Here is a 41,521-nt window from a genome sequence, read left to right as displayed (position 1 = left end):
CGATGGTACTGCGTCTTAAGACGTGGGAGAGTAGGTCATCGCCAAACCTAATAAGTTCCTAGACTACAGTATCTCTCAACGATGATCAGTATAACAAAACCGCCGCAGCTCAAAGCTGCGGCGGTTTTGCGTTTGGGGGAGCTTTTCAGCGGCCTTCGAACTTTGGCGGCGCGAACGGTAAGCGTGCCGGAAAAAATCTCAAGAAAAATTACTATTTTCTGTTCGAATGCGCTTGCAGCTCCCGCACTATAAGTCTAAACGGAGGGCATTGGCGCGGGATGGAGCAGCCCGGTAGCTCGTCAGGCTCATAACCTGAAGGTCGTAGGTTCAAATCCTACTCCCGCAACCAATATTAGCGAAGTATCGCTTTCAGAAAGACCCGCCCTTGCCGGCGGGTCTTTCTGCATTTGGGGGATGTCCCCTTGCTCTACCGCTGTTCAAATTCGTGTTCCGCCAGCTTTGCGAAGAAGACTATTTGCGCCGGTAGAAGGGAAGAGAGTTTAGCAAAGGGGCGGGTCAGCAGTTCAGCGCCCGGTTGCAGCGTCTCTCATTGTAATGCGCCTCACCGTATCTGCCGCCGCAGCAACCAGACGAAAAACACGCCGCCGATAAGCCCCGTAACGATGCCGATGGGCATATCGTCGGGGGCCATGATGGTTCTGGCCACGATGTCCGCCCATAAGAGGAACACCGCGCCGCATAGGGCTGAGATGGGCAGCAGGCGGCGGTAGTCGCCGCCGACCATGAGGCGCACGATGTGGGGGATCATCAGGCCGACGAAGCCGATCACGCCTGAGAAGGCGACCATGACCCCCGTGATCAGGGCGCCAATGACGAAGATCGTGAGCCGGAAACGCGCCACGGGGATGCCGAGGGTGGTGGCGGTTTCATCGCCGACGGTCATGGCGTTCAGATGGCCTGACCTGAGCCAGAGATAGGCGCCGCAACCCAGTAGGATCACGGCGGGGTAGATGAGTTGGTCCCATCCTGCCAAGCCGAGGCCGCCGAGCATCCAGAACACGACCGTATGTGTGGCCCGTGGATCGCCGAGGAAAATCAGCACATTGGCGGCGGACATGACGATGAAGGACACGGCGACGCCGGCCAAGACCAGCCGGTCGGCGCTGGTGGCGGCCGCGAATTGCGTGACGGCAAGAACGATCAGTATCGCCCCGAGCGAGCCGAGGAAGGCGAGCAGGGGGACGGTGAGCCCTCCGAGGAACAGCCCCGTGTGCAGCAGGGCCAGAATGGCGCCGAATGCGCCGCCTGCCGAGATGCCGAGCAGATGTGGGTCCGCCAGTGGGTTGCGGGTGACGGCTTGAAGGCTCGCGCCGACGATCGCCAATCCCGCCCCGACCAAACAGGCAAGGATGGCTCTCGGCAGGCGGATGCTCCAGACGATTGCCTCCCGCCCGGCGGACCAGTCCGCGGCCACGGCGCCGGGGGCGGCCTTGTTGGCCAAGATGCCCCAGACGGTTTTGGCGGGGACCACGACGGCTCCCACGCTCACCGCAATCGACAGCGATGCCAGCAGGATCGCGATGCCGAACAGGCAAGTGATCCACACCCCCCGCGTGGGTTTCCGAGGTGCTATCGATCGCGGTTTAAACGCCATGAATGCTCACTGCCCCCGAAACGCGGTGGCGAGGGTTTTGACCGCTTCGATGTTGCGCGGGCCGGGCGTGGCCTCGACATATTCCAGCACGACGAAACGGTCGTTGCGCACGGCGTCGATGTCGGCGAAGGCGGGGTTCTCCATCATGAAAGCGCGCTTTTGATCGGCGGTGACTTCGCCGTAATTGACGATCACGATGACTTCTGGATCGCGCGCGACCACGGCCTCCCAACCGACGGTGGCCCAGCTTTTCTCAAGGTCGTTCATGATGTTCGTGCCGCCTGCGGCCTCGATCAAGGCGTTCGGCATGGCATAGGCCCCGGCGGTGAATGGGACATCTTCGCCGCTGTCATAGACAAAGACCCGGGGGGCGGTCTCAAGCGGGGGCAGCGCCGTGAGGAATGCGTCGAGCTCGGCTTGGTAGCCTTCGATCAAGCGCTCGGCGCGATCGGAGACGTCGAAGATCGTGCCGAGATTGCGCAGATCGTTATACATATCCTCCATCGAGGATGGGGCCTTTTGACCGATATGGATGCAGCTTTCGGTGAGTTCGTAGACTTGAATGCCGAAGGGGGCGAGCGTTTCCGGCGTCACCTCGCCGCCGACTTTCATGCCGTAGTTCCAACCGGCAAAGAAGAAGTCGGCATCCGCGCCGATCAGCACCTCCCGCGAGGGGTATTTTGACGACAGTTCCGGCAGCGCCGCGACACCTGCGGTCATCTCTTGGTCCAGTTTGTTCCAGCCCGAGATGCCGGTATAGCCGACCATGCGGTCTGCAAGGCCAAGCACGAGCATCATCTCAAGCAGGTTCACGTCATTGGCGACCGCGGCTTGGGGCGGGTGATCGAAGGTGACTTCGCGGTCGCAGCTTTGCACGGTGGTCTGGGCAATAGCCGATCCGGCGATCATCAGGGCGGCGAGGGTGGTGAGAGTAAGTTTCATAAGAGTTTTCCGTTTCAATCTGGAAGGGCAAAAGAGAAATGCGCCGCGCCGCTGGGGGTGAGCCGTTCGCGCTGCGCGTCGACTCGAAATGTTTTTGAGACGAGATCATCGGTCAGAACCGTATTTGGCGGGCCGAAGCCCTGCGGATAGCCGTCTTTCAGCACCAGCACCTCGTCACAGATGCCATCGGCCATATTGAGATCATGAAGCGAGACGACGATGGTCATGTTCAATCCGCGGATCAGGGACACGATTTCAAGCTGGTGGCGTATATCGAGGTGGTTGGTCGGCTCATCCAGGACCAAGATCTGCGGCTCCTGCGCCAAGGCGCGGGCGACCATGACGCGCTGCCTTTCCCCGCCCGAAAGCGTGCCGACATCGCGGTGGGCGAGGGGGCGCAGGCTGAGCCGGTCCAAGACGCGGTCGATGATCTCCTCGTCTTTCCGGCTTGATGACGAAAACGCCGCGCGATGAGGCGTGCGGCCAAGGCGGACGATCTCCCAGACCGTCAGCCCAAAAGACGGCGTCTGTTCTTGCAAGACGGCGGCGATGCGCCGCGCGGCGGCACGGGCGGAGAGGGACCAGATATTATGCCCGCCCACATGGATCGATCCCGTCTGGGGCGGTTGAAAACGGTAGAGCAGACGCAAGAGGGTGGATTTGCCCGCGCCATTCGGCCCCAACACGCCCAGAACGCCACCCGCAGCGACGTTAAAGGACGTAGGGTGCAGAACCGGCTGGCCCGATTTTCCCGGCGCCCAGCTCACATCCTTTACCGCAAGATCGGCGGCCCTCATGAGGCGCGTAGGTGGCTGGGTTTCAGCTCGATCATCGCCGCAGGCACCCGCGCAAGGATGGATTTGCGCAGTTTGCCGGGGCGGTCCAGCGAAGAGCACCAGCCGTCATTCAATGTGGCATAGTGCTGGGCGAAGGCCACAAGGTCATCGATGTCTTCGTCAGGGTCGATGTCGCCAAAGAGGTAGGTCGCCTTTGCGCTGGCGTGATAGGCCACCGTGCAGGGGCGATCGCAGCCCGCCATACAGGCCACGCCCGCGACCTCGAAATCCTCAGGGATCGCCGCGCCGGCTGCCGCGATTGCGGCACTCAGTTTCTGGACCAGGTCAAAGCCCGGGCGGCAATCCGTGCCTTTGTGTTTGCATGAGGTGCAAACCGTAATCCTGTGGTTCTGATGCGTATCCATGTCGCCCTCCGCGAACGCGCGGGGGATCGAGCAGCCATGTTCTACAGCAGGGGAGTTTCCCTGTCGCCATCATGTTCTCCTAACCAGACACCCCGTCTGGGTTGAGTTGCAATTACGGCCCTCTCGGTGCCGGTGATGGCAGGTCTCCTGACTCGCGGATCGACGCTCGCCCGAACCTTCCCAAGCCTAAAGCTCAGTGGTTTTGCCGGGGTCGCTCACCGCTCACAGTTGCGGGGGCAGTTACGGTTTCGGCGCGCGCTGCTTGCCTTACCGTATTCCCTTTTCATCCCAGACGCCGCTGCGGCGGCTGGAAACCATCGCCATGATCTGTGGCCGAAGAGCCATGCCGGGTCAAGCTGCTATCCCGCCTGTCGCTCCGGCCCATCGCGCCGGGCGAGCAGCATATCGAGGCTCCGGTTCAGTTCGGGGTTGGTCATATCGCGGGCGATGACGACAATGCGGGACTGCCGGTCGTCCTTTGGCCAGTCGCGCAGGGGGACGGGCGGATCGAAAAGATGCTGCACGCCGTGAAAGACAAAGGGGGTGGGGACGTCTTCCAGATGCACGATGCCTTTGACCCGCAAAAGATCGGACCCGCGCAGCCTGACCAGCGTGTCGAGCCAAAGGTCGAAAGCCTCGGCCGGGATCGGTGCGTCTAGCACGATGGAGGCCGACCCGATCCGCGCATCATGCTGGTGGGTTTGCATCATGGGGGCGGATGCCGTGGGCGCGGCGAAGCCCGAGAGGTTGTCAAGCGGATCGGACTTCTCGACGGGTGTGAGCCATTCCATAACGTTGCCCGCATCAACCGCCCGCCGCATGCCGCTGAGCCCCCAGAGCGATGCGACCGGGATAAGCCCGCGTTCGGCCTTGATGATGCGCGCCGTTTGATTGAGGTCGCGCAGCCTGCTTTCAAAGGCGGCGAGCGCTTGCTGGGTCACCAAGTCGGATTTGCTGAGCACCAGCAGGTCGGCCATCGCCACCTGCGAGACGGCTTCGAACTGCTGATCCAGCGTGTCCGGCCCATTCGCGGCATCGACGACCGTCACAACCCCGTCCACGCGGAATTTGCGGGCCAAATAGGGATCGGCCAAGAAAGTCTGGAGAATGGGGCCGGGATCGGCCAGCCCCGTCGTCTCGATCACAACGCGGTCGAATTGCACACGCCACGTTTGCTTACGGCGCTTGAGGTCTTGCAGCGTTCGCGACAGATCCCCCCTGATCGAGCAGCACAGACAGCCCGATTGCATGAGAATGACCTCTTCGTCGGCGGTTTCGATCAGATCGTGGTCAAGCCCGGCCTCACCGAACTCATTCACGACGACCGCGATTTTGGGGGCCTCTTCGCTTGAGACGATATGATTGAGCAGCGTGGTTTTCCCCGCGCCGAGGAAGCCGGTCAGCAGGGTGACGGGGATACGTTTGTCGGTGGCGGGCATGGTTTGCTGGCTCTGCTATGGATTATCTCAGTGACGTTATAACATCACAATATGTGGTGCAACCCGCCGGCCGATGCCCCGCCTTTGCCAAATCCATGCGCTCAGCGCCCAAATTTTGGCAGGTCCACCTCAAATTGCCCAATCAAAGGGCGTTGTTGCTGCGCCGCAGAAAGCGACCTCGGGTTAGGGCTTGTTCCAACGCGCCCTGAAATTGAGGCTGCAGAGGCCTCGCTATGGGGCGGCGCCAAGGGAGTTGTCCGGCAAGGGGGGCATCCGCGCGCGATAACAATAAACGCTGTGTGGAAGAGGCATCATCGCGTCTTTGCTCTTCCGCACACCAAACGGGGATACCGTCATGAAATTTTCCACCAAACGCACAGTCACGGCGACCGCTGCCCTTCTGCTCGCAGGATCAGCCGCCGCTGCGGCCTGCGACGATCCGATCAAGGTTGGCGTGCTGCACTCCCTCTCGGGGACGATGGCCATTTCCGAGACGACATTGAAAGACACGATGGAGCTTTTGATTGCGCAGCAGAACGCCGCGGGCGGCTTGCTGGGATGTGAGATCGAAGCGGTCGTCGTTGACCCGGCTTCCGACTGGCCGCTGTTCGCCGAAAAGGCGCGTGAGCTTCTCACCGTCTCCGAAGTGGATGTCATCTTTGGCTCTTGGACCTCGGTCTCGCGCAAATCCGCGCTGCCCGTTTTGGAAGAGCTGAACGGCCTGATGTTCTACCCCGTCCAATATGAGGGCGAGGAAAGCTCGCGCAATGTGTTCTACACCGGTGCGGCCCCGAACCAGCAGGCGATTCCGGCCACCGATTATTTCCTTGAGGAACTGGGCGTCGAGAAATTCGCGTTGCTGGGCACTGACTATGTCTATCCCAGAACCACCAACAACATTCTTGAGCAATATCTGCTGGATAAGGGCATTCCCGAAGAGAACATCTTCGTCAACTATACGCCTTTCGGCCATTCTGACTGGTCCACGATCGTGTCGGATGTGGTCGAACTGGGCGCGGATGGCTCGCAGGTGGGCGTGATCTCAACCATCAATGGCGATGCGAATATCGGCTTTTACAAAGAACTGGCGGCTGCCGGTATCTCTGCCGATGACATTCCGGTCGTCGCCTTCTCTGTCGGGGAAGAAGAGCTTTCGGGCCTCGATACCGCTGACCTCGTGGGGCACCTCGCGGCTTGGAACTACTTCCAATCGGCTGAATCCGAGCAAAATGACGAATGGGTCGCCGCGTGGAAAGAGGCGATGGGCGAAGACCGGGTGACCAATGACCCGATGGAGGCGCATTACATCGGTTTCAACATGTGGGTGAACGCGGTCACTGAAGCAGGCACCACGGATGTGGATGCGGTGCGTGCGGCGATGTATGGGCAGGAGTTCCCCAACCTCACCGGCGGGACGGCTGTCATGCTGCCCAATCACCACCTCGCCAAGCCTGTGTTGATCGGTGAAATCACCGAAGACGGCCAATTCGACATCATCAGCCAGACCGAAGAAGTGCCGGGCGATGCATGGACGGATTTCCTGCCTGAATCGGCGGTTCTGGTCTCCGATTGGAAAGACCTCGAATGCGGCATGTACAACAAAGAGACCGAGACCTGCGTTCAGTTGACTTCGAACTATTGAACCCAAGGGCCGGGCGCGTCCTCAACCGTGCCCGGCATCCGTTTTGACCACTCCCTCTCCGAAAGCCCCATACCTCATGGTTCGAATGCTGCTCAGCCTGATGTGCTTGCTGGCCTCTGTCGGTTTTGCATCCGCTCAGGACCTCCAGTCCCTTTTGCAGACCCACCAAGCAGAGGTGGTCAAACCCTCGCGTAAATCGGTCGGTGTCCTATTGGACGATCTGGTGGCCTCGGGTCTGCCGCAGGTGCCAGCCTTTCTGGAGCAATGGGCCGAGCGGAACGTTTGGCAAGACGATACCTCGGGCCTGTTCTACTTTGGGGCCGAGGCGGATGATACGCTCGCGCTGCGCGACATAGATACGGGCGAAGAGGCCTCTGCGCCCTCGGATGGGTTCAGCCAATTGCGCCCCAATGGCGGCGTGCGGCGGGTCATCGGCACGGCCTTGGTGCAGTTTCAACTGTCCGATCCCGATCCTGCGCGCCGCCGCGCCGCGCTTGAAAGCATCGCGCGCCGCAGCGATGCCAGCCAGCTTGGCCCGCTCCTGGCCTCCCTCGACGGGGAGGATGACCCCGCCCTGCGCGCCCGGAAGGCGCAATTGGCCAATTTCCTGACCGCGCGCTTTGGGCAGGCGGCTGATGAGCGCATTCGTGCGATTGAAAGCCTATCCTCCGATACCTCACTCGAAGCGCGGGCGGTGCTGAGCCAGATCCTTTCGGCCAAGACCGGCGTGGCCGAACAGCAGCCCGAGGGGAACATCGCCCGCATTCTTGATCCCATGGCAGCACCCTCGGCAAGCTATGAGGCGCTGGTCGAGGCGGGCCTCGCCCCTGGGATCGTGCCACAAGGCGAGATACGCGCAGCGCTGATGGCCAATATCGTCGATGGCCGGGTGGGCGGCGTTCCTCTGGCGCAATTGGATAACCCGGCGCGGCGTGTGGATGCCTATCGCGCGCTTGCCGAGGCAGGCAGCGTGCCGCCTCTGGTGACGCAGGATGATATCGACACCGCTTTGCAGAACGCAGTCTTTTATGAACGCTACGCAGAGGATGACGCCGCGATCACCGACGCGGCCCGCGCCACGCTCGACGCGGTCGAAACGCGGGTCGGCTGGGCGCAGACGTTGGATTTGACACTCGACGGTCTTTCACTGGCCTCGATCTATTTCCTCGCCGCGATTGGGCTCGCGATCACCTTTGGCCAGATGGGGGTCATCAACATGGCCCATGGCGAGTTCATCATGATGGGGGCCTATACGGGCTATGTGGTGCAGCTCATCGTTCCCGATTACACGGTGTCGCTTCTGATCGCGCTGCCGCTGGCCTTTGCCGTCACCTTTGGCGCGGGCGTCGCGATGGAGCGGCTGGTGATCCGCCATCTCTACCATCGCCCGCTTGAAACCCTCTTGGCGACCTTCGGCATCTCGATCGCCCTGCAGCAGATCGCCAAGAACATCTTTGGCACGCAGGCCCGTCCGCTGACATCGCCCGAATGGCTGCGCGGGGCGCTGGTGATTTCGGATGTGGTTCAGATCAGTTTCATCCGCATCGCCATTTTCGTGCTGGCGCTGATCTTTCTGTTCCTGCTGCTGTATATCCTCAAGCGCACGCGCCTTGGCTTGGAGGTGCGCGCGGTGACGCAGAACCCCGGCATGGCGGCCTCGTTGGGAATCAACCCGGATCGCATCAACATGATGACCTTCGGACTGGGCTCCGGCATCGCCGGGGTCGCGGGCGTCGGCATCGGGCTTTATGCGCAGGTCACCTCTGAGATGGGCACGAATTACATCGTGCAAAGCTTCATGACCGTCGTGGTGGGCGGTGTCGGATCGGTCTTCGGCACGCTGGCGGGCGCGGGGCTGATCGGCTTCCTGCAAAAGGGGATCGAGTGGTTGAACCCCTCCAATACGCTGGCGGCCCAGACCTACATGATCCTTTTCATCATCCTGTTCATTCAATTCCGGCCCAAGGGCATTGTCGCCCCCAAAGGCCGGGCAGCGGCGGATTGAGCCATGACCCAGACGCACAGCCAACGCAGTTCCTTCATCGGGCGCAATCCTTCGGTTCTCTACTTCCTCGCCGCGCTGGGCCTGTTCACGGCCCTTGTCACGGTGATGTCCGAAGCGGTCGGCACCGGGCTTGTCTCGACCTCTTTCGTCAAGACGCTGGGCAAGACCCTTTGCCTCTGCCTTGTGGCCATCGCGATGGATGTGGTCTGGGGATATTGCGGCATCCTCAGCCTTGGGCATTTCGCCTTTTTCGGGATCGGGGGCTACGCCATCGGGATGTGGCTCATGTATGCGCGCACCGAAATCATCGTGGCCGACAGCCTCGCCGGTCAGACCATCCCGCCCACGCCGCAGGAGATATCGGACGCCATCGGAAACCAGATTTTCGGGGTTGTCGGCTCATCCGAATTCCCGCTGATCTGGGCCTTTGCGGACAGCCTGTGGATTCAATTGGCCTTCGTCGTGCTGATCCCCGGCGCGCTGGCGCTGGTCTTTGGCTGGCTTGCCTTCCGCAGCCGCGTCAATGGGGTCTACCTGTCGATCCTAACCCAAGCGATGACACTGGCGCTGGCGCTTTACCTCTTCCAGAACGACAGCGGGCTGCGGGGCAACAATGGCCTGTCGGGGCTGCAAAACATCCCCGGTTTCGCCGACAGCGGGCAAGACGTGGTCTCAATCGTCTTCTTCCTCGCCTCCGCCTTGGCCCTCGCATTGGGCTACCTGTTCTTCGCTTGGATCACCGACAGCAAGCTGGGCAATATCATTCAAGCCATCCGCGACGATGAATCGCGCGTCCGTTTCCTCGGCTATCATGTGGAGAGCTATAAGCTCTTCGTCTTTACCATCACTGCCATTGTCGCAGGCATCGCGGGCGCGCTCTATTACCCGCAGGCGGGCATCATCAACCCGGCTGAGATCGCGCCCATCGCCTCGATCTATCTGGCGGTCTGGGTCGCCATTGGCGGGCGAGGGCGGCTTTACGGGGCGGTCATCGGGGCGGCGGTGGTCTCGCTCCTGTCCAGTTGGTTCACGGGAGGCGGCGCGCCCAGCATAGATCTGGGGGTCTATACGATCCATTGGGTCGACTGGTGGCTGGTGCTGCTTGGCCTGAGCTTTGTACTTATCACGCTGTTTGCGCCCAAGGGCATCGGCGGCCTCTTTGACAAACTGGTGCGCAAGTCATGACTTCTCTTTTGGAAATGTCCGGAATTTCGAAATCCTTTGACGGGTTTCAGGCGATCAAGAACCTCAGCCTCCAGATCGGGGAGCCGGAGTTGCGGGCCGTTATCGGCCCCAATGGGGCGGGCAAAACCACCTTCATGGATATCATCACCGGCAAGACGAAGCCGGATGAGGGCTATATTCGTTTCGGCGAAGACAGCCGCTCGCTCATCGGCCTGTCGGAAAGCCAGATCGCCATGCTGGGGATCGGGCGGAAGTTTCAAAAGCCCACGGTTTTCGAGGCGCAAAGCGTGCGCGAAAACCTTGCCATGGCACTCAAGAACCCGCGGGGCACCTTCTCGGTCCTGTTCTATCGCAAGAGTGCAGAGGGGGCGGCGCGGCTTGAACAGATCGCCGATGAGATCAACCTGACCGCCCATCTCTCCCGCCCTGCCGGAGAGTTGAGCCACGGGCAAAAACAATGGCTGGAGATCGGGATGCTGCTTGCGCAATCGCCGCGCCTGCTGCTGGTGGATGAACCCGCCGCGGGCATGACCGCGCATGAGCGCGAGCACACCACCGACATCCTGAAAAAGGCGGCCGAGACTCGCGCTGTTATCGTGGTGGAGCATGATATGGAGTTCGTGCGGCGGCTGAACTGCAAGGTGACCGTGCTGCACGAAGGATCGGTGCTGGCCGAAGGGTCACTGGACCATGTGACCAACAATCAGACTGTAATTGACGTTTATTTGGGGCGCACCGATGCTGGAGATTGAGAACCTGAGCCTGAAATACGGGCAATCCCAGATCCTTCATGACATCACCTTGAACGCGCCCGTGGGGCAGGTGACCTGCGTGACCGGCACGAATGGGGTCGGCAAGACCAGCCTGCTGAAAGCCATCGCCGGGCGGCATCCTTTCTCAGACGGGGCGATCAGGCTTAATGGCGTGGAATTGCAACCGGGTCGTGCGGCGCTCTCGGCCAAGGCGGGCGTCGGATATGTGCCGCAGGGGCGTGAGATTTTTCCGCTGATGACCGTGCAAGAGAACCTTGAGACGGGCTTTGCCTGCCTGCCCAAGTCCGAGCGCAGGATCCCAGACGACATTTTCGATCTCTTCCCCGTCCTCGCTGAGATGAAGACCCGGCGCGGGGGCGACCTTTCGGGCGGGCAACAACAGCAGCTTTCCATTGCCCGCGCACTCATCGCGCGGCCCAGCGTGCTGCTGTTGGATGAACCCACCGAGGGGATTCAGCCCAATATCATCCAGATGATTGGCCGCACGATCCGGCTTCTGCGCGATCGGGGGGAGTTGGCCATCGTGCTGGTCGAGCAGAACTTCGATTTTGCCTATAACAACGCGGATCATTTCCACGTCATGCAGCGCGGCCAGATCACCCAATCGATCCCAAAGGCAGAAGCGAAAAGAGAACAGCTTTTGGATGCGCTTGCGCTCTAGCTGACCCCTCAAAACGGGATCGCGCAGGACTCCGGATGGGGGTTTAGGCGCGGAAACCTCCTATTATTGTGGGGGCGCGTGGCAGCAAAGTCTTGACTTCCCGACCGTCAAACGGTGTACCTGCGCGAAACCTGAAATAGCCCTAGGAAGGGACCATCATGCACGCCTATCGCAGCCATACCTGTGCCGATCTGAGCCTTGAGAACAAGGGTGACAATGTGCGCCTGTCCGGCTGGGTGCACCGGGTGCGCGATCACGGCGGCGTGCTGTTTCTGGACCTGCGCGACCATTACGGCATCACGCAGGTGATCTGCGACCCCGACAGCCCGGCCTTCGCCGAGATGGAAAAGGTCCGCGCGGAATGGTGTGTGCGCATCGACGGCACCGTGAAGGCCCGCGACGAAAGCCTTGTGAACCCCAAGTTGCCCACGGGTGAGATCGAAGTCTACGCACGCGACATCGAAATCTTGGGTTCTGCCGCGGAACTGCCGCTTCAGGTTTTCGGCGATCAGGAATACCCCGAGGAGACGCGTCTGCGCTATCGCTACCTCGACCTGCGCCGGGAGAAGATGCAAAAGAACATGGCGCTGCGCTCTGACGTGGTGGCCTCGATCCGCAAGCGCATGTGGGATCAGAACTTCCGCGAGTTCCAGACGCCGATCATCACCGCCTCCTCCCCCGAGGGCGCGCGCGACTTCCTCGTGCCGTCGCGTCTGCATCCGGGCAAGTTCTACGCCCTGCCGCAGGCGCCGCAGCAGTTCAAACAGCTGCTCATGGTCTCGGGCTTTGACAAATACTTCCAGATCGCGCCCTGCTTCCGCGACGAAGACCCGCGCGCCGACCGCTCGCCCACCGATTTCTACCAGCTCGACATGGAGATGTCCTTTGTCACGCAGCAGGACGTCTTCGACACGATCCAGCCGGTGATCGCAGGCATCTTCGAAGAGTTCGGCGGCGGCAAGAAGGTCGACGAGACTTGGGAGCAGATTTCCTACAAGGACGCCGCGCTGTGGTATGGCTCCGACAAGCCCGACCTGCGCAACCCGATCAAGATGCAGGTGGTGAGCGAGCACTTCCGCGATTCCGGCTTCGCGATCTTTGCCAAACTGCTTGAGCAGGAAGGCACCGAAATCCGCGCCATTCCCGCGCCCACAGGCGGCAGCCGCAAGTTCTGCGACCGTATGAACGCCTTTGCGCAGAAGGAAGGTCTGCCCGGCATGGGCTATATCTTCTGGCGCGATCAGGGCAACGGAATGGAAGCGGCAGGCCCGCTGGCCAAGAACATCGGGCCCGAGCGCACCGAAGCGATCCGCCAGCAATTGGGTCTGGGCGTCGGCGATGCGGCCTTCTTCCTCGGCGGCAAGCCGAAGAGCTTTGAGGCCGTCGCGGGCCGTGCGCGTAACGTCATCGGCGAGGAGTTGAACCTCACCGACAAGGAGCGTTTCGCCTTTGCATGGATCGTGGATTTCCCGATCTACGAGCGCGACGAAGAGACTGGCAAGATCGACTTCGAGCACAACCCCTTCTCCATGCCCCAAGGCGGAATGGAGGCGCTGGAGGGCGATCCGCTCAAGGTGCTGGGCTACCAATATGACCTCGCCTGCAACGGCTATGAGTTGGTCTCGGGCGCGATCCGGAATCACAAGCCCGAGATCATGTTCAAGGCGTTTGAGATCGCAGGCTATGGCGAAGACGAGGTGCGCAAGCGCTTTGGTGGCATGGTCAACGCCTTCCAATACGGTGCGCCGCCCCACGGTGGCTGTGCTGCGGGCATCGACCGTATCGTCATGCTGCTGGCCGAAGAGCAGAACATCCGCGAAGTCATCCTCTTCCCGATGAACCAGCGCGCCGAAGACCTGATGATGAACGCGCCTTCCGAGCCCACCAGCGATCAGCTGATGGAACTGGGTCTGCGGGTCATCCCGCAGGAGTGATCCTGTCTGAATGAAACGTCGCCCCCGGCTTAACCGGGGGTGATATTGCCCGGTAGGATGCCCAGCACCAGAACCGGGCAGCCGCCGCTGCGCCCGGCGGCGATTCGGCTGATCAGCTTGTGGGTGCCGGTGGTGCTGGCTCCGAATTTCGCGCTGACGGTCTTGTCGGTCTCATTGCCAAATTTGTCCAGGCAATTGCCGAGCGATTTGAAAAAATCGTTCGACAGTTCGCGCGTGACAATGACGCCCACGTCGATCACCCCCGCTTCGAAGAAGCTGCGAAAGGCGTAAAGGTCGCGGTCGTAAGTCTGGTCCTTGCTGTTCCACTCATAGTCGAACGCCACCCGGCCGCGCCAAAAGTCGACCATATGATTGTGGATGAAGTCTTCGCTGATGATGCGGTCAACCTCGGGGGCGCTGTCGCCTTTGCCCGCGGTGAGTTGCACCAGCAGGTCGGCCTTGATGCGCACTTCTTCGTGGAAGTTCTCGGCAGCCGCATATTGCGCGAAACGGGTGGTAGCCGACATGCGGTTGCCCCCCGGCGCGCGGATTTCATCGCGGCTGATGGTGAATTGGCGCAGCACCCGGATGATCGCGGCCAGTTCCTCGGGCGCGCGCTGTTGCAGCACGGCGGCGGCGCTGCGGTAGCTGGTGACAGAATAGCGGTCGCGCAGATCGACGGGCAGCAGGTCTTCGACAAGTCTTTCGTCGTCGAAAACCGCGTCGTCGATGCGCCGCGCCAGATTACTCAGCCGCGACACTGGAATTGTAGCTGTAGGTCTTCCAATCGGGCTTGTAATCCGCCTCGGCCTGATTGCCCCAGACGGTCCACCCCTCACGCACGCCACGCCCGAAGAGTTCGAGGTAGGGGCCCCAAGAGCAGCTTTCGATCAGGTCATATTGCTCATCCGGCTTGCGCGAATGTTCGCGCTTGCGGGTTTGCAGCATGTTCACCTGCCGCCGCCCGGCGTCGAGCGTGCGCACGTTCTTACCACGCACGCCGAAAAGCAAAATCTCGGTCACATTGCGGAAGTAAAAACCCACGCCGCGCCCATCACTGCCGCCATCCTTGCGGATTTTGTGCCAGATGATGTTGGATTTATACTCAAACCCCCAAGCCTTGAGCACCTGCAACCCTTCGGGCAGCAGCGCATTTGGCACCCACATGTAGCAATGCGCGCGGTCTTCGAGGTGATCGGCCACGGGCAGGGCGCAGATATCCTCAACCGTCATCGTGGGATAACGGGCCAAGCGCTTATGCTCGGGCGCGACCTTTCCGGTGCGATTGGTAAAGCGCCACGGCGGGTCCGCCATGACGCATCCAAACCGGTCTTTGCCCAGAAAGTCGCGTAGGTCTTGTGATGGATTATCGCTCATATCCAATATATTGCGTTCCCTCGGGCTTTCTTGCAACCGCAACCTGCCCGGCGGGGCTGGATATCCACAAGAACGTTAAGGGAACACATCTAGCAGGGAAGAGCGGCTTGGGTCAATCCTCAAGGCTGTCTTCGCGCTTTTCCTCGATGAGTTTGGCTTCCTTTTCCTTACGCTTCAGGAACTTGTCGCCGAAGGCATCGTTCTGTTCCTCGCCGATAACCTTTTTCGCGCGGGTAAAAAGCTCGTCTTCTTCCTCATCCATGTGATGCTCGTAATCGTGCTTGAGCTGCTTGAAACGAGTCAGCCAAGCCGAAGAGGACATATCGGTTTCGCGCAATTCCTCCATGATGTCGTCAAGCTGCTGGTGCTCATGCACCGAATGGCGGGCGTGATCTTGGCCCCATGTCTCGGACATCAGCGTGGAATAAAAGGTCTCTTCCTCGGCGGCGGCGTGGGATTTCACGTCATGGTAAAAACGGTCCCAAGCTTTGCGGCGCTCGGCGCTGTCGCCTTCGGTGTCGGCAATGGTGTTCAACAGGGCGCGGTGTTCATCATGATCTTCTTTGATCGCGTCATAGATGGAGGGCATGGGGAAATCCTTTGGTGTTACCTGTGGCTAACGCCGCAGCCACCGGCAGGTTCCCGCCTTAGAAGACCGTGCCCTGCGCCGCTTGGCTGGCAACCTCTTGGAACAGCCCGCCGGTTTGCGCGTGAAATGCGGCCAAGGCGACGACCACCAGTCCAAGCGCATTCGCGCCCACAACGATCCAATCGACCGGCTTTGCGGGTGTCGCGCTGTCCTTGATGTGCTGGCTCATCTCACCCTCCCGGGCCTTTGCGGTTGCGACGATGCTGAAGGCTGATTGTGGCATCAATGTGTAGCTTGGAGGCCAAGACTGGGGTCTGATGCGATTATTTCAAGTTTATTCAGCTTGGCGGCTCGAAAACGCCGGTGCATAACTTTTCCATGAACAGTAAATCTGACCCGCGCCCCGTTGGGCCCCTTGTTGAGAATTGGTCCAAGCCGCCGCGCCCGGGGGGTGACGTGCTCACCGGCCGTCATGTAGTGTTGGAACCGCTGTCGGCCGAGAAACACGCGGCGCTGCTCTATCCCGCCTATCTGGGGGAGGATCACGTTTGGGATTATCTGCCCTACGGGCCATTCTCGTCGGCGGCGCAGTACCACCGTTGGGTGCGCGACAATGCGGGAAAGGCCGATCCCTATTTCATGGCGGTGAAAGACCGCGCGCGGGACCAATGGCTGGGCGTGGCGAGCTTCCTGCGGATCAAGCCCGAGGCGGGCAGCATCGAAGTGGGCCATATCAACTTCAGCCCCGCGCTTCAGCGCACCCCGGCGGCGACCGAGGCGATATTCCTGATGATGCAATGGGCCTTCGAGGCGGGCTATCGCAGATTCGAGTGGAAGTGCGACGCGCTCAACCGTCCGTCGCGCCGCGCGGCGCAGCGTCTGGGGCTGAGTTACGAGGGTGTCTTTCGGCAGGCGACCATCGTCAAGGGGCGCAACCGCGACACGGCTTGGTTCGCCGCGATCGACACGGAATGGCCCGCGCTGAAAGAGGCGTTCGAGGTTTGGCTTGCCCCCGGCAATTTCGACGGGCAGGGGCAGCAAAAAGAGCGGCTTGGCGATCTGACCCGCCTTGTCCGGGTGGCCAGGGATCCGACGCTTTAACCCGTCAGGCTAGATCGCCAGCCTTTCAGTAAGGCGGTGCCGGATCATCCCGGTGATGGCTGCGGTCTCAGGCCCCGCGGGTTGGCCGAGGGCGCGTTTATGGGCCAAGGCGCGGGCGGCTTCTTCCAAACGTTGGTCATTGGCCGAACGGGCCACCCCGCACAGGAATTGCGCGACGTAATCCAGCGTTTGATTGTCGGGCGCATCCCCCAGCACGTCAGCGATATGGGCAATGTCATCTTGGAAACCGATCCGGTCCGGGGTCACATCCTCATCCGGCAGGATGCGCGGCCCCCGGGGGCGGCGGTCGTCGGACAGCGCGGCGAGGATGGCTTGCTGAAAGGAGGACAGCGAGGTGATCGGCTTGGACAGGAAGCCATCCACCCCCGCCGCACGGGCGTCAGGCTCCATATGGCTGTCGCCGGAAATGGCGATGATCGCCTCGACCCGTGGTGTGCTGTGAACAAGTTCGGCAATCAGGTCCAACCCGCTGCCGTCGGGCAGGCCAAGGTCGACGAGAGCCACGGTAGGGCGGTAAACCTGCAAATGCCGCCGGGCCGAGCGCAGGCAATCCGCCCGTCTGATCCGCGCGCCGGAGCGCAGGCAGAGCAGGCGCATCGCCTCACAGGCGAAACGGCTGTCTTCCACCACCAGAACGGTAAGGCCCAGCAGAGGCCGCTCCGCCGTGGGGGTGAGGGTCGGTCTTTCAAAGGGGTCGGTATCGTCCATCATCGCCTCCATCAACAACTGCTGCGCCATCGTTACGCCGCGTTGGCTAATGACGCGTTAACGTGACGCATTGTTGTTTACCGGGGTGACGGGCATAAAGCTGGCAAATCACGAGGAGCATTCAGGATGATCGGACGTCTTAACCATGTGGCCATCGCCGTGCCGGATCTCGAAGCGGCGGCGGATCAGTATCGCCACGCGCTTGGTGCCAAGGTCGGCGCGCCGCAGGCCGAACCTGACCACGGGGTCACAGTGATCTTTATCGAGCTTCCGAACACCAAGATCGAATTGCTGCACCCCTTGGGCGAAGACAGCCCGATCAACGGCTTTCTGGAAAAGAACCCCGCAGGCGGCATCCACCACATCTGCTATGAGGTCGAGGACATCATCGCGGCGCGGGACCATCTGAAATCCACCGGCGCACGGGTCCTGGGCGCGGGCGAGCCGAAGATAGGCGCCCATGGCAAGCCGGTGCTGTTCCTGCACCCCAAGGATTTCAACGGCGCGCTCGTCGAGCTTGAGGAGGTCTGATCATGGGGATCGTTTCGGGGCTCGTCCTCTTTGCCGTCATCTGGTCGATGACCTTCATGATCGCCCTGCCGATCCGCGTGCAAACCCAAGGCGACGCGGGTGAGGTGGTGCCGGGCACCCATGCGGGCGCGCCAGAACAGCATCATCTGGGGCGCAAGGCGCTGTGGACCACGCTGGTCGCTGCGATCATCTGGGCGATCAGCGCCACAATCATCCTGTCGGGCTGGATTAGCGTGGCGGATATCGAAGGTTGGCTGCATCCGAATGCGGCACCAACGCATGGTACAGGTGGGTAAAGGTCGCCGCCCCTAGGATCGGGATCAGCAGGTTCAGCAGCGGCACCGAAAGCGGCACCGCCATCAACACCCCTGCCATCCAGATCGTGCCCGCATGGCGGCGACGCAGGCGCTTGGTCTCGTCCCGCCCGTGGCGGCGCAGCGCGGCGAGGGTGAAATACTCCCGCCCCAGCAGAAACCCGTTCAGCCCCCAGAAGATGAACAGCGCCGCTGGGGCGAAGAGCAGATAAAGCACCAGCGCCAGCAGGTTCGCCCCCACCAGCACGCCCATGAAATTGACCGTGTCGCGGATGGCGTCGCCCATGCTGACTTGGTTCGCGGGGGGCAGATGGGGGTAGTGCACCTCTTCCACCGCATCGGCCACCTCATCGAGAAACATCGAGGTGATCGCCGAGGCCACGGGCACCATCAAAAAGACCGAGAGCACCATGAGCAGGATCAGCGCGCTCCAACTCAGCAGATCGTCGAGCCAGTTGACCTCGCCCAGCACGGGCAGCCAAGCGTCTTCGGGGGTGACCCAATCCACCAGATAGGCAAAGCCCGCCGTGGCCGCGATCAGCAGCGCCAGCGACAGGCCCACGCCCAAAAGCACCACCTTGCGAAAGCGCGCATCGCCCAATTGGCCAAGCGCGCGGGTGAATGACCTGAGGATCGCGCTTACAGCCATGTGGTGATCCCGTCGATGTCCGGGCGCGGACGCTCCGGCGGCGCGGTGGTTTCGGTGCCAATGTGAATGATGCCCGCAATGCGCTCATGCGGGGCGAGGGCCAAACCCTCTTCCATAAAGCCCCGGTCATGGGCGGGCCAACCGCTCAGCCAATTGGCGCCCCAGCCTGCGGCGAGGGCGGCATTCAGAAGCGCGAGGCAAACCGCCCCGGCGGAATAGGTCTGCTCCAGCGGCGGAATTTTGGGAGAGGGCTTTTGCACCTCGATCACGGCCACGGCGAGGTTGCCCTGATCGAACTGGCCACGCCCCTTGGCAATGTCCTCGGCCCCAAGGCCAAGCGCCGCGCCGCGTGTCTCGACCACCTCGGCCAAACGCGCCATCGCGGCACGGTGGATGACCACGAAACGCCAAGGCTCCAACTTGCCATGATCCGGCGTGCGCGCAGCGGCGGTGAGAAGCGGGCGCAGGGCCTCGGCATCGGGCACCGGCAGGCCCAGTGTCTTGGCCGGGCGCGAGCGGCGGTTTTGCAAAAAGGCGAGGGCGGAAGGGTCAGCTACGGGCATCGGGGTCTCTTACAGGTCCAGTTGCTGCGCCATATCGTCAATCGACTGGCGGAGAAAGGCATCAAAGGCGGGCGAGGGTTGGCGCGCATTCAGCGACCGCGCCATCGGGTCCGGCGCGTCAATCGCGCTGCCGCTCAGCGCGGCGATCGTGGCATGACCGCAGAAGGGGACATAGGCCTCGGAATAGCCGCCCTCATGCACCAGCACCAGCTTGCCATCGCAAAGCCGCTCGGCGGTGCTGCGGATGCGTTTGGTCATCTCGGCAAAGGTTTCGGCGGTGGCCTGCATTCGCGCCAGCGGGTCGATGATCGCCGCGTCATAGCCGCAGGCGACGATGATTATGTCGGGGGCGAAAGCCTCGATCGCCGGGATCACCACGCGGTCCATCGCATGAAGGTAGGCGGTATGGCCCGAGCCTGCGTGCATCGGCAGGTTAATGTTATAGCCTTCGCCCGCCCCGCGTCCGCGCTCCGTCAGGCCGCCCGTGTCGATGGGGTAATTCCCTTCTTGGTGGAGCGAGATGGTCAGCACGTCATCGCGGTCATAATAGATCGCCTCGGTCCCGTTGCCGTGGTGCACGTCCCAATCCAGCACGACGACGCGCTTTGCCAGCCCCTTGGCCAGCGCGGCCTCGATGGCGATGGCGATATTGGCGAGAAGGCAGAAACCGTTGGGCAGATCCGGCAGGCAGTGGTGCCCCGGTGGGCGGCTGAGGGCATAGGCATTCTGTAGCTCGCCCCGCGCCACGGCATCGACGGCGGCGAGGGACAGCCCGGCAGAGAGCGCCGCCAGTTCATAGCCGCCACAGGCGAAGGGCACCGCATGGCCCAGCTCACCGCCCCCCGCATCCGAGAGGCGCTTGAAGTCATCAAGATAGGTTTCGGGATGCACCCGCGCCAAGGCCTCACGGCTGGCGGGGGCAGCGCTGCGGGTGTCGAGTTCGGCGAAGAGCCCCGTCACCTCCATCAGGTTCTTCATCCGGCGCTTGGTCTCGGGGTTTTCCGGCAGGCCCCCGGCGGCGAGGGGCTGCACCAGCCCGCCCACCGGCATGGTAAAGACGTAGTTGCCCCCTGCGTGCCAAAAGCAGCGTTCGTCCCAGAAAAAACCTGTGGTCATCTTGTGCTCCCCTTCATCCTTGCGGGGAAGGTGGCGTAGGGCGGCGGGATTGTCCATGGCGCGGGGGCTCACGCGGGCGGTGGCGCGTGAGGTGGGTGCGGGATTTGGTATTTGAGAAAGGATGAAGGGGGGGGAAGGGTGCGCTTTGGGTGGAAAGCGGGGGGCTTGGGGTGGCCCTAGCGCCTTTGGGGGGCGCTAGGGGTTTTGGTGGTTAGTCCACCATGCCGACGATCTCATAGGTGCGTTTGAGGATCGGGGCGGTGATCTCGCGCGCTTGTTCCGCACCGCGGGCGAGGATGCGGTCGATCTCGGCCGGGTCGGCCATCAGGCGCTGCATTTCGGCGGTGATCGGGCCCATTCTGGAGACGGCCAGCTCCGCCAGCGCAGGTTTGAAGGTGCCGAATTGCTGGCCGCCGACCTCCGCCAACACCTGATCGACGGTGCGGTCGCTGAGGGCGGCGTAGATGTTCACGAGGTTGCGCGCCTCGGGGCGGTCCTTCAGCCCCTCGGCCTCGGACGGGAGGGCGTCGGGGTCGGTCTTGGCCTTGCGGAACTTCTTGGCGATCGTGTCGGCATCGTCGGTCAGGTTGATGCGGCTCGCGGGCGAGGGGTCGGACTTCGACATCTTCTTGGAGCCGTCGCGCAGGGACATGACGCGGGTGGCCGCGCCTTCGATCACCGGTTCGGTGAGCGGGAAGAAATCGACGCCGTAGTCGTGGTTGAACTTCGCGGCGATGTCGCGGGTCAGCTCTAAGTGCTGTTTCTGGTCCTCGCCCACCGGCACATGGGTGGCGTGGTAGATCAGGATGTCGGCGGCCATCAGCGCGGGGTAGGCGAAAAGGCCCAGCGAGGCGGCTTCGGCGTTTTTTCCGGCCTTGTCCTTCCACTGGGTCATGCGGCCCATCCAGCCCATGCGCGCGACGCAGTTGAAGACCCAAGCCAGTTGCGCGTGCTCAGGCACTTGGCTTTGGTTGATCAGGATGGATTTTTCAGGGTCGATGCCCGAGGCGATGAAGCCGGCGCAGAGCTCGCGGGTGCTTTTCTTCAGGTCCGTCGGGTCTTGCCAGACCGTGATCGCGTGCAGGTCCACCATGCAGTAGATCGATTGCACGCCTTTTTCCTGCGCATCGGCGAAACGTTTCAGCGCGCCGAGGTAGTTGCCCAGATGCAGGTCGCCCGAGGGCTGAATGCCGGAAAACACGCGCGGGGTGAATTGGGTCTCGGACATCTGGAGGCACCTCTGGGCTGGAAAGTCTTGCGCGGCAGGCTTACTTCTGGCCGCGAACCCCGTCAAGGAGCGCCCATGCAAGACCCAGACCTCCAGCCCCCCGTGAACCCGCTGCCGCCCGCGGTTGTCATTCTGTTTCTGGCCATCGCCGGGGTCGAGGTGGTGCTCTCTCTGGCCGAGGCCGGGCTGGTGGGCGGCCCCGCTGCCGTGGGCTGGCGGCTGGCGCTGGTGCGCGACTTTGGTTTTTCGGGGCTGATCTTTGACGCGATGCTTGGCGCAGGCCAGTACCCGATCGAACATATCTGGCGGGTGGTGACTTACCCCTTCATCCATCTGGGCTTTACCCATGCGCTCTTTGCCGTGGTGCTGCTATTGGCTCTGGGCAAGATGGTGGCCGAGGCGATGGGGCAACTGGCCTTTCTGGTGATCTTCGTGCTGTCGGGCATTGGCGGGGCGTTGGTTTACGGCGCGCTATTGAACGATCCGGTTTGGCTCGCCGGGGCCTATCCCAATGTTTACGGGCTGATCGGCGGCTATAGTTTCGTGATGTGGCGGCGGTTGCTGGGCTCGGGCGGGCCGCAGTATCAGGCCTTTACGCTGATCGCGCTGCTGATGGGGCTCCAGCTGTTCTGGGGTATGTTTTTCGAGACTGGCTTTCTCTGGGTGGCGGAGCTCGCCGGGTTCATCTGTGGTTTCGGGCTGAGCTTTCTGGTCGCGCCCGGGGAATGGGCGCGACTGCGGGCGCGGTTGCAGCACCGTTAACCGCGCCGCATTGCCGATTTGAACTCGGACAGGCGGAATGCGCCGATCAGCTGGCCGACGCCGAAGTAGTTGACCGCAGCGATCACGAGCAGCAACACCAGCGCCAGCCCGCGCCACCACGGCAGGCCGAGCATCGGTTGCAGCGCCGCATTGCCCAGCCAAAGCGCGACGCCCATGGCGGCCGAGGCAATGAGGACGCGCCAGATGCGTTTGTGGAAGCGCGCGTCGAACTTTACCGCATCGCCAAAGCGCCGTGCGCCGATCGCGAGGCAGGCAAACATCGTCCAGCCTGCCAGCGTCGTGGCGACCGCCGGGGCGATCCAGCCGATGAAGGGGGCAAGGCCGATGGCGAGCGCCGCGTTCACCACCATGGCGATCACGGCGAAATGGAAGGGGCGGCGGGTGTCTTCGCGGGCGAAATAGACCGGTTGCAGGATTTTTTGCAGCACGAAGGAGGGCAGGCCGAGGCCGTAAACCATCACCGCGGTGGCAATCGCGGCGGTGTCATCGACGCCCGAGGCGCCGCGCTCGAACAGCACGGTGACCAGTGCGAAGGGGATCACGATCAGCGCGACCGAGGAGGGGATCGTCAGTGCCAGCGAAATCTCGGCGGCGCGGCTGAGCGCGGTTTGCGCGCCTTCGTCGTCTCCGGCCCGCAGGCGGCGCGACAGGTCGGGCAGCAGCACGATGCCCACGGCGATGCCCACCACGCCCAAGGGAAGTTGATAGAGGCGGTCGGCGGCGAAGAGCCATGAGACGGCCTTGTCATATTGGCTCGCCACCAATTGCCCGACCACGAGGTTGATCTGCATCACGCCCGAGGCCAGCGCGGCGGGCAAGGCAATGACGATCATCGCGCGCATGTCGGGGGTCCAGCGCGGGCGGGAGGGGCGCAGCGGGAAACCCGCTTGGGCCGCGGCGCGCCATGTCAGCGCCAGCTGTGCCACACCGGCGACCGGGATCGACCAGATCAGCCAAAGCGCCACTTCGCCCCCGGTGAGCGCGGCGAAGGTCATGGCGGCGATGACGAAGATGTTTAGCAGCACCGGCGCTGCGGCGGCCACGGCAAAGCGTCCGGTGGCGTTGAGGATGCCCGAGAACAGCGCCGACAGAGACATGCAGAGGATATAGGGAAAAGCGATGCGGCCAAAGGCGACCGTCATGTCGAAGCGCGGGTCACCGACGAAGCCTTCGGCGGTTAGCCAAACCAAGCCGGGCATGAAAATCATGCCCAAAGCGGTCAGCGCCAGCACCACCAACGATAGGCCGTTAAACGCATCGCGGGCGAATGTCCCGGCGCCTTCCTCGCCCTCCAGCTTTTTGGCAAACATCGGCACGAAGGCCGCGTTGAACGCGCCCTCGGCAAAGAAGCGGCGGAACATATTGGGCAGGCGGAACGCGGCGACGAAAGCGTCCATGACCGGGCCGGGGCCAATGAGCGACAGCAGCAGCACTTCGCGCAGGAAGCCGAGCACGCGGCTTAGCAGGGTCCAGACCCCGACAGTGAAAAAGCCGGACATAAGACGGATAGGTTTCATCGGAGGAGCCTTAAATTGCGCTGCGGTGATCCCTAGCGCGGGCGTTCACCCGGTGCAATCGCGGTGAGCGGCAGGAAATGCCCCGCCGCCCGCCGTGGCAAGGCGGCGCTTATCCCCCCGTGGGGTAGATGAACCCATTGATCGGATAGGTGCTGCCAAAGGCGCCCGGCTGGCTTTCCAAGCGCACGGCGGACCAGTCGTTGTCGTCGGAGACGTCGATCACCGCCATTTTGAGCGAAACCTCGTTGCGCTTCCAATTGGCGTGATCCACCCGGATTTCGCGGGGTGAGACGATGTCGGAAACCACAGCGATATGACCCATCGGCATGGAGCGGGTGGCGCTGAAGGCCATCACGGCACCGACGACGGGATCATCGCCGCGCGGGTAAAGCCCCTTGGCCTTGCCCCACCATGTCTCAGCATTGCCGCGAATCTGGATGCCGCTGACATTGCGGGCGAAGGGCACGCACCAAACGCGCTGGCCCTTGGCGCGCATGTCTTTGGCGGTCTGCACGGCCATGAAATGACGCTGGGGATCGATGCCGCCGAGATCGTAGGTCTGCGGGATGTCAGGCGCTTTGGCGCAGGCTGCCGTGAGAAGAAGTGTGGCGCAGAGGGCCATCAGGCCCCGGTTCGGCAGTGCGGCGCGTGTCACGCTCATATGTCCCTCATTCATGGAAACCCGTCTCAGCGGCGGGTTGAAAGGATTTTGAGGATCTGGCGCGCAAAGCAAAGCGGCCAAACATCGGGGTGGCGAAAATTCGCCGGTCGAGCGGGGCGCGGGGGAACTTAACCCTCGGCCCGCTCAACCCCTGCGGCAATCGCTTCGCGCAGGCGTTTCTCCAAGGTGCGCTGTTTGGCCTCGGTATAGTATTTCAGGCCGAACATATCCTTGACGTAGAAGGTATCGACCACCTGTTCGCCATAGGTCGCAATCACCGCATTGGCGATATAGACGTTGGAGGCTGCCAAGGTGCGCGTCAGATCATAGAGCAGACCCGGCCGGTCGCGGGTGTCGACCTCGATGATCGTGTAGATCTCGGAGCCTTCGTTGTCGAAGGTGATATGCGTGGGCACCTTGAAGGCGCGTTCGCGTTTTTTCACCTTATCGCGGGATTTCAGTGCGTCACGGGCGACGATCTCACCGCGCAGGGTCTTGAGGATCATCTCGCGCAGACGCGGCAGGCGGCTGGCCTCATAGGGCTGATCCTCGCTGTCCTGAATCCAGAAAGCGTCGGTGACGAAACCGTCCTTCGTGGTGTAGCTGCGCGCATCCACCACATTCGCGCCGACCAGCGCCAGCGCCCCGGCGAGCCGGGCGAAGATGCCGGGGTGATCGGCCATGACGAAACAGGCCCGCGTCGCACCGCGATCTTCGTCCGGGTGCAGGTCGATACGGATATCGTCGTTGCCGATATCGCGCAGCAGTTCCGCAAAGGCGACATGGGCGGTGACATGCAGACCCTGCCAATAGGGCGGATAGTGGCGGGCCGTCTCGCGTTGCAAATGTTTGCGCGGCCAATCGGAGAGCGCGGCGCGCAGGGCTTTCTTGGCCTCCGCGCCTCGGTTTTCGCGGTTGAGGTCTTCGAGCCCGGTTTCCAGCGCCCGCTCGGTCTGGCGATAGAGCGCGCGGATCAGCACCGCTTTCCAATTGTTCCACGTATTCGGCCCGACGCCACGAATGTCGCAGACCGTCAACACGCAAAGCAGGTCGAGCCGTTTGACCGTCTGTACCGCCTTGGCAAAGTCGCGCACCGTGCGCGGATCGGCGATGTCGCGTTTCTGCGCCATGTCGGACATCAGCAGGTGATAGCGCACCAGCCATTCCACCGTGTCGACCTCATCGCGTTTCAGCCCCAGCCGCGGTCCGATGCGCCGCGCCAGTTTCGCACCGATGATGGAATGGTCCTCGGGCCGCCCCTTGCCGATGTCATGCAGCAGCAGGGCCACATAGAGCACCTTGCGGTTCACCCCGCGTTTCAGGATCGAGGAGGCAACGGGCAGTTCCTCTTCCAGCTCGCCCTTCTCGATCCGGGCGAGGTTGGCGATACATTGGATGGTGTGTTCGTCCACCGTGTAGGAATGATACATGTTGAACTGCATCATCGCGACGATCGGCTCGAACTCAGGGATGAAGGCGCCCAAGACGCCCAATTCGTTCATCCGCCGCAGGGAGCGTTCGGGGTTGCCGTGTTTCAACAACAGGTCGAGGAAGATGCGCCGGGCTTCGGGGGTGCGGCGCATATCATCGTCGATCAGCGCGAGGTTAGCCTTGATCAAGCGCATCGCATCGGGGTGGATCAACATGCCCGTGCGCAGCGCTTCTTCGAAGATGCGCAACAGGTTCAGCTTGTCTTGTAGAAACTCTTCGTCGTCCTTCACCGCGATGCGGTTGTGGACCACCTGAAACCCCTCGCGGATTTTCGGGCGGCGGCGGAAGATGCGTTCCAGCAGCGGTTCGGCCTTCATATGGGACGCTTCGAGCCCGCTGACGAAGATGCGCGTCAGATCCCCCACCGCGGTGGCATGGCGGAAATAGGCCTGCATGAAGATCTCGACGCCCCGCCGACCGCCGATGTCCTGATAGCCCATCGCTTGGGCGACCTGCACCTGCATGTCGAAGGTCAGCTGTTCCGTCGCGCGCCCGGCAATCAGGTGGAGGTGCCCCCGCACGGCCCAGAGAAAAGCCTCGGCCTCGCGGAAGGTGTCGTATTCATCGGCGCGGAACACGCCGAGATCGACCAGATCCGCGACCCGATCCACGTCATGGATGAATTTGGCGATCCAGAACAACGAATGCAGATCGCGCAGCCCGCCCTTACCTTCCTTGACGTTGGGCTCGACCATATAGCGTTCACCCTGTTTCAGGTGGCGGTTGTCGCGCTCTTCCAGTTTCGCTTCGATGAAATCCTTTCCCGCGCCTGAGAAAAGTTCGTTCTTGAGCCGTTCGGAAAGCTCTTGCGCAAGGGACACATCGCCGTCGATGAAACGGTTTTCCAGCAGGGCGGTCTGAATGGTGAAATCATCCGCCCCCAGCCGCAGGCAGTCTTCGATGGTGCGCGTGGCGTGGCCGACCTTCAGCTTCAAATCCCACAGGATGTAGAGCATCGATTCGATCACGCTCTCCGACCATGCGGTGGCCTTGTAGGGAATGAGGAACAGCAGATCGACATCGGAAAAGGGCGCCATCTCTCCCCGGCCATAGCCGCCGACGCCAATCATGGCGAGCCGTTCACCCTCGGTCGGGTTCGGGTTGGGGTGCAGCACCTGCGTGGCAATCTGCAAGACGCAGCGCAGCAGTTGGTCGGTGAGATAGGTGTAAGAAGAGGTCATCGCCCGCGCATCGAAGGGCGATTCAGCAAAGCCCGCCGCGATGGCTTTGCGGCCCGCCTGCTGGGCTTCTTGGATCAGGGGAACGATCTCGGCCCTGAGGGCCGCGCCCTCCAACGTGCTGTCGCGCTGGGCGAGGGCCTGCCAGATGGCCGTGTCGTCAAAGATTTGCTCGGGCGCGCAAATCAGGCGCGGGTGTCGACGCGCGCCTGATGTTGTTGTCGGTTTCGCGAGGTCCAATTCAGAAACCAGCCCCGCCAAAGCCGCGCGGTGCCGGGTCGAGCACGACGACGCGGTTGTCGCGGATCGTGGCCACGGCCAAGGCGCGTTCGTTGGTGCCGTCGCGGCGCAGGCGGAAGATGCCGCTGGCGCCTTGGAAACCCGCCCCTTGGGTCAGCGCGGCCCCGGAAAGCGCGTTGGATTTGCCGCCCTTCACCAAGGAGCCGATTGCCGCGATCCCGTCAAAGGCCAGCCCGGCCAGAGGGTGCGGATCACTGCCATAGGCCGCGGTGTAGTGGTTCGAGAAGGCACCGCTCGCCGCCGTGTCGGGCAGGGCAAACCAGCCGCCCTGAACGCCGGGCAGTTCCAGCGTTTGGGCGGGGATGTCCCACCGGGTCAGGCCGACATATTGCGTGGTGGCCGATTGAATGCCCGCCTCGGGCAGAAGCTGCGCGAAGAGCGGCAGAGCACTGGCCGAGGAGGTGGTGAGGAAGAGCGCATTGGCGCCGCTGCCTTCGACGGTTGCTTTGACGCGCGGCACGGCGGCCACGACCGACTCTTGGCTCAGCGCGTAATCGACGGTGCCTGCCAGCGTCGCGCCATTGGCGCTGATCGCTTGAACGATCGCGTCACGGCCCAACTGTCCGGCAAGGTCCTGACCATGCAGCACGACGATTTTGTCTTTGCCATTGCGCTTGGCAAAGCTCACCAACCGGTTGGCGGTATTGGCAAAGGTCGGCCCGAGCACGAAGACATTGCCGCCCGCGATGGTCGGGTTGTTCGAGAAGGAGATCACATTGACCCCGGAGGAGGCCACGGCCACCCCAGCCGCATTGGCCGCTTCGCCGTAAACCGGGCCGAGGATGATCTTGGCCCCTTCATTCACCGCCTGCGCAGCGACGGATGCGGCTGTGCTGGCATTGCCTGCGGTGCCATAAACGCGCAGGTCGATCTGAACGCCGTCCAGATCGCGCATCGCAAGACGCGCGGCGTTTTCGAGGTTCTTGGCCAGCAACTCATCACCGGCCGTGCCGCCCCGCGGGACCAAGAGCGCCACGGGGACGGGGGCCGCAGGGTCAATGCGCGGGCCGCCGGAATTGGCGCCGCCCGTGGCGACAGGCTGACAGGCCGCCAGCAGGACCGCGAAGAGCGGCAGCAAAAGCAGGTGCATCTTCTTGCGGATGGCGCGGAAACAGGCAATCATTTGTATTCACTCCCCGGTGGTGGCAAGACGACGATGGTCGCCGGAACATGGCCGCGATCATAGTGACTGCGAAAGGCGGGTCCAGCGTTGAAATTTGACAAGACAGAGCTAGCCCCGGGACTTTATTTCGTGGGCGTCCCCATCGGCACCGCACGCGATATCACGCTGCGCGCGCTCGACACGCTGGCCTCGGCGGATTTGCTGGCGGCAGAGGACACGCGCAGCCTGCGGCGGCTGATGGAAATTCATGGGGTGCCGCTTGATGGGCGCAAGGTGCTGGCGCTGCACGATCACAGCGGCACATCGGTGCAAGAGCGGCTGATCGCGGCCATCCGCGAGGGCAAATCTGTCGCCTATGCGTCGGAGGCGGGCATGCCGCTGATCGCCGATCCGGGGTTTGAATTAAGCCGCGCCGCAGCCGAAGCGGGCGTGATGCAGACCTGCGCGCCGGGACCATCGGCCGTGCTGACCGCGCTGGCCTTGGGCGCCCTGCCGACGGATGCATTTTTCTTTGCGGGCTTCCTGCCCAATAGTAAATCGGCACGCATCGCGGCGCTGGAAAAGCTGCGCGACGTGCCGGGGACACTAGTTTTCTACGAATCGCCCAAACGGCTCGGCGCCATGCTGCGCGATGCGGCAACCGCACTGGGCGCGGGGCGTAAAGCGGCAATGTGCCGGGAGTTGACCAAGAAATTCGAAGAGATTCAGCGGGGTACCCTAGAAAACCTCGCCGAGCTTTATCAAGCGAAGGCTCCGAAAGGCGAAGTGGTCGTGCTGATCGATCGCAGCCGTTCAGACTCTGTTAATCACCTTGACCTAGAAACAGATTTGCAACGGGCGCTTACAGAAATGTCGATGCGTGACGCTGTCGATTTGGTGGCGCAGGCCCATGGCCTGCCACGGCGGCAGGTCTATCAAGCGGCATTGGCGCTCGGCAAAGGTTAGAACGCGGATCGGAGCAATGAAAATGGCGCAGGGTGATACGGGGATACGAACTGCGACCAAGCGCCAACGGGGGCGCATGGCCTATCATGCCGGGATCGCCGCCGAGAACCGCATCGCGCAAGACTATGAAAGGCGCGGTTTTGCCATCGCCCGCCGCCGTTGGCGGGGCCGCGCTGGTGAAATTGATTTGATCCTGCGCGATGGGGCTGCCTTGATCTTTGTCGAGGTGAAACAAAGCCGTAGTTTCGCACGGGCCGCCGAAAGCCTTTCTGCCCGACAGATGCAGCGCATCTACCGCTCCGCCGAGGAATTTCTTGCTGGCGAACCTGCAGGAAGCCTGACCGAGGTGCGCTTTGACGTGGCGCTTGTCGATGGGCAGGGGGCCACCGAAATCATCGAAAACGCCTTTGGCCACGGCTGACCCATTGCGCATAGGCCCCTGCTGCGCCATCTAAGAAGCGATCCCAGAAGCCTGCACCGTCGGTCCGGGTCGGATCACGACAAAGGTAAGCAGCGGGGGACGCCGATGAAAATCGCCTTTCAAATGGACCCGATCGGGGACGTGAACATCAATGCCGACAGCAGCTTTCGGCTGGCCGAAGAGGCGCAGGCGCGGGGGCATGAGCTGTTCTTCTACACGCCCGACCATCTGGCGTACCAAGAGGGGCGGATCACCGCGCGGGGCTATGACTTTACCGTGCAGCGCGTGCAGGGCGATCATGCCCGGTTCGGAGAAGAGCGCGAGGTCGATTTGGCGGATTTCGACGTGGTCTGGCTGCGCCAAGACCCGCCTTTCGACATGCATTACATCACCTCGACCCACCTGCTGGACCGGCTGAAAGAAACCACCTTGGTGGTCAACGACCCTTTTTGGGTCCGCAATTACCCCGAAAAACTTCTGGTTCTCGACTTCCCCGATCTGACGCCGCCCACCACGATTGCGCGTGATCTTTCGACCATCAAGGCCTTCAAGGCGAAGCATGGCGATGTAATTCTGAAACCGCTTTACGGCAATGGCGGGGCCGGTGTGTTCCGGCTGGACGCCAATGACCGCAACCTCACCTCCCTGCATGAATTGTTCACCGGTTTCTCGCGTGAGCCGCTCATCGTTCAGAAATTCCTGCCTGCCGTGTCCAAGGGTGACAAGCGCGTCATTCTTGTGGACGGGGAGCCCGTGGGCGCGATCAACCGCGTCCCGGCGGAGGGCGAGACGCGATCGAACATGCATGTCGGCGGGCGGCCTGAGAAGGTCGGGCTGACCGAGCGCGATCTGGAGATCTGTGCCGCCATCGGGCCATTGCTTAAAGAAAAGGGCCAGATCTTTGTCGGGATCGATGTGATCGGTGACTATCTGACCGAGATCAACGTGACCTCTCCCACCGGCATTCAAGAGCTGGAACGGTTCGATGGCGAGAATATCGCCGGAAAAATCTGGGAGGCGATTGAGGCCAAGCGCGGGTGAGCCTGCGCCAGCATCTTCTGAACCGCTACCTGCGTCTGACAGAGAAACCTTTGCTGGCGCATGCAAACCCGCAGTTCCTGCGGGCCACGATGGAGATGCAGGCGCGGCTCTTTTTCAAAGGGCCGCGCGAGGTGCATGCGGAATGGCGTGATCTGCCGGGGGCGGGATCGGCGCTTTGGCTTACGCCGCCGCAGGCCTCGCAAGGGCGTGTGATCCTCTACGTTCATGGCGGCGGGTTCGTGTTTGGCAGCCCGGAGACGCACCGGGCGATGGTCGCGCGCCTATCTCTGCTGACTGGCGCGCGGGCGGTGCTGCCGCGCTATGCGCGCGTGCCCGAGGCGGCCTTTCCCAAACCTGCGCAAGACATCCGCGCGGCGTGGGATGCGCTGTGTCAAATGGGCATCGCCGCGGGGGATATCGTGATTGGCGGCGACAGCGCGGGCGGCGCGCTGGTTTTCGATCTTTTGGCGCAGCTTTGCCGCGAGGGGGTGGCGCTGCCTGCTGGCGCCTTTGGGCTTTCCCCCTTGTTGGACCTGACGTTTTCAGGCCCGAGTTTCACTCAGAATGCCGAAAGCGACGTGTTGTTGCCCGCCGCCCGCGCGACGGAAATGGCGCGGCTCTATCTTCAGGGGCAGGATGCGGAGAGCCCCCGGGCGAGTCCCATTCTCGCTGATTTCAAAGGCGCACCGCCCGTCTGGCTCACCGTAAGTGACAGCGAAATCCTGCGTGATGACAGCCGCCGATTGGCGGCCCGTCTGCGCGAAGCGGGCGTGTCGGCCACCTTGCAGGAGGTCCATGACCTACCGCATGTCTGGCCGCTGTTTCAGAACCACCTGCCCGAGGCGCGGCAGAGCCTCGCGGCCCTCGCCGATTGGATCAATGCCCTGCCGTCGGATCGGGCAGGCGAAAACTGATCGCCTCGGCCATATGGGGGCGGCGGACCTCGGGTTCCCCCGCAAGGTCGGCGATGGTGCGCGCGACACGCATGACCCGGTGATACCCGCGCGCCGACAAGGAAAACCGTTCTGCTGCGCGCAGAAGCAGCGTGCGCGCTTCGGCATCCGGGCTGACGACGGTTTCGAGCAGGTCACCCGCCGCATCAGCATTGGCCGAAATCCCGTCATGCGGCGCGTAGCGCGTGGATTGAAGCGCCCGCGCGGCGGCGACCCTTGCCGCGACCTTGGCCGAGGTCTCGCCGTTGGCGGGCAGGTTGAGGTCGCTGTAGCTGACGGGCGGCACGTCGACGCGCAGATCGAACCGGTCCATCAGCGGGCCGGAGATACGCCCGAGATAGTCTTCCCCGCAAGCCGGGACACGGGCGCAGGCGCGGGCCGGGTCGGGCAGGTAGCCGCATTTGCAGGGGTTTGCCGCCGCGACGAGCATAAAGCGGCAGGGGTATTTCACATGGGCATTGGCGCGCGCGATCATGACCTCGCCGGTCTCGATCGGTTGGCGCAGGGTTTCGAGGACGGTGCGGTTGAACTCGGGGAACTCATCCATGAACAGCACGCCGTTATGGGCCAGAGATGCCTCCCCCGGACGCGCCTGCCGACCGCCGCCGATGATCGCAGCCATGGAGGCCGTGTGATGCGGCTCGCGGAAAGGGCGGCTGCGGGAAATGCCACCCTCGTCGAGCAGCCCGGCGAGGGAGTGGATCATCGAGGTCTCAAGCGCTTCACCTGCCGTCAGCGGCGGCAGGATGCCGGGCAGCCGCGCGGCCAGCATGGATTTGCCCGACCCCGGCGTGCCGACCAGCATCAGGTGATGCCGCCCGGCCGCGGCGATCTCCAACGCGCGTTTGGCGCGTTCTTGGCCTTTGACCTCGCGCAGGTCGCGACCCGCCAATGCGAGGGGCACCTCGCCCGGCTCGGCGGGGGCGATCGGCACCTGCCCGGTGTAGTGGCGCACCACGTCGCCCAGATTGGCGGCGGCGATGACCTGTGTCTTGCCCACCCACGCGGCCTCCGCCCCCGACCCTGCGGGGCAGAGCAAGCTGCGGTCCTCGGCGGCGGCGGCCATGGCGGCGGGCAGGGCGCCGACCACGGGCATCAGTGTCCCGTCGAGCGAAAGCTCCCCCAAGGCCACTACATTCTGGGTGATGTCATCCGGCAGGATATCGAGGGCCGAGAGCAGCGCCAGCGCGATGGGCAGGTCGAAATGGCTGCCTTCCTTGGGCAGGTCGGCGGGGGAGAGATTGACGGTGATGCGTTTGGACGGCAGCGCGATGGCCAAGGCGCTGAGCGCCGTGCGCACCCGGTCGCGGGCTTCCGACACGGCCTTGTCCGCCAGTCCGACGATCGAAAAGCCTGGCAGCCCGGCGGTGACCGCGCATTGCACCTCGACGATGCGCGCGTCGACCCCTTGAAATGCGACCGTATAGGCCCGCGATACCATTACCCCTGCTCCGTCTTGCTATGGTTAATCGGTAGGCAAAACGGGTTTAGGAATGGTTAACGGCACTGTGGGTCAGGGCGTATGATTGATCCCTTCAACCCGCCATTGGCCGTTGTCGTGGGACAGATGCGTCACCGAGAGGTTGTCGATCTTATGGGCCATCGCCTCTAGCGGGCCGCCGCCTTGGGCTTGCTGCACCTGCGTGAGGATCACGCCGAAATGGGCCACGGCGATCACATGGGCATTGGGGTGGGCCGCGTTGATCCGTGCCACAACTCGGTCGACGCGCGCCTTGGTCTGGTTCCAGCTTTCGCCCTCGGGGGCCATGACATCGCCGGGGGTCTCCCAATAGGCGCGGCTGAGGTCCGGGTCACGCGCGGCGACTTCGGAGAAATGCAGCCCGTCCCAAGCGCCGAAATGCAACTCGCGCAGCTCTTGCTCATGGGGCAGGCGGCGGCGGGAGGGCTGGGCGAGCGCATCGGCCGTATGCACAGCGCGGATCAGGTCCGAGGAGACGAGCAGCGCCTCATCCGGCAGATGCAGATTCAACCGCGCAAGACGGGGCGCATCGGAAAGGTCCGCCGGGACATCGCGCCAGCCGACGAAGTTCTTCTCATGGGTCGGGCCGTGGCGCACCCAGTGCCAAATGGTCATGGCATCTCCCCTTTCAGCAGTTGCGGCAGGCCGACGACGACCTGCACCACCGTATCCGCCTCGGCGGCCAAGGCGATGTTGAGCCGCCCCTGCGCCTCGCGGAACTGGCGGGCCATGGCGTTCTCGGGCACGATGCCTTGGCCGACCTCGTTCGAGACCACGATCCAATGCGCGGCGCAGCCCCGCAGGGCCTGCAAAAGCTGCGCCTGCGCGGCCTCCAGATCGCTGCCTTCCATCAGGTGATTGCTCAGCCACATGGTTGCGCAGTCGATCAGCACGATTTCGCCGGCGGGCAGTTTCGCCAGCGGTTCGGTCAGATCTAGCGGGCATTCGACGGTGCGCCACCCCGCATCGCGCCTTGCTTGATGCTTGTTCACGCGTTCTTGAACTTCGTCATCCCAGATGCGACCGGTGGCGAGGTAAGTCTTTGTCATGCCACTGGAATTTACGAGGGCCTCTGCCCATTCCGACTTGCCCGAGGCCGCCCCGCCTAGGGCAAAGGTAGTTCTAGGCAACATCTTCTCACCAAATATTTGAACCAAATGGCATGTCTCTGCGTATCTCCACCAAAGGCCCATCACAAGGTGCGCCGCGCATTTCTCAAGGGGGATACCAAATGTCATTGCAAACCGCTCGCGAATTTTCACTCACCCGCACCGCAATGAAGGCCGAATTGCTCGATGCCGAAACGGAGTTGGAATTGGCCTATGCCTGGCGCGATCACCGGGATGAGGCCGCGTTGCACCGTTTGATCACCGCCTACATGCGTCTGGCTATTTCGATGGCCGGCAAGTTTAAGCGCTACGGCGCGCCGATGAACGATCTGATCCAAGAGGCCGGTCTGGGCCTGATGAAGGCCGCCGACAAATTTGACCCCGACCGCGGCGTGCGTTTCTCGACCTATGCGGTTTGGTGGATCAAGGCGAGCATTCAGGACCATGTGATGCGCAACTGGTCGATGGTGCGGACAGGGTCGACCTCTTCTCAGAAATCGTTGTTCTTCAACATGCGCCGCGTGCAGGCTCGGTTGGAGCGTGAGGCCACGGCCATGGGCGAGACGTTGGATAAGCACCAGCTGCGCCAGATGATTTCGACCGAAATCGGCGTGCCGTTGCATGACGTCGAGATGATGGAAGGCCGTCTGTCGGGCTCGGACTATTCGCTGAACGCCACGCAGAGCGCCGAGGATGAGGGCCGCGAGTGGATCGAAGCACTGGCTGATGAAAGCGCGCAGGCGGCGGAGCGTGTCGAGGAAGAGCATGACACGGCGCAGCTGCGGAACTGGTTGCTGGCGGCAATGCAGGGCCTGTCCGAGCGTGAGCAATTCATCGTGCGCGAACGTAAACTGCGGGATCCTGCGCGTACTTTGGAAAGCCTTGGCGACGAACTCAGCCTCAGCAAAGAGCGGGTCCGCCAGCTTGAGGCCGCGGCCTTTGGCAAGATGCGCAAGTCCCTCGAGATGCAATCGCGTGAGGTCTTTGCTTTTCTGGCCTGACCCCACATCGCGATGCCCGCCGGGGCTGGCAGATTTCGCCGCCCCGGATTAAGGTCTCCCTAATGCAAACGGGGGGCCTTTATGCTGTCGGGCAAACATATTCTGCTGATCATCGGCGGCGGCATTGCCGCCTATAAATCCCTCGATCTGATCCGGCGTCTGCGCGAGCGTGGGGCCAAGGTGACACCGGTGCTGACCCGCGCGGGCGAAGAGTTTGTCACCCCGCTTTCCGTATCTGCCCTGACCGGGGTGAAGGTCTTTCGCGATCTTTTCGACCTCGGTGATGAGGCCGAGATGGGGCATATCCAGCTCAGCCGCGCGGCGGACCTTTTGGTGGTTGCCCCCGCCACGGCAGACCTGATGGCCAAGATGGCGCAGGGGGCGGCGAATGATCTGGCATCGACCTTGCTTTTGGCCACCGATACGCCGGTGCTGCTGGCACCTGCGATGAACGTGCGGATGTGGCAGCACCCCGCGACGCAGCGCAACATCGCTACTCTGCGCGGCGATGGCATCGCCATGGTCGGGCCGAATGACGGTGACATGGCCTGCGGCGAATACGGGCCGGGGCGGATGGCCGAACCGCTTGAGATTGTCGCGGCGGTAGAGGCGCGGCTGGGGCAGGGGCCGCTCGCGGGCAAGCGCATCCTCGTCACCTCTGGCCCCACCCATGAGCCGATCGACCCGGTGCGCTATATCGCCAACCGCTCTTCCGGGGCGCAGGGCACGGCCATCGCGCGGGCGCTGGCGGTTCTGGGGGCCGAAGTCGTCTTTGTCACCGGTCCCGCCGAAGTCGCCTCGCCCGAGGGCGTCGAGGTCGTGCCCGTGCAAACGGCGCAAGAGATGATGCAGGCGGTAGAGGCCGCACTGCCCGCCGATGCCGCCGTCTTTGCCGCCGCGGTGGCCGATTGGCATGTGCAGGGGGCAGGGGACCGTAAGCTGAAGAAATCTAAAGACGGGCTGCCCAGCCTGTCTTTCGCGGAAAACCCCGACATCCTGAAAACCGTCAGCCAGCGTGGCGAAGGCCGCCCGCCGCTCGTCGTGGGCTTCGCCGCCGAGACCGACGACGTGCTGGCCCATGCCACCGCGAAACGCGTGCGCAAGGGCTGTGACTGGATCGTCGCCAATGACGTCTCCCCCGCCACCGGCATCATGGGCGGGCGCGAGAATGCCGTGACGCTGATCACCGAGGCCGGGGCCGAGGATTGGCCGCGCATGGGCAAGGATGCCGTGGCCGCCCGTCTGGCCGAACGTATCGCCGCAGCACTTGCCTGAGGGGGCGCTATGACCACGATCAAACTCTGCTGGGCCGAGGGCGTGGACCGCAGCCTGCCACTGCCCGCCTATGAAAGCGCCGGGGCGGCGGGGGCGGATCTGCGGGCCAATCTGCCCGGCGGCGCGGTCACCTTGGCCCCCGGCGCGCGGGCGCTGATCTCCACCGGGTTGCACATGGCGATCCCGCAGGGGTTCGAAGTGCAGATCCGCCCGCGCTCGGGTCTCGCGCTGAAGCATGGCATCACCCTGATCAACAGCCCCGGCACCATCGACAGCGATTATCGCGGCGTGGTGGGGGTGATCATGGGTAACATGGGGGCGGAGGCCTTTACCGTCGAACATGGTATGCGCATCGCGCAGATGGTTGTGGCTCCGGTGGTGCAGGCGGGCTTCGAACTGGCCGCGCGCCTCGATGAGACCGCGCGCGGCGCGGGCGGGTTTGGCTCGACGGGGGCGCAGTGATGCTGGCTGTTTTGATTATCGCGGCGGCGCTTTGGTTTGGCGGCGGCTTCCTTGGCCTGCCTCGCGGGCTGCGCGCGGGGCTGATCGGGCTGATGTATCTGGCGCTGGTCGCGCTGCATCTGCTGTTTCCGGCCACCCATCCGCTGCGGCTTTCCACCGGCGGCAGTGCCGCGCCTTGGCTGCTCTTGGGCGGTTTCGTCGTGCTGGTGCTGCTCTACCGGCAGGGGCTGGCGACCCTGCGCGCGCGCGCCACGCCGGACGCGCCGACCGAAGCCCCCGCCTCGGGCCGTTTTTCGGAGAGTGAGTTGAACCGCTACGCCCGGCACATCGTGCTGCGTGAGGTCGGCGGCCCCGGGCAGAAGGCGCTGAAGAACGCGAAGGTGCTGGTGATCGGCGCGGGCGGTCTCGGCGCGCCGGTGCTGCAGTACCTCGCCGCTGCGGGCGTCGGTACCATCGGGGTGATCGACGACGACGCGGTCGAAAACGCGAACCTGCAACGGCAGGTGATCCACAAGGACGAAGCCATCGGCACGCCCAAGGTCTTTTCCGCGCAGGCCGAGATGCTGGCCCAGAACCCCCACGTCACCGTGCGCCCCTACCATCGCCGTCTGACCGACGAGATCGCCGAGGATCTGGTGGCCGACTATGACCTCGTGCTCGACGGGACCGACAATTTCGATACCCGCTACCGGGTCAATGCCGCCTGCGTTGCGTCGGGCACGCCGCTCATCTCGGGGGCGCTCAGCCAATGGGAGGGGCAGCTCAGCGTCTTCGATCCCGCCCGCGGCGCGCCTTGTTATCGCTGTATCTTCCCCGAAGCGCCGGCGGCGGGCCTCGCCCCTTCCTGCGCCGAGGCCGGGGTGATCGGGCCGCTTCCGGGTGTGATCGGCACGATGATGGCGCTGGAGGCGGTGAAGCTCATCACCGGGGCGGGCAGCGTGCTGCGCGGCGAGATGATGATCTACGACGGGCTTTATGGCGAGACCCGCAAGATCGGCCTCAAACGCCGCGCGGGCTGCGAAACCTGCGGCGGGTGATTGCAAGTCACCCCGGCGCGCCCCATCTTGGGCGCAAAGGAGACCTGCATGACTAACCCGCTTCTGACCGAATGGGAGACTCCCTTCGGCATCGCCCCCTTTGACCGCATTTCCGACGATGATTTCGCCCCCGCTTTGGAGGAGGCGCTCGCCGCCCACCGGGCCGAGATCGACGCCATTGCCGAGAACCCCGAAGCCCCCAGCTTCGCCAATACCATCGAGGCGCTGGAAGCCTCCGGCGCGGCGCTCGACAAGGTTCTAAGCGCCTTCTTCACCGTGGCAGGCGCAGACAGCAACCCGGCGCGCGAGGCGTTGCAGCGCGACTTCTCGCCCAAGCTCGCCGCGCATCAGTCGGCGATCTCGGGCAACGAGAAACTCTTCGCCCGCATCAATGCCGTTTGGGAGGCGCGCGACAGTCTCGACCTCAGCGAGGAACAGGCCCGCGTGCTGATGCTGACGCACCGTGGCTTCGTCCGCTCAGGCGCCGCGCTGACGGGGTCGGAGGCCGAGCGCATGAAAGAGATCAAGGCGCGGCTGGCTGTGCTGGGCACGCAGTTTACCCAGAACCTGCTGGCGGATGAGCGCGACTGGTTCATGCCGCTGTCCGAGGACGATCTGACCGGCCTGCCGGATTTCGTGATCGATGCCGCCCGGGCTGCAGGCGAAGAAAAGGGCACGCAAGGCCCGGTGGTCACGCTGTCGCGCTCGCTCATCACGCCCTTCCTGCAATTCTCGGACCGCCGCGACCTGCGCGAGAAAGCGTTCCGCGCGTGGGAAGCCCGCGGTGCGAACGGCGGCGAAACCGACAACCGAGAGATCGCGGCCGAGACGCTGGCCCTGCGCAAGGAGCGCGCGGCGCTTCTGGGCTACGACAACTTCGCCGCCTACAAGCTCGAAACCGAGATGGCCAAGACGCCCGCCGCCGTGCGCGACCTGCTGATGTCGGTCTGGAAACCGGCCAAGGCGCAGGCCGACGCCGATGCCGAGGTGCTGACCGCGCTGATGCGCGAGGACGGCGTGAACGGGGCGCTGGAGCCTTGGGACTGGCGCTACTACGCCGAGAAGCGGCGCGCGGCGGAGCATGATCTCGATGAGGCGGCGCTGAAACCCTATTTCCAGCTCGACCGGATGATCGACGCGGCCTTCGACTGCGCCAACCGGTTGTTTGGGCTGGAGTTCGCAGCCCTCGACGTGCCGCTCTACCACCCCGACTGCCGGGCGTGGGAAGTGACGCGGGACGGCCAGCATGTGGCGGTCTTCATCGGTGATTATTTCGCGCGCGGCTCGAAACGGTCGGGCGCGTGGTGCGCGGCGATGCGCGCGCAGGCGAAGTTCCCGCGCGAACAGGCGCCCGTGGTGATCAACGTCTGCAATTTCGCCAAGGGCGATCCGGCGCTACTGTCCTACGACGACGCCCGCACGCTGTTTCACGAGTTCGGCCATGCGCTGCACCAGATGCTCTCGGACGTGACCTATGAAAGCGTCAGCGGCACCTCGGTGGCGCGCGACTTCGTGGAGTTGCCGAGCCAGCTTTTTGAGCACTGGTTGGACCAGCCCGAGGTGCTGCAGAAATTCGCGACCCATGCGCGGACGGGCGAGGCCATGCCGCCTGAGATGCTCGACAAGGTGCTGGCCGCCGCGACCTTCGACATGGGCTTTCAGACGGTGGAATATATCGCCTCCGCCCTTGTCGATCTGGAGTTCCACGACGGCGAACCACCTGCCGATCCGATGGCGAGACAGGCCGAGGTGCTCAGCAGCATCGGCATGCCGCAGGCGATCCGCATGCGCCACGCCACCCCGCAGTTCGCGCATGTGTTTTCAGGCGATGGCTATTCCAGCGCCTATTACAGCTACATGTGGTCCGAGGTGATGGACGCCGACGCCTTTGCCGCCTTCGAGGAAGCGGGCGGGGCTTTCGACGCCGAACGCGCCGAGGCGTTGGAGGAACACATCCTCTCGACCGGCGGTAGCCGCGATCCGGCGGAGCTTTACATTGCCTTCCGGGGGCGTCTGCCGGGGGTCGAGGCGCTGCTCAAGGGGCGCGGGCTGGCCGCCTGAGCCTTGCCGCGACCGGGGTCAATACCCCCGGTCGCGGTCTACCAGATGCAGCAGAGGCTCCCCGGCCTCGCTGCGGCGGATGTTGTCCGCGATGACTTCCGAGGCCGTGTTGTTGCGCGTGGCTGCCGCGATATGCGGGGTCACGGTGACCTTCGGATGCGCCCAATAGGGGTGATCCTCGGGCAGCGGCTCCACCCGGAAGACATCCAGCGTGGCATGGGCGATCTGCCCGCTGTCGAGCGCTGCCAGTAGGGCCTCGTCGTCGATCAGCGGCCCGCGACCGGGGTTGATGATAAAGGCACCCTCGGGCATTTGCGCCAGCGTCTTGGCATTCAGCACATTCTGCGTGGCAGGTGTGTCGGGCATCAGGAGCACGGCGATCTCGGCACGCCTGAGCGCCTCTGAAAGACCTTCTTCGCCGTGCAGGCAGCGAACGCCCTCGATCTGCTTTTCGCTGCGTGACCAGCCGGTCACGTCAAAGCCCAGTCCCACCAGCGCCTCGGCCACCGCTTGGCCGAGCGCACCGATGCCCAGCACCGCCACGCTGCGCTCGCGCGCCAAGGGCGGGGTGCGCGGCTCCCATTTGGCATCCCTGCGCAGGATGTCGGTATCCATCCCCAGATGATGGCGCAGCACATGACCGGTACACCATTCGACCATGCCGTGGGTCAGGCCGAAATCGACCATCCGCGCCAGCGGGATCTTCAAGGTTTCGTTGCCGGTGATCGCCTCCACCCCGGCCCAGAGGTTCAGCACCGCCTTGGCACGGGTGTAGGGGGTGAAATCCTGCAAATCGCTGTTGGGGGCGTAGACGATATAGTCGACCTCCTCGGGCGGCAGATCGGTGGCCAGCGTGAATTCCTGCCCCGGCAGTGCTTTGCGCAAGGCCTCGTTCAAAGGCTTTTCGTAGCCGTCCCAGCGTTCGGCTTTGGCGGCGAAGAGAATGTTGATCGTCATGAATTACCTCGGTCTATGAACATGCGCCGATTGCACCAAGCCGAAGGCCAGCAGCAGCACCAGCATGGCCGAGCCGCCATAGCTCACCATCGGCAGGGGCACGCCGACCACGGGGGCCAGCCCCATGACCAT

General features: G+C 63.3%; 42 protein-coding genes, 1 tRNA gene and 1 riboswitch (1 of these 44 cut by a window edge). Of the genes, 20 read left to right on the top strand and 23 right to left on the bottom strand.

The annotated features are described in order from the left end of the window. The first annotated feature begins 272 nt into the window (after positions 1-272). Positions 273-349, top strand: a tRNA-Met gene (locus ACGYLA_RS09400). A gap of 213 nt (positions 350-562) precedes the next feature. Here ACGYLA_RS09400 and ACGYLA_RS09395 read toward each other — a convergent pair. The 5 genes from ACGYLA_RS09395 to ACGYLA_RS09375 form a co-directional block, all read right to left on the bottom strand. Continuing rightward, entirely contained in the window at positions 563-1,567 is a 1,005-nt protein-coding gene (locus tag ACGYLA_RS09395; RefSeq protein ID WP_394432088.1) for a FecCD family ABC transporter permease, read from the bottom strand. A 54-nt stretch (positions 1,568-1,621) separates the two neighbouring features. Beyond that, positions 1,622-2,557, bottom strand: coding sequence for an ABC transporter substrate-binding protein (locus ACGYLA_RS09390; RefSeq protein WP_394432086.1), 936 nt, complete (start codon positions 2,555-2,557; stop codon positions 1,622-1,624). A gap of 14 nt (positions 2,558-2,571) precedes the next feature. Next, positions 2,572-3,354 carry an ABC transporter ATP-binding protein gene (locus ACGYLA_RS09385; protein WP_394432083.1) on the bottom strand — a complete coding sequence of 261 codons (783 nt, stop codon included), beginning with the start codon at positions 3,352-3,354 and terminating at the stop codon, positions 2,572-2,574. Next, positions 3,351-3,758, bottom strand: a complete 408-nt coding sequence (locus ACGYLA_RS09380; protein WP_394432081.1) for a DUF1636 family protein — start codon at positions 3,756-3,758, stop codon at positions 3,351-3,353. The genes ACGYLA_RS09385 and ACGYLA_RS09380 overlap by 4 nt, the downstream gene beginning before the upstream one ends. A 119-nt stretch (positions 3,759-3,877) precedes the next feature. Next, positions 3,878-4,092, bottom strand: a riboswitch (cobalamin riboswitch). Positions 4,093-4,117: 25 nt separating this feature from the next. After that, positions 4,118-5,197 carry a CobW family GTP-binding protein gene (locus ACGYLA_RS09375; RefSeq protein WP_394432079.1) on the bottom strand — a complete coding sequence of 360 codons (1,080 nt, stop codon included), beginning with the start codon at positions 5,195-5,197 and terminating at the stop codon, positions 4,118-4,120. A gap of 355 nt (positions 5,198-5,552) precedes the next feature. Here ACGYLA_RS09375 and urtA point away from each other — a divergent pair, with 355 nt between their 5' ends. From urtA to aspS, 6 genes are all read left to right on the top strand, one after another. Beyond that, positions 5,553-6,839, top strand: a complete 1,287-nt coding sequence (urtA, locus tag ACGYLA_RS09370) for an urea ABC transporter substrate-binding protein (protein WP_168613474.1) — start codon at positions 5,553-5,555, stop codon at positions 6,837-6,839. 76 nt (positions 6,840-6,915) lie between these two features. Continuing rightward, positions 6,916-8,844, top strand: coding sequence for an urea ABC transporter permease subunit UrtB (gene urtB, locus ACGYLA_RS09365; protein WP_394432077.1), 1,929 nt, complete (start codon positions 6,916-6,918; stop codon positions 8,842-8,844). 3 nt (positions 8,845-8,847) lie between these two features. After that, the gene (gene urtC, locus ACGYLA_RS09360; RefSeq protein WP_394419909.1) at positions 8,848-10,029 is read left to right on the top strand and encodes an urea ABC transporter permease subunit UrtC; all 1,182 of its coding nucleotides are present in this window, start codon (positions 8,848-8,850) and stop codon (positions 10,027-10,029) included. Then, entirely contained in the window at positions 10,026-10,781 is a 756-nt protein-coding gene (gene urtD / locus ACGYLA_RS09355) for an urea ABC transporter ATP-binding protein UrtD (RefSeq protein ID WP_209219783.1), read from the top strand. The genes urtC and urtD overlap by 4 nt, the downstream gene beginning before the upstream one ends. Then, on the top strand, positions 10,768-11,463 hold the full coding sequence (gene urtE, locus ACGYLA_RS09350; RefSeq protein WP_271692372.1) for an urea ABC transporter ATP-binding subunit UrtE: 696 nt from the start codon (positions 10,768-10,770) through the stop codon (positions 11,461-11,463). Before urtD ends, urtE begins: the two co-directional genes overlap by 14 nt. 158 nt (positions 11,464-11,621) lie before the next feature. Continuing rightward, positions 11,622-13,397 carry an aspartate--tRNA ligase gene (gene aspS, locus ACGYLA_RS09345; protein ID WP_394432074.1) on the top strand — a complete coding sequence of 592 codons (1,776 nt, stop codon included), beginning with the start codon at positions 11,622-11,624 and terminating at the stop codon, positions 13,395-13,397. A 29-nt stretch (positions 13,398-13,426) separates the two neighbouring features. Here the strand turns inward: aspS and ACGYLA_RS09340 are convergent, their stop codons facing one another. The 4 genes from ACGYLA_RS09340 to ACGYLA_RS09325 all read right to left on the bottom strand — a co-directional run bounded on the left by ACGYLA_RS09340 (position 13,427) and on the right by ACGYLA_RS09325 (position 15,592). Continuing rightward, on the bottom strand, positions 13,427-14,158 hold the full coding sequence (locus ACGYLA_RS09340; protein WP_394432072.1) for a BglII/BstYI family type II restriction endonuclease: 732 nt from the start codon (positions 14,156-14,158) through the stop codon (positions 13,427-13,429). Next, a complete protein-coding gene (locus tag ACGYLA_RS09335) occupies positions 14,142-14,774 on the bottom strand; it encodes an MT-A70 family methyltransferase (protein WP_067261508.1) in 633 nt (210 codons plus the stop codon). The genes ACGYLA_RS09340 and ACGYLA_RS09335 overlap by 17 nt, the downstream gene beginning before the upstream one ends. A gap of 112 nt (positions 14,775-14,886) precedes the next feature. After that, positions 14,887-15,363, bottom strand: a complete 477-nt coding sequence (locus ACGYLA_RS09330; RefSeq protein WP_067261510.1) for a hemerythrin domain-containing protein — start codon at positions 15,361-15,363, stop codon at positions 14,887-14,889. Between the two features lie 58 nt (positions 15,364-15,421). Beyond that, on the bottom strand, positions 15,422-15,592 hold the full coding sequence (locus ACGYLA_RS09325; RefSeq protein WP_394432070.1) for a hypothetical protein: 171 nt from the start codon (positions 15,590-15,592) through the stop codon (positions 15,422-15,424). Between the two features lie 149 nt (positions 15,593-15,741). On the opposite strand from ACGYLA_RS09325, the gene ACGYLA_RS09320 reads away from it, so the two are divergent. Then, the gene (locus ACGYLA_RS09320; protein WP_394412634.1) at positions 15,742-16,464 is read left to right on the top strand and encodes a GNAT family N-acetyltransferase; all 723 of its coding nucleotides are present in this window, start codon (positions 15,742-15,744) and stop codon (positions 16,462-16,464) included. A gap of 9 nt (positions 16,465-16,473) precedes the next feature. Here the strand turns inward: ACGYLA_RS09320 and ACGYLA_RS09315 are convergent, their stop codons facing one another. Continuing rightward, entirely contained in the window at positions 16,474-17,193 is a 720-nt protein-coding gene (locus ACGYLA_RS09315; protein WP_394432095.1) for a response regulator, read from the bottom strand. Between the two features lie 126 nt (positions 17,194-17,319). On the opposite strand from ACGYLA_RS09315, the gene mce reads away from it, so the two are divergent. Together mce and ACGYLA_RS09305 are read left to right on the top strand one after the other, a co-directional pair. After that, positions 17,320-17,724, top strand: a complete 405-nt coding sequence (gene mce / locus ACGYLA_RS09310; RefSeq protein ID WP_394432068.1) for a methylmalonyl-CoA epimerase — start codon at positions 17,320-17,322, stop codon at positions 17,722-17,724. 2 nt (positions 17,725-17,726) lie between these two features. Then, entirely contained in the window at positions 17,727-18,020 is a 294-nt protein-coding gene (locus ACGYLA_RS09305) for a DUF1467 family protein (protein ID WP_271692366.1), read from the top strand. Here ACGYLA_RS09305 and ACGYLA_RS09300 read toward each other — a convergent pair. From ACGYLA_RS09300 to trpS, 4 genes are all read right to left on the bottom strand, one after another. After that, positions 17,953-18,687 carry an EI24 domain-containing protein gene (locus ACGYLA_RS09300; protein WP_394432065.1) on the bottom strand — a complete coding sequence of 245 codons (735 nt, stop codon included), beginning with the start codon at positions 18,685-18,687 and terminating at the stop codon, positions 17,953-17,955. The two genes, ACGYLA_RS09305 and ACGYLA_RS09300, sit on opposite strands and share 68 nt — an antisense overlap. Beyond that, positions 18,678-19,250, bottom strand: a complete 573-nt coding sequence (locus ACGYLA_RS09295) for a nitroreductase family protein (RefSeq protein ID WP_394432063.1) — start codon at positions 19,248-19,250, stop codon at positions 18,678-18,680. The genes ACGYLA_RS09300 and ACGYLA_RS09295 overlap by 10 nt, the downstream gene beginning before the upstream one ends. Before the next feature lie 9 nt (positions 19,251-19,259). Then, the gene (locus tag ACGYLA_RS09290) at positions 19,260-20,366 is read right to left on the bottom strand and encodes a class II histone deacetylase (protein ID WP_394432061.1); all 1,107 of its coding nucleotides are present in this window, start codon (positions 20,364-20,366) and stop codon (positions 19,260-19,262) included. Positions 20,367-20,577: 211 nt separating this feature from the next. Then, positions 20,578-21,594: a tryptophan--tRNA ligase gene (gene trpS, locus ACGYLA_RS09285; RefSeq protein ID WP_394432059.1), complete on the bottom strand. Its 1,017-nt coding sequence runs from the start codon at positions 21,592-21,594 to the stop codon at positions 20,578-20,580. Positions 21,595-21,669: 75 nt separating this feature from the next. Here trpS and ACGYLA_RS09280 point away from each other — a divergent pair, with 75 nt between their 5' ends. Continuing rightward, positions 21,670-22,356: a rhomboid family intramembrane serine protease gene (locus tag ACGYLA_RS09280; protein ID WP_394432057.1), complete on the top strand. Its 687-nt coding sequence runs from the start codon at positions 21,670-21,672 to the stop codon at positions 22,354-22,356. Here the strand turns inward: ACGYLA_RS09280 and murJ are convergent. The 4 genes from murJ to ACGYLA_RS09260 form a co-directional block, all read right to left on the bottom strand. After that, positions 22,353-23,894: a murein biosynthesis integral membrane protein MurJ gene (gene murJ / locus ACGYLA_RS09275; RefSeq protein WP_394432055.1), complete on the bottom strand. Its 1,542-nt coding sequence runs from the start codon at positions 23,892-23,894 to the stop codon at positions 22,353-22,355. The two genes, ACGYLA_RS09280 and murJ, sit on opposite strands and share 4 nt — an antisense overlap. A 109-nt stretch (positions 23,895-24,003) precedes the next feature. After that, the gene (locus tag ACGYLA_RS09270) at positions 24,004-24,555 is read right to left on the bottom strand and encodes a CHAP domain-containing protein (protein ID WP_394432053.1); all 552 of its coding nucleotides are present in this window, start codon (positions 24,553-24,555) and stop codon (positions 24,004-24,006) included. A gap of 128 nt (positions 24,556-24,683) precedes the next feature. Next, on the bottom strand, positions 24,684-27,464 hold the full coding sequence (locus ACGYLA_RS09265; protein ID WP_394432051.1) for a [protein-PII] uridylyltransferase: 2,781 nt from the start codon (positions 27,462-27,464) through the stop codon (positions 24,684-24,686). Between the two features lies 1 nt (position 27,465). Then, a complete protein-coding gene (locus tag ACGYLA_RS09260) occupies positions 27,466-28,647 on the bottom strand; it encodes a penicillin-binding protein activator (RefSeq protein WP_394432049.1) in 1,182 nt (393 codons plus the stop codon). Positions 28,648-28,734: 87 nt separating this feature from the next. Between ACGYLA_RS09260 and rsmI the strand changes: the two genes are divergently transcribed. The 4 genes from rsmI (at position 28,735) to ACGYLA_RS09240 (ending at position 31,968) form a co-directional block, all read left to right on the top strand. After that, entirely contained in the window at positions 28,735-29,592 is an 858-nt protein-coding gene (gene rsmI, locus ACGYLA_RS09255; RefSeq protein ID WP_394432047.1) for a 16S rRNA (cytidine(1402)-2'-O)-methyltransferase, read from the top strand. Between the two features lie 22 nt (positions 29,593-29,614). Beyond that, positions 29,615-30,013 (top strand): YraN family protein, encoded by a 399-nt coding sequence (locus tag ACGYLA_RS09250; protein WP_209217011.1) that lies wholly within the window; start codon positions 29,615-29,617, stop codon positions 30,011-30,013. 105 nt (positions 30,014-30,118) lie between these two features. Then, positions 30,119-31,054, top strand: coding sequence for a glutathione synthase (gene gshB / locus ACGYLA_RS09245; RefSeq protein ID WP_209217012.1), 936 nt, complete (start codon positions 30,119-30,121; stop codon positions 31,052-31,054). Then, positions 31,051-31,968, top strand: a complete 918-nt coding sequence (locus ACGYLA_RS09240) for an alpha/beta hydrolase (protein WP_394432044.1) — start codon at positions 31,051-31,053, stop codon at positions 31,966-31,968. Before gshB ends, ACGYLA_RS09240 begins: the two co-directional genes overlap by 4 nt. Here ACGYLA_RS09240 and ACGYLA_RS09235 read toward each other — a convergent pair. From ACGYLA_RS09235 to cobU, 3 genes are all read right to left on the bottom strand, one after another. Then, positions 31,931-33,448, bottom strand: coding sequence for a YifB family Mg chelatase-like AAA ATPase (locus ACGYLA_RS09235; protein WP_394432042.1), 1,518 nt, complete (start codon positions 33,446-33,448; stop codon positions 31,931-31,933). The two genes, ACGYLA_RS09240 and ACGYLA_RS09235, sit on opposite strands and share 38 nt — an antisense overlap. A 72-nt stretch (positions 33,449-33,520) precedes the next feature. After that, entirely contained in the window at positions 33,521-34,102 is a 582-nt protein-coding gene (locus ACGYLA_RS09230) for a histidine phosphatase family protein (protein ID WP_394432040.1), read from the bottom strand. Continuing rightward, the gene (gene cobU / locus ACGYLA_RS09225; protein ID WP_394432038.1) at positions 34,099-34,620 is read right to left on the bottom strand and encodes a bifunctional adenosylcobinamide kinase/adenosylcobinamide-phosphate guanylyltransferase; all 522 of its coding nucleotides are present in this window, start codon (positions 34,618-34,620) and stop codon (positions 34,099-34,101) included. The genes ACGYLA_RS09230 and cobU overlap by 4 nt, the downstream gene beginning before the upstream one ends. 98 nt (positions 34,621-34,718) lie before the next feature. Here cobU and ACGYLA_RS09220 point away from each other — a divergent pair, with 98 nt between their 5' ends. The 5 genes from ACGYLA_RS09220 (at position 34,719) to ACGYLA_RS09200 (ending at position 40,432) form a co-directional block, all read left to right on the top strand. After that, complete coding sequence (locus ACGYLA_RS09220) at positions 34,719-35,597, top strand: RNA polymerase factor sigma-32 (protein ID WP_067265311.1); 879 nt, start codon at positions 34,719-34,721, stop codon at positions 35,595-35,597. Positions 35,598-35,678: 81 nt separating this feature from the next. Then, on the top strand, positions 35,679-36,872 hold the full coding sequence (gene coaBC / locus ACGYLA_RS09215) for a bifunctional phosphopantothenoylcysteine decarboxylase/phosphopantothenate--cysteine ligase CoaBC (protein WP_394432036.1): 1,194 nt from the start codon (positions 35,679-35,681) through the stop codon (positions 36,870-36,872). 9 nt (positions 36,873-36,881) lie between these two features. Next, positions 36,882-37,334 carry a dUTP diphosphatase gene (gene dut / locus ACGYLA_RS09210; protein WP_394432034.1) on the top strand — a complete coding sequence of 151 codons (453 nt, stop codon included), beginning with the start codon at positions 36,882-36,884 and terminating at the stop codon, positions 37,332-37,334. Further along, entirely contained in the window at positions 37,334-38,371 is a 1,038-nt protein-coding gene (locus tag ACGYLA_RS09205; RefSeq protein WP_394432031.1) for a HesA/MoeB/ThiF family protein, read from the top strand. Before dut ends, ACGYLA_RS09205 begins: the two co-directional genes overlap by 1 nt. Before the next feature lie 48 nt (positions 38,372-38,419). Next, on the top strand, positions 38,420-40,432 hold the full coding sequence (locus tag ACGYLA_RS09200) for a M3 family metallopeptidase (protein WP_394432029.1): 2,013 nt from the start codon (positions 38,420-38,422) through the stop codon (positions 40,430-40,432). An 18-nt stretch (positions 40,433-40,450) separates the two neighbouring features. Here ACGYLA_RS09200 and ACGYLA_RS09195 read toward each other — a convergent pair whose 3' ends face one another. Further along, positions 40,451-41,389 carry a 2-hydroxyacid dehydrogenase gene (locus ACGYLA_RS09195; RefSeq protein WP_394432027.1) on the bottom strand — a complete coding sequence of 313 codons (939 nt, stop codon included), beginning with the start codon at positions 41,387-41,389 and terminating at the stop codon, positions 40,451-40,453. A 3-nt stretch (positions 41,390-41,392) separates the two neighbouring features. Next, a protein-coding gene (rodA, locus tag ACGYLA_RS09190; protein ID WP_067265296.1) for a rod shape-determining protein RodA crosses the window boundary here: on the bottom strand, positions 41,393-41,521 show its final stretch. It continues 1,011 nt past the right edge of the window; only the last 129 of its 1,140 coding nucleotides appear in the window; its start codon lies beyond the right edge, outside the window — the gene reads right to left on this strand; its stop codon occupies positions 41,393-41,395.

The sequence above is a fragment of the Sulfitobacter sp. 1A13679 genome (assembly GCF_043557115.1).
Taxonomy (GTDB): domain Bacteria; phylum Pseudomonadota; class Alphaproteobacteria; order Rhodobacterales; family Rhodobacteraceae; genus Sulfitobacter; species Sulfitobacter faviae.
Note: the sequence above shows the minus strand (reverse complement) of the source record. Positions and strands in the feature narration are given on the sequence as shown.

Excerpts from the sequence above, each read along its gene's own strand:
- ACGYLA_RS09390 (WP_394432086.1), bottom strand. The coding sequence starts at position 2,557 with ATGAAACTTACTCTCACCACCCTCGCCGCCCTGATGATCGCCGGATCG.
- ACGYLA_RS09385 (WP_394432083.1), bottom strand. The coding sequence starts at position 3,354 with ATGAGGGCCGCCGATCTTGCGGTAAAGGATGTGAGCTGGGCGCCGGGA.
- ACGYLA_RS09380 (WP_394432081.1), bottom strand. The coding sequence starts at position 3,758 with ATGGATACGCATCAGAACCACAGGATTACGGTTTGCACCTCATGCAAA.
- ACGYLA_RS09375 (WP_394432079.1), bottom strand. The coding sequence starts at position 5,197 with ATGCCCGCCACCGACAAACGTATCCCCGTCACCCTGCTGACCGGCTTC.
- urtA (WP_168613474.1), top strand. The coding sequence starts at position 5,553 with ATGAAATTTTCCACCAAACGCACAGTCACGGCGACCGCTGCCCTTCTG.
- urtB (WP_394432077.1), top strand. The coding sequence starts at position 6,916 with ATGGTTCGAATGCTGCTCAGCCTGATGTGCTTGCTGGCCTCTGTCGGT.
- urtC (WP_394419909.1), top strand. The coding sequence starts at position 8,848 with ATGACCCAGACGCACAGCCAACGCAGTTCCTTCATCGGGCGCAATCCT.
- urtD (WP_209219783.1), top strand. The coding sequence starts at position 10,026 with ATGACTTCTCTTTTGGAAATGTCCGGAATTTCGAAATCCTTTGACGGG.
- urtE (WP_271692372.1), top strand. The coding sequence starts at position 10,768 with ATGCTGGAGATTGAGAACCTGAGCCTGAAATACGGGCAATCCCAGATC.
- aspS (WP_394432074.1), top strand. The coding sequence starts at position 11,622 with ATGCACGCCTATCGCAGCCATACCTGTGCCGATCTGAGCCTTGAGAAC.
- ACGYLA_RS09335 (WP_067261508.1), bottom strand. The coding sequence starts at position 14,774 with ATGAGCGATAATCCATCACAAGACCTACGCGACTTTCTGGGCAAAGAC.
- ACGYLA_RS09330 (WP_067261510.1), bottom strand. The coding sequence starts at position 15,363 with ATGCCCTCCATCTATGACGCGATCAAAGAAGATCATGATGAACACCGC.
- ACGYLA_RS09325 (WP_394432070.1), bottom strand. The coding sequence starts at position 15,592 with ATGAGCCAGCACATCAAGGACAGCGCGACACCCGCAAAGCCGGTCGAT.
- ACGYLA_RS09320 (WP_394412634.1), top strand. The coding sequence starts at position 15,742 with ATGAACAGTAAATCTGACCCGCGCCCCGTTGGGCCCCTTGTTGAGAAT.
- ACGYLA_RS09315 (WP_394432095.1), bottom strand. The coding sequence starts at position 17,193 with ATGGACGATACCGACCCCTTTGAAAGACCGACCCTCACCCCCACGGCG.
- mce (WP_394432068.1), top strand. The coding sequence starts at position 17,320 with ATGATCGGACGTCTTAACCATGTGGCCATCGCCGTGCCGGATCTCGAA.
- ACGYLA_RS09305 (WP_271692366.1), top strand. The coding sequence starts at position 17,727 with ATGGGGATCGTTTCGGGGCTCGTCCTCTTTGCCGTCATCTGGTCGATG.
- ACGYLA_RS09300 (WP_394432065.1), bottom strand. The coding sequence starts at position 18,687 with ATGGCTGTAAGCGCGATCCTCAGGTCATTCACCCGCGCGCTTGGCCAA.
- ACGYLA_RS09295 (WP_394432063.1), bottom strand. The coding sequence starts at position 19,250 with ATGCCCGTAGCTGACCCTTCCGCCCTCGCCTTTTTGCAAAACCGCCGC.
- ACGYLA_RS09290 (WP_394432061.1), bottom strand. The coding sequence starts at position 20,366 with ATGACCACAGGTTTTTTCTGGGACGAACGCTGCTTTTGGCACGCAGGG.
- trpS (WP_394432059.1), bottom strand. The coding sequence starts at position 21,594 with ATGTCCGAGACCCAATTCACCCCGCGCGTGTTTTCCGGCATTCAGCCC.
- ACGYLA_RS09280 (WP_394432057.1), top strand. The coding sequence starts at position 21,670 with ATGCAAGACCCAGACCTCCAGCCCCCCGTGAACCCGCTGCCGCCCGCG.
- murJ (WP_394432055.1), bottom strand. The coding sequence starts at position 23,894 with ATGAAACCTATCCGTCTTATGTCCGGCTTTTTCACTGTCGGGGTCTGG.
- ACGYLA_RS09270 (WP_394432053.1), bottom strand. The coding sequence starts at position 24,555 with ATGAGCGTGACACGCGCCGCACTGCCGAACCGGGGCCTGATGGCCCTC.
- ACGYLA_RS09260 (WP_394432049.1), bottom strand. The coding sequence starts at position 28,647 with ATGATTGCCTGTTTCCGCGCCATCCGCAAGAAGATGCACCTGCTTTTG.
- ACGYLA_RS09250 (WP_209217011.1), top strand. The coding sequence starts at position 29,615 with ATGGCGCAGGGTGATACGGGGATACGAACTGCGACCAAGCGCCAACGG.
- gshB (WP_209217012.1), top strand. The coding sequence starts at position 30,119 with ATGAAAATCGCCTTTCAAATGGACCCGATCGGGGACGTGAACATCAAT.
- ACGYLA_RS09235 (WP_394432042.1), bottom strand. The coding sequence starts at position 33,448 with ATGGTATCGCGGGCCTATACGGTCGCATTTCAAGGGGTCGACGCGCGC.
- ACGYLA_RS09230 (WP_394432040.1), bottom strand. The coding sequence starts at position 34,102 with ATGACCATTTGGCACTGGGTGCGCCACGGCCCGACCCATGAGAAGAAC.
- cobU (WP_394432038.1), bottom strand. The coding sequence starts at position 34,620 with ATGTTGCCTAGAACTACCTTTGCCCTAGGCGGGGCGGCCTCGGGCAAG.
- ACGYLA_RS09220 (WP_067265311.1), top strand. The coding sequence starts at position 34,719 with ATGTCATTGCAAACCGCTCGCGAATTTTCACTCACCCGCACCGCAATG.
- coaBC (WP_394432036.1), top strand. The coding sequence starts at position 35,679 with ATGCTGTCGGGCAAACATATTCTGCTGATCATCGGCGGCGGCATTGCC.
- dut (WP_394432034.1), top strand. The coding sequence starts at position 36,882 with ATGACCACGATCAAACTCTGCTGGGCCGAGGGCGTGGACCGCAGCCTG.
- ACGYLA_RS09205 (WP_394432031.1), top strand. The coding sequence starts at position 37,334 with ATGCTGGCTGTTTTGATTATCGCGGCGGCGCTTTGGTTTGGCGGCGGC.
- ACGYLA_RS09200 (WP_394432029.1), top strand. The coding sequence starts at position 38,420 with ATGACTAACCCGCTTCTGACCGAATGGGAGACTCCCTTCGGCATCGCC.
- ACGYLA_RS09195 (WP_394432027.1), bottom strand. The coding sequence starts at position 41,389 with ATGACGATCAACATTCTCTTCGCCGCCAAAGCCGAACGCTGGGACGGC.